This is a genomic window from Nocardia sp. NRRL WC-3656 (assembly GCF_000720265.1).
In the GTDB taxonomy this organism is placed as follows: Bacteria; Actinomycetota; Actinomycetes; order Mycobacteriales; family Mycobacteriaceae; genus Nocardia; species Nocardia nova.
In genome coordinates this window covers 173,015-224,804 of sequence record NZ_JOJF01000018.1, presented here as the reverse complement: position 1 = coordinate 224,804, position 51,790 = coordinate 173,015, and the positions used below count along the sequence as shown (strand labels likewise).

57 protein-coding genes, 1 pseudogene and 1 riboswitch (1 of these 59 only partly in view) are annotated in these 51,790 nt (G+C 67.5%); of the genes and pseudogenes, 27 read left to right on the top strand and 31 right to left on the bottom strand.

The features are described 5' to 3' along the window. The 5 genes from IG65_RS39245 to IG65_RS37920 form a co-directional block, all read right to left on the bottom strand. On the bottom strand, positions 1 to 195 hold a 195-nt coding region (locus tag IG65_RS39245), incomplete at its 3' end, for a hypothetical protein (RefSeq protein ID WP_231509370.1). Then, positions 179 to 583, bottom strand: coding sequence for a VOC family protein (locus IG65_RS0123290; protein WP_030517079.1), 405 nt, complete (start codon positions 581 to 583; stop codon positions 179 to 181). The genes IG65_RS39245 and IG65_RS0123290, both read right to left, overlap by 17 nt. A gap of 990 nt (positions 584 to 1,573) precedes the next feature. Next, entirely contained in the window at positions 1,574 to 3,187 is a 1,614-nt protein-coding gene (locus IG65_RS0123285; protein WP_051756709.1) for an adenylate/guanylate cyclase domain-containing protein, read from the bottom strand. A gap of 245 nt (positions 3,188 to 3,432) precedes the next feature. Next, positions 3,433 to 3,771: a hypothetical protein gene (locus IG65_RS0123280; RefSeq protein WP_030517077.1), complete on the bottom strand. Its 339-nt coding sequence runs from the start codon at positions 3,769 to 3,771 to the stop codon at positions 3,433 to 3,435. Positions 3,772 to 3,826: 55 nt separating this feature from the next. Next, positions 3,827 to 4,039 carry a TipAS antibiotic-recognition domain-containing protein gene (locus IG65_RS37920; RefSeq protein ID WP_156055737.1) on the bottom strand — a complete coding sequence of 71 codons (213 nt, stop codon included), beginning with the start codon at positions 4,037 to 4,039 and terminating at the stop codon, positions 3,827 to 3,829. 233 nt (positions 4,040 to 4,272) lie between these two features. On the opposite strand from IG65_RS37920, the gene IG65_RS0123275 reads away from it, so the two are divergent. Both IG65_RS0123275 and IG65_RS0123270 read left to right on the top strand, forming a co-directional pair. Beyond that, positions 4,273 to 4,689: a VOC family protein gene (locus IG65_RS0123275; RefSeq protein WP_030517076.1), complete on the top strand. Its 417-nt coding sequence runs from the start codon at positions 4,273 to 4,275 to the stop codon at positions 4,687 to 4,689. Positions 4,690 to 4,691: 2 nt separating this feature from the next. Then, the gene (locus IG65_RS0123270; RefSeq protein WP_030517075.1) at positions 4,692 to 5,282 is read left to right on the top strand and encodes a dihydrofolate reductase family protein; all 591 of its coding nucleotides are present in this window, start codon (positions 4,692 to 4,694) and stop codon (positions 5,280 to 5,282) included. 490 nt (positions 5,283 to 5,772) lie between these two features. On the opposite strand, the gene IG65_RS0123265 is transcribed toward IG65_RS0123270, so the two are convergent. Both IG65_RS0123265 and IG65_RS0123260 read right to left on the bottom strand, forming a co-directional pair. Continuing rightward, positions 5,773 to 6,858 (bottom strand): alpha/beta hydrolase, encoded by a 1,086-nt coding sequence (locus IG65_RS0123265; RefSeq protein WP_231509368.1) that lies wholly within the window; start codon positions 6,856 to 6,858, stop codon positions 5,773 to 5,775. Between the two features lie 1,116 nt (positions 6,859 to 7,974). Further along, positions 7,975 to 9,039 (bottom strand): aldo/keto reductase, encoded by a 1,065-nt coding sequence (locus IG65_RS0123260; protein WP_030517073.1) that lies wholly within the window; start codon positions 9,037 to 9,039, stop codon positions 7,975 to 7,977. Positions 9,040 to 9,155: 116 nt separating this feature from the next. Here IG65_RS0123260 and IG65_RS0123255 point away from each other — a divergent pair, with 116 nt between their 5' ends. After that, a complete protein-coding gene (locus tag IG65_RS0123255; RefSeq protein WP_030517072.1) occupies positions 9,156 to 9,989 on the top strand; it encodes a helix-turn-helix transcriptional regulator in 834 nt (277 codons plus the stop codon). Here IG65_RS0123255 and IG65_RS35025 read toward each other — a convergent pair. Further along, positions 9,895 to 10,744: pseudogene (locus tag IG65_RS35025) on the bottom strand (PucR family transcriptional regulator); the annotation flags it as partial. The gene IG65_RS0123255 and the pseudogene IG65_RS35025 overlap by 95 nt on opposite strands. A 414-nt stretch (positions 10,745 to 11,158) precedes the next feature. Between IG65_RS35025 and IG65_RS0123240 the strand changes: the two are divergent. After that, the gene (locus IG65_RS0123240; RefSeq protein ID WP_030517071.1) at positions 11,159 to 11,767 is read left to right on the top strand and encodes a hypothetical protein; all 609 of its coding nucleotides are present in this window, start codon (positions 11,159 to 11,161) and stop codon (positions 11,765 to 11,767) included. Positions 11,768 to 12,353: 586 nt separating this feature from the next. Here IG65_RS0123240 and IG65_RS0123235 read toward each other — a convergent pair. Next, entirely contained in the window at positions 12,354 to 12,926 is a 573-nt protein-coding gene (locus IG65_RS0123235) for a TetR/AcrR family transcriptional regulator (RefSeq protein WP_030517070.1), read from the bottom strand. A gap of 19 nt (positions 12,927 to 12,945) precedes the next feature. Here IG65_RS0123235 and IG65_RS37040 point away from each other — a divergent pair, with 19 nt between their 5' ends. The 3 genes from IG65_RS37040 to IG65_RS35015 all read left to right on the top strand — a co-directional run bounded on the left by IG65_RS37040 (position 12,946) and on the right by IG65_RS35015 (position 15,834). Beyond that, positions 12,946 to 13,836, top strand: coding sequence for a nitroreductase family deazaflavin-dependent oxidoreductase (locus tag IG65_RS37040; RefSeq protein WP_197039893.1), 891 nt, complete (start codon positions 12,946 to 12,948; stop codon positions 13,834 to 13,836). Positions 13,837 to 14,141: 305 nt separating this feature from the next. After that, positions 14,142 to 14,651, top strand: coding sequence for a hypothetical protein (locus IG65_RS39820; RefSeq protein ID WP_369801578.1), 510 nt, complete (start codon positions 14,142 to 14,144; stop codon positions 14,649 to 14,651). 355 nt (positions 14,652 to 15,006) lie between these two features. After that, a complete protein-coding gene (locus IG65_RS35015) occupies positions 15,007 to 15,834 on the top strand; it encodes a Gmad2 immunoglobulin-like domain-containing protein (protein ID WP_231509366.1) in 828 nt (275 codons plus the stop codon). A 245-nt stretch (positions 15,835 to 16,079) separates the two neighbouring features. Here the strand turns inward: IG65_RS35015 and IG65_RS0123200 are convergent, their stop codons facing one another. Beyond that, the gene (locus IG65_RS0123200) at positions 16,080 to 16,283 is read right to left on the bottom strand and encodes a hypothetical protein (protein WP_227462728.1); all 204 of its coding nucleotides are present in this window, start codon (positions 16,281 to 16,283) and stop codon (positions 16,080 to 16,082) included. Between the two features lie 223 nt (positions 16,284 to 16,506). On the opposite strand from IG65_RS0123200, the gene IG65_RS0123195 reads away from it, so the two are divergent. Continuing rightward, complete coding sequence (locus IG65_RS0123195) at positions 16,507 to 16,797, top strand: hypothetical protein (RefSeq protein WP_030517065.1); 291 nt, start codon at positions 16,507 to 16,509, stop codon at positions 16,795 to 16,797. Positions 16,798 to 16,882: 85 nt separating this feature from the next. Here IG65_RS0123195 and IG65_RS0123190 read toward each other — a convergent pair whose 3' ends face one another. After that, positions 16,883 to 17,239, bottom strand: a complete 357-nt coding sequence (locus tag IG65_RS0123190; protein ID WP_156055736.1) for a hypothetical protein — start codon at positions 17,237 to 17,239, stop codon at positions 16,883 to 16,885. 236 nt (positions 17,240 to 17,475) lie between these two features. Beyond that, positions 17,476 to 18,459, bottom strand: coding sequence for a nitronate monooxygenase (locus IG65_RS0123185; RefSeq protein WP_030517063.1), 984 nt, complete (start codon positions 18,457 to 18,459; stop codon positions 17,476 to 17,478). A gap of 593 nt (positions 18,460 to 19,052) precedes the next feature. Between IG65_RS0123185 and IG65_RS0123180 the strand changes: the two genes are divergently transcribed. The 4 genes from IG65_RS0123180 to IG65_RS0123165 all read left to right on the top strand — a co-directional run bounded on the left by IG65_RS0123180 (position 19,053) and on the right by IG65_RS0123165 (position 21,285). After that, on the top strand, positions 19,053 to 19,484 hold the full coding sequence (locus tag IG65_RS0123180) for a low affinity iron permease family protein (RefSeq protein WP_231509376.1): 432 nt from the start codon (positions 19,053 to 19,055) through the stop codon (positions 19,482 to 19,484). Between the two features lie 155 nt (positions 19,485 to 19,639). Continuing rightward, a complete protein-coding gene (locus IG65_RS0123175) occupies positions 19,640 to 20,140 on the top strand; it encodes a hemerythrin domain-containing protein (RefSeq protein ID WP_030517061.1) in 501 nt (166 codons plus the stop codon). 344 nt (positions 20,141 to 20,484) lie between these two features. Continuing rightward, positions 20,485 to 20,664: a hypothetical protein gene (locus IG65_RS0123170; protein WP_030517060.1), complete on the top strand. Its 180-nt coding sequence runs from the start codon at positions 20,485 to 20,487 to the stop codon at positions 20,662 to 20,664. A gap of 9 nt (positions 20,665 to 20,673) precedes the next feature. After that, the gene (locus IG65_RS0123165) at positions 20,674 to 21,285 is read left to right on the top strand and encodes a hypothetical protein (RefSeq protein ID WP_156055735.1); all 612 of its coding nucleotides are present in this window, start codon (positions 20,674 to 20,676) and stop codon (positions 21,283 to 21,285) included. Between the two features lie 35 nt (positions 21,286 to 21,320). Here the strand turns inward: IG65_RS0123165 and IG65_RS0123160 are convergent, their stop codons facing one another. The 3 genes from IG65_RS0123160 to IG65_RS0123150 all read right to left on the bottom strand — a co-directional run bounded on the left by IG65_RS0123160 (position 21,321) and on the right by IG65_RS0123150 (position 23,444). Continuing rightward, a complete protein-coding gene (locus IG65_RS0123160; protein WP_030517058.1) occupies positions 21,321 to 22,226 on the bottom strand; it encodes a phosphatidylinositol mannoside acyltransferase in 906 nt (301 codons plus the stop codon). Between the two features lie 177 nt (positions 22,227 to 22,403). Beyond that, positions 22,404 to 22,763, bottom strand: a complete 360-nt coding sequence (locus tag IG65_RS0123155) for a DUF5994 family protein (protein ID WP_231509364.1) — start codon at positions 22,761 to 22,763, stop codon at positions 22,404 to 22,406. Positions 22,764 to 22,874: 111 nt separating this feature from the next. Beyond that, complete coding sequence (locus IG65_RS0123150; RefSeq protein ID WP_156055734.1) at positions 22,875 to 23,444, bottom strand: DUF5994 family protein; 570 nt, start codon at positions 23,442 to 23,444, stop codon at positions 22,875 to 22,877. 136 nt (positions 23,445 to 23,580) lie between these two features. Between IG65_RS0123150 and IG65_RS0123145 the strand changes: the two genes are divergently transcribed. Further along, entirely contained in the window at positions 23,581 to 24,354 is a 774-nt protein-coding gene (locus tag IG65_RS0123145; protein WP_081879692.1) for a TetR/AcrR family transcriptional regulator C-terminal domain-containing protein, read from the top strand. 130 nt (positions 24,355 to 24,484) lie between these two features. On the opposite strand, the gene IG65_RS0123140 is transcribed toward IG65_RS0123145, so the two are convergent. Beyond that, positions 24,485 to 24,946 (bottom strand): MarR family winged helix-turn-helix transcriptional regulator, encoded by a 462-nt coding sequence (locus IG65_RS0123140; RefSeq protein WP_197039892.1) that lies wholly within the window; start codon positions 24,944 to 24,946, stop codon positions 24,485 to 24,487. 51 nt (positions 24,947 to 24,997) lie between these two features. On the opposite strand from IG65_RS0123140, the gene IG65_RS0123135 reads away from it, so the two are divergent. Next, positions 24,998 to 25,819, top strand: coding sequence for an SDR family oxidoreductase (locus IG65_RS0123135; RefSeq protein WP_156055733.1), 822 nt, complete (start codon positions 24,998 to 25,000; stop codon positions 25,817 to 25,819). Here the strand turns inward: IG65_RS0123135 and IG65_RS37915 are convergent. Next, positions 25,797 to 26,231, bottom strand: a complete 435-nt coding sequence (locus IG65_RS37915; RefSeq protein ID WP_156055732.1) for a hypothetical protein — start codon at positions 26,229 to 26,231, stop codon at positions 25,797 to 25,799. The two genes, IG65_RS0123135 and IG65_RS37915, sit on opposite strands and share 23 nt — an antisense overlap. A gap of 104 nt (positions 26,232 to 26,335) precedes the next feature. Then, positions 26,336 to 27,463 (bottom strand): AraC family transcriptional regulator, encoded by a 1,128-nt coding sequence (locus tag IG65_RS0123125; protein ID WP_231509362.1) that lies wholly within the window; start codon positions 27,461 to 27,463, stop codon positions 26,336 to 26,338. A gap of 58 nt (positions 27,464 to 27,521) precedes the next feature. Between IG65_RS0123125 and IG65_RS0123120 the strand changes: the two genes are divergently transcribed. The 4 genes from IG65_RS0123120 (at position 27,522) to IG65_RS0123105 (ending at position 31,489) form a co-directional block, all read left to right on the top strand. After that, complete coding sequence (locus IG65_RS0123120; protein ID WP_051756721.1) at positions 27,522 to 27,896, top strand: carboxymuconolactone decarboxylase family protein; 375 nt, start codon at positions 27,522 to 27,524, stop codon at positions 27,894 to 27,896. Positions 27,897 to 27,908: 12 nt separating this feature from the next. Continuing rightward, positions 27,909 to 28,958: a 3-keto-5-aminohexanoate cleavage protein gene (locus IG65_RS0123115; protein ID WP_030517049.1), complete on the top strand. Its 1,050-nt coding sequence runs from the start codon at positions 27,909 to 27,911 to the stop codon at positions 28,956 to 28,958. A 125-nt stretch (positions 28,959 to 29,083) separates the two neighbouring features. Next, positions 29,084 to 30,406: an MFS transporter gene (locus IG65_RS0123110; protein ID WP_051756696.1), complete on the top strand. Its 1,323-nt coding sequence runs from the start codon at positions 29,084 to 29,086 to the stop codon at positions 30,404 to 30,406. 318 nt (positions 30,407 to 30,724) lie between these two features. Further along, positions 30,725 to 31,489 carry a hypothetical protein gene (locus tag IG65_RS0123105; RefSeq protein ID WP_030517047.1) on the top strand — a complete coding sequence of 255 codons (765 nt, stop codon included), beginning with the start codon at positions 30,725 to 30,727 and terminating at the stop codon, positions 31,487 to 31,489. Between the two features lie 92 nt (positions 31,490 to 31,581). Here the strand turns inward: IG65_RS0123105 and IG65_RS0123100 are convergent, their stop codons facing one another. Beyond that, positions 31,582 to 31,875 (bottom strand): hypothetical protein, encoded by a 294-nt coding sequence (locus IG65_RS0123100; protein WP_156055731.1) that lies wholly within the window; start codon positions 31,873 to 31,875, stop codon positions 31,582 to 31,584. A 373-nt stretch (positions 31,876 to 32,248) separates the two neighbouring features. Between IG65_RS0123100 and IG65_RS0123095 the strand changes: the two genes are divergently transcribed. Together IG65_RS0123095 and IG65_RS0123090 are read left to right on the top strand one after the other, a co-directional pair. After that, on the top strand, positions 32,249 to 32,857 hold the full coding sequence (locus IG65_RS0123095; RefSeq protein WP_030517045.1) for a hypothetical protein: 609 nt from the start codon (positions 32,249 to 32,251) through the stop codon (positions 32,855 to 32,857). Between the two features lie 19 nt (positions 32,858 to 32,876). After that, positions 32,877 to 33,614: a cobalt-precorrin-6A reductase gene (locus tag IG65_RS0123090; protein ID WP_030517044.1), complete on the top strand. Its 738-nt coding sequence runs from the start codon at positions 32,877 to 32,879 to the stop codon at positions 33,612 to 33,614. A gap of 67 nt (positions 33,615 to 33,681) precedes the next feature. Here the strand turns inward: IG65_RS0123090 and IG65_RS0123085 are convergent, their stop codons facing one another. From IG65_RS0123085 to IG65_RS0123060, 6 genes are all read right to left on the bottom strand, one after another. Further along, positions 33,682 to 35,274, bottom strand: a complete 1,593-nt coding sequence (locus IG65_RS0123085) for a precorrin-2 C(20)-methyltransferase (RefSeq protein WP_051756694.1) — start codon at positions 35,272 to 35,274, stop codon at positions 33,682 to 33,684. Beyond that, positions 35,271 to 35,906: a precorrin-8X methylmutase gene (locus IG65_RS0123080; protein WP_030517042.1), complete on the bottom strand. Its 636-nt coding sequence runs from the start codon at positions 35,904 to 35,906 to the stop codon at positions 35,271 to 35,273. The genes IG65_RS0123085 and IG65_RS0123080 overlap by 4 nt, the downstream gene beginning before the upstream one ends. Before the next feature lie 91 nt (positions 35,907 to 35,997). Continuing rightward, entirely contained in the window at positions 35,998 to 36,570 is a 573-nt protein-coding gene (locus IG65_RS35010; protein ID WP_036525464.1) for a hypothetical protein, read from the bottom strand. 18 nt (positions 36,571 to 36,588) lie between these two features. Then, positions 36,589 to 37,782: a precorrin-3B synthase gene (gene cobG, locus IG65_RS0123070; RefSeq protein ID WP_030517040.1), complete on the bottom strand. Its 1,194-nt coding sequence runs from the start codon at positions 37,780 to 37,782 to the stop codon at positions 36,589 to 36,591. Positions 37,783 to 37,854: 72 nt separating this feature from the next. Further along, positions 37,855 to 38,184, bottom strand: coding sequence for a hypothetical protein (locus IG65_RS38600; protein WP_197039891.1), 330 nt, complete (start codon positions 38,182 to 38,184; stop codon positions 37,855 to 37,857). 4 nt (positions 38,185 to 38,188) lie between these two features. Further along, entirely contained in the window at positions 38,189 to 38,443 is a 255-nt protein-coding gene (locus tag IG65_RS0123060; RefSeq protein WP_146098565.1) for a hypothetical protein, read from the bottom strand. A gap of 108 nt (positions 38,444 to 38,551) precedes the next feature. Beyond that, positions 38,552 to 38,659: riboswitch (cobalamin riboswitch) on the top strand. A 28-nt stretch (positions 38,660 to 38,687) separates the two neighbouring features. On the opposite strand from IG65_RS0123060, the gene cobN reads away from it, so the two are divergent. Further along, positions 38,688 to 42,311: a cobaltochelatase subunit CobN gene (gene cobN, locus IG65_RS0123055; protein ID WP_030517037.1), complete on the top strand. Its 3,624-nt coding sequence runs from the start codon at positions 38,688 to 38,690 to the stop codon at positions 42,309 to 42,311. A 94-nt stretch (positions 42,312 to 42,405) separates the two neighbouring features. Beyond that, complete coding sequence (locus IG65_RS0123050; RefSeq protein ID WP_030517036.1) at positions 42,406 to 42,795, top strand: PPOX class F420-dependent oxidoreductase; 390 nt, start codon at positions 42,406 to 42,408, stop codon at positions 42,793 to 42,795. A gap of 30 nt (positions 42,796 to 42,825) precedes the next feature. Here the strand turns inward: IG65_RS0123050 and IG65_RS0123045 are convergent, their stop codons facing one another. Then, positions 42,826 to 43,212, bottom strand: coding sequence for a PPOX class F420-dependent oxidoreductase (locus IG65_RS0123045; protein WP_030517035.1), 387 nt, complete (start codon positions 43,210 to 43,212; stop codon positions 42,826 to 42,828). 112 nt (positions 43,213 to 43,324) lie between these two features. Further along, positions 43,325 to 44,092, bottom strand: coding sequence for a type I methionyl aminopeptidase (gene map / locus IG65_RS0123040; protein ID WP_030517034.1), 768 nt, complete (start codon positions 44,090 to 44,092; stop codon positions 43,325 to 43,327). Between the two features lie 77 nt (positions 44,093 to 44,169). On the opposite strand from map, the gene IG65_RS0123035 reads away from it, so the two are divergent. Next, positions 44,170 to 44,433, top strand: coding sequence for a helix-turn-helix domain-containing protein (locus IG65_RS0123035; RefSeq protein ID WP_030517033.1), 264 nt, complete (start codon positions 44,170 to 44,172; stop codon positions 44,431 to 44,433). A gap of 6 nt (positions 44,434 to 44,439) precedes the next feature. On the opposite strand, the gene IG65_RS0123030 is transcribed toward IG65_RS0123035, so the two are convergent. Further along, the gene (locus IG65_RS0123030; RefSeq protein WP_051756688.1) at positions 44,440 to 45,087 is read right to left on the bottom strand and encodes a TetR/AcrR family transcriptional regulator; all 648 of its coding nucleotides are present in this window, start codon (positions 45,085 to 45,087) and stop codon (positions 44,440 to 44,442) included. Between the two features lie 96 nt (positions 45,088 to 45,183). Here IG65_RS0123030 and IG65_RS0123025 point away from each other — a divergent pair, with 96 nt between their 5' ends. Continuing rightward, positions 45,184 to 45,690, top strand: a complete 507-nt coding sequence (locus IG65_RS0123025; RefSeq protein ID WP_156055730.1) for a nitroreductase/quinone reductase family protein — start codon at positions 45,184 to 45,186, stop codon at positions 45,688 to 45,690. Between the two features lie 16 nt (positions 45,691 to 45,706). Here the strand turns inward: IG65_RS0123025 and IG65_RS0123020 are convergent, their stop codons facing one another. Both IG65_RS0123020 and IG65_RS0123015 read right to left on the bottom strand, forming a co-directional pair. Next, positions 45,707 to 47,095, bottom strand: a complete 1,389-nt coding sequence (locus IG65_RS0123020) for a metallopeptidase TldD-related protein (RefSeq protein WP_030517030.1) — start codon at positions 47,093 to 47,095, stop codon at positions 45,707 to 45,709. Between the two features lie 120 nt (positions 47,096 to 47,215). Beyond that, entirely contained in the window at positions 47,216 to 48,739 is a 1,524-nt protein-coding gene (locus IG65_RS0123015) for a TldD/PmbA family protein (RefSeq protein WP_030517029.1), read from the bottom strand. Between the two features lie 206 nt (positions 48,740 to 48,945). On the opposite strand from IG65_RS0123015, the gene IG65_RS0123010 reads away from it, so the two are divergent. Next, the gene (locus tag IG65_RS0123010; RefSeq protein ID WP_081879689.1) at positions 48,946 to 49,599 is read left to right on the top strand and encodes a TetR/AcrR family transcriptional regulator; all 654 of its coding nucleotides are present in this window, start codon (positions 48,946 to 48,948) and stop codon (positions 49,597 to 49,599) included. Positions 49,600 to 49,606: 7 nt separating this feature from the next. Here the strand turns inward: IG65_RS0123010 and IG65_RS0123005 are convergent, their stop codons facing one another. Beyond that, on the bottom strand, positions 49,607 to 50,368 hold the full coding sequence (locus tag IG65_RS0123005) for a TSUP family transporter (protein WP_369801579.1): 762 nt from the start codon (positions 50,366 to 50,368) through the stop codon (positions 49,607 to 49,609). Positions 50,369 to 50,455: 87 nt separating this feature from the next. Here IG65_RS0123005 and IG65_RS0123000 point away from each other — a divergent pair, with 87 nt between their 5' ends. Beyond that, positions 50,456 to 51,676 carry a sensor histidine kinase gene (locus IG65_RS0123000; protein ID WP_030517026.1) on the top strand — a complete coding sequence of 407 codons (1,221 nt, stop codon included), beginning with the start codon at positions 50,456 to 50,458 and terminating at the stop codon, positions 51,674 to 51,676. Between the two features lie 31 nt (positions 51,677 to 51,707). Continuing rightward, positions 51,708 to 51,790: the beginning of a response regulator transcription factor gene (locus IG65_RS0122995; protein ID WP_030517025.1), read on the top strand. Its footprint extends 577 nt past the window's final position; the window shows 83 of its 660 coding nt (coding positions 1-83); it begins with the start codon at positions 51,708 to 51,710; its stop codon lies beyond the right edge, outside the window.

Below are 51,790 nucleotides of genomic sequence, written 5' to 3'. Positions count from 1 at the left end.
GCCGCAGGCCCGCCACAGCCTCGAGGCGATCGAGGACAGCGCAGTGCTGCTGACGGTCGCGAAATAGTCTGGCCGGCCGGGCCGTTCATCACGATCGGCGCCGGGCCGAGTCGGGTGCCGGCGGTCGTCACAGGCTGGTGCAGGCGCCGGGACGACGCCGAGGCCGGATTCGCTGGTCTCACCGGAACCGGTCATCGATCACCTCGCGGGGAAGCTGCTGGGGGGTCGGGTGGGTGATCAGCATGCGGATGCCGTCCGGGTCGACACCGTCGACGAAGGTGATTCCGTTGCGGGTGTGGGTGTAGGTGCTTTTGTAGTGTTCACGCAGGCGACCCTCGATCCGATGTAATTCGGCTTCGCTGTCGGCCGACCAGACGATCTGCTCGACACCGATACCACCGACCGGTAGCGCGCCGTGATGCCGGCTCAGACAGAGGTACAGCTGGAAACCGGGGGGCGTCAGGAGCAGCGCGGCGTCTGGTTCCCGCAGTGCTTGCGAGCATTCGAACACCTCGCGGTAGAAGCGTATCGAACGATCCAGGTCCGATACCCGCATGACATACGACGTCACGTTTGTGGCCATATGAACCCACCTTCACTCTTGCTGCCTCGGGTGTCCGGGACAGCGGGACCTTCTGTCGGGGCCCTGTGACCCCCGCGGGCCCGTCAGCGCCGCGGCAGCTGCGGGCCGCCACTACCGTCCAGACCGTGTCCGACCCGTCGGGCAGTGCACGAATCGGCCGATCCCGCACCATGATTCGGTGCACCGGCGCGTCCGGGCAGCCCTGCGACCGAGTTCGGCGGCGAGCGATCCCGCGGCTCCTGTGACGGATGTAGCCGTCGGTCGAGGATCGCTTCCGGTATCGGCTCGCTGGACTGTCTGGTCGTGGCCACCGTTGCCTGCCGGAACGGGTGCGACGTCGACGGGCGCTGCAGACAACGGTGAATCCCCTCTCGGTCGACATCCTCGACGGGCATGGTGGTGACGTACCCCGGCCGTCGAACGATCGCACCTGTCGGTGCATCGTTGCCGCAGCGCTGAGCGAGACGCCGAGGTGACGGGAACCGGATCCGCTTCCGACGGGGTGCGCCGAGTGATCCGGCGGGGTGCGCCACCGCACCTTAGTTTATACAAAATTTGGATGTATAAATAGAGCCAGTCTTGGGCCGGCGTTGTCGACGACCTGCTCGAGTGGTGGGGCAGGAGACCGGGACTGCTCGACTTGATGGCATCGAGCGCTGGCTGTTCGACAAGGGCGTACCCGGGAAAAGGGGTGGACGCCCGGTGAATGTGGTTGGCGCCGAGCAACACTGAAACGGGTGCGGCGGCGCGGCCGTCGTCGTCGGCTGGACTCGTTGTGGTGCCACCGCCGGCGCGGTGGTCATTTGCCCGGAGGCGCCGGTGCGGGTGGTGTGGGCATGGGTGAGAGCCAGCACCCCTGTAGCAGGACCACACCGTTGAAGAAACCTCGAACGCGGGAACGCCGCAACGGCGACCACAACAAAGCCACACGGGTCCGACGGGGCTAGCTACTCGTCGTTTATGCACGACGGTGTGCCACATGGATTTCGGTTACCTTTCAGGATTTACCGCCTGTCGGCCTGTTCCCTCAGTTGTGGGTGCCGGTGCTGGTCGCTGAATAGGGCGGGCCAGGCGGGTCGGGGTGAGCCGGCCTCTCAGGGTCACCGATTCGCCGAGTTGCCAGTGTTCGGCTTCGGTGGGGGCGGACGCGGCAACCGTCTTATCCGAGGTGAGGAGTAGGGAGTCGCGTTTTGCCAGTTCACAGAGGCGGGCGGCTTCGTTGACAGCGTCGCCGATCACCGTGAATTCGTAGCGCTGCCGAGCGCCGACATTGCCTGCGACAACACGGCCCTCGGCGATTCCGATCGCAGCGACGAAATCCGCGGCGTCGGTATCGAGCCGGGCGTGGATCGCGCGGCCGCACGCCAATGCGGCGCCCGCTGCGTCGGGAAGCGTTGCAGGCGTGCCGAATACGGCCAGCGCCGCGTCCCCTTCGAACTTGTTGAGCAAGCCGCCGTGGCGCTCCACCTCGTCCACCACCACACTGAAGAAGCGATTGAGAATCGCGACCATCTCGGGTGCGGGCAGGGACGCGGCCATGGTCGTGGATCCGACGATATCGATGAACAGTGCGGCCGCCTCGACTTCGACGCCGCCGAGCGCGGCCGTGCCTGTCAGTGCGGCGTTGGCGACCTCGCGCCCTACGTGCCTGCCGAACAGGTCCCGGATCTGCTCGCGTTCGCGCAAACCGCCGACCATGTTGTTGAAACCGCTCTGCAGTTCGCCCAGTTCGGTGCCGTCGTAGACCGCGAGTTCCAGATCGAATTCGCCCTTCTCCACCTCGCGCATCGCTCGGCGCACACCACTGATCGGGGCGACGGTCGCGGCCAGCGTCTGTGTCATCAGCAGCAAGCCGATCAGCAGGGTCGCACCGCCCAGCGAAAGCACGCACACTGCCAACCGGGCCGTGCTCACATCGTCGGTGCACAGAGCGAGCACCGCGAGCACCATCAGGCCCGCCACCGGGAGACCCGAACCGACCATCCACATCAACAACGATCGCCCGACGACGCCGATTCCGCGGCGGGAACGCGACTTCCGTGCCGAGAGCACTCGCGAGGTCACCGGTCGCAACGCGAATTCGATGATCAGATAGGTACTCGCGCACACCACAACCGCGCTGAAGGTGATCCCGAACGCGACCTTGGCGATCAGCCCGGGGTCGGCGAGTCCAGCGAGCAGTGTGAGCACAGCCACACCGCCGAACCACAGCACCGCCTGGATCCGCACCAGTCGCCGCGGCACTGCTGCGGCCGCGGCTTGTTGCCGTTCGGTGGGCACCACATCCGGGTCGAGGGCCCAGCCCAGCGCGCTCAAACCGCGCACAGTGCCCCACCAGACGCCGATCAACACGGCGACCACGGCATATACCGGGGCGGCGACGGCATCGACCAAGACGATCTTCTCAGCGAAGACGGAAGGTCCGGGGAGGACGAAACCGATCAACGTGATCGACACGAATACACCGGCCAGGTTGGCCAGTACGATCGGCACCGTCAACAGCAATTGCACGCGCAGCCGCCGAGTTCCCGCGGCTTCGTCCTCGCGTCCCAGCAGCCGCGACCCCCAAGGCGCCGCCTCGAGTGGGGTATTGCTGCGCGGCATACTCGGCCCGCCCTTTCTGGATCTACGTCGTACCGAGGGCCGGGTCGCCCGAAACACACATACTATGTCTCCGGCTCGCCTTCTCGCGCTTTGCGGAGCAGGCCAGGCCGGGTCGCAGCACGACGCATCTGCGTGGACGAGAAAAGCCTCACCATGTGGCGAATGGAGGGGCTGTCCAACCACCGATGGCGCGCTCGAAGAGTCAGTGCATCACCGATGTGGTTCGACCGCCCCGAACCGATCGTTCAAGCAGGAAGAGTGTCCCCGGGGAAGCCGTGGCACGGGTGTACCTCGTAGTGCATCATTCCGGCTTGCACGCACGGGTCCTCGGCGAGTGTCGCGGTGGCCTCTTCGGCGGGGACGGTCATGATCGCGACGCCTGCGATGGTGTCGGAGGCGACCGGGCACAGGACGGCGATCACGCCATCGGATCGCAGCGAGACCATGCGGCGCTGGTGCTCGAGTTCGATTGCGTTCGCGCCGTCCATGTTTCGGTTCGGTCCCCAGTGCAGCACGGCCAGGCTGTAGGGTTTCGCGGTCGCGGCCAGCGCTTGAATCTGTTCGTCGGTCACGGTCGTGCTCAATGCTGTCTCCTCAGGTCGGCCGTGCTTTGCCTCCGCGACGATAACCGCCTCGGGATCATCGGGCAGCGGATCGAGTGCCGCGGTGGCAGTTGGCCAGGATCGCGTCGTGGATGTACTGCGACAGTCCCGGGGCCATGTCGTCGTAGTTGAGGCCGAGCCGGCGGTTGGCGCGGTATTCCTCGGCCAGGCGTCGATGGGTGCCCGCTGGGCCGGAGCAGACCGACCTCGGCGTAGTGGACTGTGCCGCCTCACCCCACGAGCGGGTCAAGCGTAGGTGAGACCGAAGAGGCCGAGTCCTGGTTCCTGCGTAGCGGTTTCGTAGACCTCTCGCGGAACACCGTGAGCGCGCCCCAAGTGCCGGTACTGCTGGACAGGACGACACGAAGTTCGTCGGAGGCGGGGAGGTGGTCATGCCTCAACCTAGCCGGAACCCCAGAAAGGTGGGGTAGCCGTAACGATCCAGGTCGCAGCATGATCGACGCAGACAAAGGAGGTACGGGGATGAGAACGTTGCACATCGGGTTGCGGGTGACCGATCTCGGGCGGTCGCTGGCGTTCTACACGGCTATCGGATACGAGGTCGTCGGTAGTGTGCCCGAGACGCCGATCGGGCATCTGACCATGCTGAAGCTCCCTGGCGACGAGTTCGTCACCGTCGAGTTGGTGCACGACGGCGACCCGGTCGACCGGGGTACCGACGTCAGTCATGTTGTCGTGCAGGTGGAGTCGATGGCCGACACGCTCGATGTGCTGGCCGGCCACGGGATCGAGCCGGTCGCCCCGGGGCACGACGGCGATGACGGCCTGAAGACGGCGTTCATCGCCGATCCGGACGGTCGCCGGATCGAACTCGTCCAGTGGCCCGCGGGCCACGCCGACGGCATGACCGCCGCCGACTGGCCGGAGAAAGGAAATTGAGGATGAACAGGACGCCGCTGCGCCTGTACATGTCCGTGTCGGTCGACGGGTACATCACCGGGCCGGACGACCGGCCGGGCCAGGAACTCGGCCGCGACGGCGGCCGGCTGTTCGACTGGCTCGACGACCGGATGTCGGAAGGGGTCAACGGACAGGTGTACGCCGAGGCCGCCTCCACCGGCGCCGTGATATCCGGACGCCGCACGTTCGAGCTGGCCAAGCGATGGAACGGTGACCACCACGACGGCGTGCCGATCCACGTGCTCACCCACACCATCGACCCGGCCGACGTGCCACCGGGCAACGCGAAGTTCTACACCGACGTCGACGCGTGTGCCGACGAGGCCCGAGAAGCGGCGGGAGATCGAGCCGTGCTGGTCCACGGCGCGGGCGCGGCACGGGCTCTGCTGGCAGCAGGCCAGCTCGACGAACTCGAACTGCACCTCGTCCCCGTACTGCTCGGTGGAGGACGGCGCCTGTTCGAACCGACAGCACAAGGCCACATCGAACTGGAACTCATTCGCCGGCTCGAAGGCCGCGGCGCCACACATCTGCGTTACCGCGTAGTCCATCGAGAAGGGCAACAGCCATGACAGCCGCGTTGCTGACAATCGATACTCTCGACGTCAGGGCTGCGGTGGCACCTGGACCATCTATCCGGCGCACAGTTCCATTTTCCCGGTTACGGACGGGCGCTCAGCCGTTCTCCCACACGCTATCCGGCATTACCGAGCACTCTCCGGTGATCTTGCCACCTATGGTGTCAACCCCACGACCAGCGAGATCCTGCTACCTCGCAGAGCGAGGACCGTTCCTGCGTGCTCGCGGGCCGGCGGTGTGGTCGACGGCGCGGAGCGGATCCTGTTGTTGGCCTGCGGTTCCGCGAACACAGCATTACGCATCACATCCGGCGACATGAGGTCGTGGCAGCAGCGAAAGCTGGCAAAGTCCCGGCCTCTGAGCATGGGCGCCCGCGGAGAGCGGAAAATGTCCGGGCACGGTCGGCTACTCGATCCCGCACGCGGGTGGTCGGCGACCCGCATACTCTAAGAAGCTGATCCGTCGCCGCTGCGCGTGTAGCCGTCATGGTTGCCGGCCGACCGGCTCGGCGAGGCCCGCACGGAGCGCGTGGGCTGCGGCCAGCATCGCCTGCCGCGCTCGCCCGCCGATTCCAAGGAGATTGACGTATCCGTGTGGCAGATCGGAATAGCGGTCACGAGTGACCGGAACGCCTGCGGCCGTGAGCTTCTCGGCGTAGCTCTCGCCTTCGTCGCGCAGCGGGTCGAAACCCGCGGTGGCGACGTAGGCGGGCGCGACGCCGCCGACATCGCCGTACAGCGGTGACAGCCGGGGGTCCGTGGGATCGGCGCCCGCGGGCAGGTAGTTGGCGCGACTCCAAGCGATGTTGTCGTCGGAGAGGAAGAAGCCCTCGGCGAACAGGCGGCGGGAAGGGGTCTGCGCCTCGAAATCCGTTGCGGGATAGATGAGTAGCTGAAATGCGGGTGCTGGACCGCCGGTGTGGGCGGCGTGCTGGGCGACGACCGCGGCCAGATTGCCGCCCGCGCTGTCACCCCCGACCGCGATGCGCGCAGGATCGGCGCCGAGCTCGGACGCGTGGGCATGGGCGTAATCGAACGCCGTCACTGCGTCGTCGACGGCGGCGGGGAACGGATGTTCGGGCGCGAGACGGTATTCGATCGACAGGACGCGGACACTGGCGTTCTCGGCGAGAAATCGCGCCACAGGTTCGTGGCTGCGGCGCGACCCCACGCACCACCCCCCGCCGTGGTAGAAGGCCAGCAGCCCCGCGTCTTCCGGCAGGCCGGACGGAGAGTACAGAGTTGCCGGAATGTCATGGCCCGCAGCGGGAATGATGACCTCCCGGACTGCCATTCCGGCAGCCGCCGAGGCACCGCCTGCGATGATCCCGCCCGCATCGGTGTGCGTGCGGGCACGGGCGACGGGATCGCCGAATGGGTCGATACCGACTACCCGCATGAGACGGGTGACTAATTGGGCGTCGAGATCTTGTTCCTGGTGGTCGATCCTGGCGGCCGACCCCGCGATCGTGCGCCGGACCGGCCGTGGCAGAGCGAGCACCGTACGGAACGCCGCCGTCTGCAGCGGCAGCGGCAGCCGATCGAGCGGTAGTGAGCGAAACCTCGGCACCAATGCGACTATACGGTCGGTCCTGTAGGCGGCAACAGGACCTGCCGGGTTCCGGACGCCCAACTGGCGATGCCGGGTTCTCCGGCACAAGCCGCAAAACCGCACCGGCCTGGACAACGCTCTCACCGCGGTCACCGCCGCGGCCGTCACCGACCGCCGAAGCCGGCGACATCCTCACCGGCCTGTTCCTCGACCGCGCCACCGGCACCGTGGTCAGTCCGGGTCGGTCATGTCGTTAATCGCGCCCAGGGCCCGGGCAGCGCACAGCCGAGCCCGTTGCCGGCATGAGCACGGTCGACGAGCAGCCGACGAACCCGACGCCAGTCGCGTTCCCACGGAGGCTACTGACAATTTCGTGCGGCCTACCACTGACACCTTCTGCGGTTCCCCCGGTTCGAGCCACTGCCATTTCATGCGACCTCGCACCAGGCCCTCGCACCAAGCGTTCGGAGCCGGTGAATCCGCTGACAGTAACCTCTCCGATACCGACTGTAACGAGCGAGTAACGGCCAATGTCTACTCTGACGCGGAAGATATCGCCAAGGGCAAAGCGAATAGGTACATAAAATGCATCGTTCCCGCAGCGTACATCGCATGTGCTGATGACCACCGACCGAGACTGCACGAATGAGGCCGCGATTTTTGAAACCGGTCAGGATAACCGGGGTCCCAACAAAACCGATTTGTCGTAGGAAAAGATGTCTGAACCTTGGTCATTCACTTCAGAGGACATGCATCTACGTATCTGGCTGGGCGACATGGCCTTCGATTATGTTGCCTCTTCTGTGGTGGTAGCCAATCTGATCAGGGACTGGCATCGGAGGCCCTGGTACGCAATCGAACTGATCCGGATCGGCTACGACAATCCTCAACTGCCAGGGTTGCCCTGCGCTCGATTGTTCCAAGGACCATGAGAACGGGACCTGGCAGCGTATGTCACGAAAAGCGCGGTCCGACGTAGACGATCACTTCGGACAGGTCGATCGGGCCGTCGACATCGGCGACCGGAACGGTGCCGCGGTGGGCGAACCGGCTCGGGTTCCCGTTGCAGCCGGCCGTGGTGCGTCATCTTGTCCCGGGGCAGCGGTAGTGCTGCCGTTGGCGTTCGGTCGGGTGTCAGCGGCGGGTTTCGATCTTCAGGTCGCCTGCGGTGACAGTGCGGATGTGGTCACTGGCGAGCAGGTCGTGTGGGTAGCCGAGGTCGATCGCACTGACCTTGTCGAGGTGGGCCAGCTGATCGGCGGTGAAGTCGATCTCCAGAGCGCCCAGATTCCCCATCAACTGCTCGGGCGTGCGAGCGCCGATGACGGGTGCTGTCACGCCGGGGTTCTGCAGGGTCCAGGCGAGTGCTACCTGGGCGGGTGTGTGTCCCACCTCTGCGGCGAGTTCCCGCACGACGTCGGCGATGGCGAGGGTGCGTTCGGTGACCATGCCCAAGCCGGCGTTGAAGCTCTTGCGGTTGCTTTCACCGGAGTTGGTGCTCGTCGCGGTCAGGTCGGCGCGGCTGTACTTGCCGGAAAGCACGCCGCCGCCCAGCGGTGAGTACGGGGTCACCCCGAGGCCCATCGCCTGTGCCATCGGGATCAGGTCACGTTCTCCGTCCCGGTTGATGAGGCTGTATTCGATCTGTAGCGCGACCAGCGGTGACCAGCCGCGCAGGTCCGCGATCGCCTGCATGCGCGAGACCTCCCAGGCTGGGGCATTGGAGATCGCCACGTACAGGACTTTGCCGTGGCGGATAAGGTCGTCCATGCCGCGCAGGATCTCCTCGGCCGGTGTCGTGGAGTCCCATACGTGCAGGAACAGCAGATCGATGTAATCCGTGTTCAGCTGACGCAGGCTGGTCTCCACCGACGCGAACAGGCTCTTGCGGTGAGCGCCTCCGGAGTTCGGGTCACCGGGCCGGCGCTGGGTCGTGTATTTCGTTGCCAGCACCAGACTTTCGCGATTGTCGCGGGTGAATTCGCCCAGCATGCGCTCGGAGCTGCCGTTGGTGTAGGTGCCGGCGGTGTCGATGAAATTTCCGCCGCGCTCGATGTAGGTGTCGAACAGCTTGCGTGCATCCTCCTGCTCTGTGCCCCAGCCCCATTCGGTGCCGAAGGTCGCCGTGCCCAGGGCCAGCGGTGAGACCCGCAGCCCGGAGCGGCCCAGCAGCCGGTAGGTGTCGAGGGTGAGCGGCATCGTGTCCTCCTGTGCTCGTGATCGTCGTCGAGCACCAGCCTGCGACCACCGCGAGCCGAAGGTAAGGGAAGGAAGTTCCTGGGAACACCAGTCCTACCCGGGCTGTTGTACCGCCCATGCTCACCGGCACCGTGGACGTGACACAGGAGTTGGCCGCCTTCCTGCGGACCCGGCGCGAACGCCTGGATCCACGGGATTTCGACCTGCCGGCGCTTCGGCAGGCCCGACGGACGCCGGGGCTGCGCCGCGAAGAGGTGGCCGAACTGGCCGGGGTCAGCACCGACTACATCGTGCGGCTGGAACAGGCCCGCGGGCTGCGGCCCTCGGCGGAGGTGGTGGAGGCGCTGGCCCGGGCGCTGCGCCTGAGTTCCGACGAACGCGCCTACCTCTTCGGCCTGGCCCAGCAGCGCCCCCGCGCTGCCGACAAGCTCGCCACCACTGCGGCGCCATCGCTGGCCGGGCTGGTCGGTGACCTGTCGCCGCTGCCGGCCATGGTGATGAACCACCGCTACGACATCCTGTGCTGGAACAGCGAAATGGCGAGGCTGCTCCTGGATTTCGACACCCTGGCACCGTCACAGCGCAATGCGATGTGGTTGTGCCTGCTGCACCCGGAAATGCGGGAGCGCTATGCCGAGCGCGAACGCGTCGTGCGGGAGGGGATCGCTCACCTGCGCACCGCGTGGGCCGCGCATCCGGAGGATCAGGCATTGACCGACCTCATCGCCGAATGCGCCGGCAGTGACGAGGAATTCGCGAGATTGTGGGCCGAGCGGGACGTCAAGCTCAACGGCCGCGGGCGTAAGGTGATGCGGCATCCTGACGTCGGTGTGATCGCAGTGCATTTCGAAACGCTTACGCCACTTCAGAATCCGGACCATCTGTTGGTGATCTACCGCGCCGCGGACGATCGGAGCCAGTCGGCGTTGGACGAACTGTGCACACGGTGATGCCGAACTGTCCATTCGCGCACCGAGTTGAACGCCCGCTCGCCTGAGTGGAATCGAACCCCGTGAGCTGCCCGAGCCGCTTGAGCCGGTAGTCCACGGTGTTGATGCACGTTCAGTAGCCGCGCAGTGCGTTGCCGGTTCAGGTTATTCGCGATATGGACCTGCAAGGTCCCCAGCAGTTCCGGATGCTCGTCCAGAGGGTCGAGCAGCGAACCCAGATGGTCGCGGCCGGGACCGGGACGGGTGATCTGGTATTCCAGAGCCAGGTCGTCGAAGTGATACAGGCCCGGCACAGATCCCAGCCGGGAGACGACATCGAGCAATTCGTGAGTTTGATCCGCGGCCGTGGCCAGAGTGTCGGTGGAGGCGGTGACCATGGTGGCGGTGATGGGCACGCGCGCCGCCCGCGACAGATGCCCGATGAGTTCCTCTACGGCGCCCTTGGTGATGCGATCGGCGGTAATGAGCAGGGTGCCGCCGTCGACCGAAAGCAGTGACAGCACGGTGTCGTCGCAGCGGGTGGCCAGTTCTGCCTGCAGCCGCCGGAGTTTGTGGCGCGCAACAACTTTCGCGTCCAGCGTCGGGTTGGATTCGTCCAGGTGGGAAGGAATGGCGAGGGCCAATACGCGATAGCGGTCGGCGATGTCGATGCCACACTCGCGGGCCATCGTGGAGGTGGGGTGCCCGCCGAGCAGTGCCGAGGTAAGCGTGTGCACCGCGGTGTGGTGCTCCGACACGACCGCGCGCAGTCGACGAAATCCGGCGCGGCAAGGTGATCGCCGATCCGACGCTGCTGTCCTCCTGGCCTGACAACTTCGACTCTCTCGAGGCAACGCGCCGCCTCGGCCGCAAAGCCTCGACCGTCGACACACAACGGGCGACCGCTACGAACGTCTCATCAGGCGGAACACCGCAATGAGGAGACGGTCGACCGAGCCGCGCACACACTGTGCGTGCTCGAACAAACAGCTCCACCGGAATCTCGAGGACGATGCTCAGATCAGCGTGGACGCCGACGGCCGGCTGCACGTGGCCGCGCTGACCGCAGTGCCCGATCCGCCGTCGCTGGTGGATCCGCGGATCGGAGTGGAGGCGATGCTGCCGCGGGTGGATCTGCCGGAGCCGGTTCTGGAGGTGATGCGCCGCAACGCCAGAGCGTCTTCGACGGCATGCCCTCGCCGCGCAGCGACGTCGATGCCGCGAACTCGATCCAACGTCGTCTCGCGGCGCTGCTGGGCGCGCTGCAGCGACAGGATCCAGCAGAGGGGTGGGGGCAATTCCTCGGACCGGACGGGCTCCCTGTCTATGACAAGATCGTGGTCGCCGGGCACTCGCAGGGCGGCGGTGAGGCCGCCTACATCGCCAAGGTCCGCCGGGTGGCCGGCGTGGTGATGTTCTCCTCGATCGTCGATTCGTCCTTGTCGGACACACCGGCCGGTTGGATCGCCGGGGATCACCTGACCCCGCTGAACCACTATGCCGGTTTCGTTCATGTCGACGACCCCTTCTACCGGAAGATCCGGGCCGACTGGACCGCGCTCGGGCTGGACGGCCTCGGCGCCACCGACCTCAACAATGGCCTCCCGCCCTCCGGCGGCAGCCACGAACTGCTCATGACCACCCCGTCGGCGCGCGGGTTGACCGCGCACGCGTTGCCGGTCGTCGATGGAACAACACCTCTGTGCGGCAACAAAACTCCACAGCTGGGCCCGGTGTGGCGTTACCTGATGCTCACCGCTGCCGGGCTTCCCATCCCACAACTGCGGTCCACATGCTGAGCAGACCCGCCGTTCGGCGGTCTGTTGAGGGGACATCTTTGCACCGCAACCTGTTTCGATCGCTTCATCGAGGCTTGGTCGCAGGACCGGGGACGGCGAGCAGACCGCTCGCACTCAGCGACTGTTCAATGGAGGGCCGTTTCGGTCGGGCGTGGTGAGGCCCCGTAGCCAAGCCATCCGTGGGTGGGGATCAGCGGCCATGGCAACCTCCAGGCGGTCGGCAGGCATCCCGCCCAGTCCATCGGCAAGACCCGCACCACCGATCGCGCCCGCCTGTGTCGGCCGTCGCTGAGTTTGCCGATGTCGGCGTCATCGACGGTGCCGATGACGCCCTCTAGTCCACGAATTTCGACGTCGGTGACGCCGAGGTCTGGGGCGGAGGTATCGCAGCTGGCGGCGATATGGTGACGAGAGCCTGCATCGGCAATCGCACGCCGAGGGGTTCCGATCATCGAGCTGTATGAATCGTCATAGCGCAGCGATGCCTGACCGGGACCGGTTTGCCCCTCGACCGACGGTGATGACGAGATCGCGAATCAGCCCGGTAACCGAATTTGTAGGCGATTCGCCGATGCGATGTGGCTTTTCAGCGCGGCAGGAGCGTCGTGACGATGCGCCGGACCTGACCCGGCGAAAGTTCGTGGCCTGGGTGGGTGAAGAACATGTGGTGGATGGCCCCGACCAGGGTGAAGGCCAGGATGTCGGGATCGGTGTCGGCGGGCAGGCGGGCGAGGTCTCGTTCGGTGGTCAAATAGTCGGCGAACAGGCCTTCGATCGAGCGCAGGGCCGATCCCGGGTCGACGGCGGCGCTGATCTGTGCCGCGAGCGCGGGGCGGCTGGTGATCAGAACCGCGACCGGCACAGCGCCGGAGTTGAACAGGGCGACCGCGGCGTCGGTGAGATTGTCGGCGACCTCGCCGTGGCCGGCGCGGCCGGGGAGATCGGACAGTTGGTGCACGGCGCGTTGCACGCGGTCTCCCGCGTATTGGGCGAGGAATCTCTCGAACCCGTCGAAGTGGTTGTGCAGGATCCCCTTCGCGCATCCGGCCTCGTCGGTGATTGCGCGGCTGGTCAGACCCGCAGCACCCTCGCGAGCCATGATCCGGTCTGCGGCGGCGAATAGTTCCTCACGCAGATCCGGACGTGGGACACCCCGCATTTTTCCGTTCCTTCCGCCGATGACGTCACAGTGGCCGGAAGCCGCTGTGGGCATTTGCCCAGTCTATGAGCTGATCGCAGTTGTGCCCGAGCGCGGTCGCGATGCAGACCCTTGCCCTCTATGGGCGTTTGCCCATAGAGTATGGGCAAACGCCCATAGAGGATGGAACTGGCTGGCCCGTGCGGGTCCGGTCCACGTCGAAGGGACTTCGGTCATGCTTTCTCACACTCGTTCCACCTCGACCCGGCGCCGCCGGCTCCGGCCCGGAGGCGCGGCCCTCGGCGGGCTGGGTGCGGTGTTGGTAATCGCGCATCTGGCGATTGCCGTGGTGGGCACCGCCGCGTTGTGGGATTGGCTGGGTGGCCTGCTGGCCGGGCTGGTGCTGCTCGTCCTCGTGGCGGCGCATCTCATCGGCGGGGCACGCCTGGGCCACGGTGTCATCGGCCGGGTCATTGCATGGCTGCTGCGAATCGGAGTCTTATTGGGCCCGGTCATGCTGTTGACCGTGGCGGGCAGGCGAACCGGACTGCCCAGAACCAATCCGGTGGATGTATTCGAGCACGGCGACCAGCGCTGGCTGGTGGCCACTCACACCGGCGATGCTCAGTGGGTGCGCAACCTACGCGCCGCGGGTCGTGGCTCGTTGGTTGCGGGCCACCGCCGCCTGGACTTCACCGCCGTGGAACTGCCAACCGATCAGGCGGCAGCAGTTCTCAACGACGTCGTCGGCCTCCGGATCGCACGTCGGCTCGGCGGCGTGGTCCTGCGCCGGACCCTCGGCGTCGGCCGCCACGCCGGTCCGAACGATTTCGCACGCATCGCCGCCGAACACCCGGTATTCGAGCTGAATCCCGTTGTGCCGCCGAGTTTTTGCGACAGTGAAACCATCTCCGCCGAAAACGAGGGGTAGACGCCGGTTCGATCGAAGGAAAACAAGACAGAGTTTGCCGGGCCTGACCGAACTCGATCCCGACCACCTGCTCGGTCTCATCCGCCCCGGACTCCGCCGCATCCCACACCCGACCAACGATCACCGAACTCGATCCCGACCACCTGCTCGGTCTCATCCGCCCCGGACTCCGCCGCATCCCACACCCGACCAACGATCATGGCGACATCACGAATTGAAGCTCGGTAGCCCTGTTGATGCGAATCGCCAGGCAGTCCAGCGCTTGTTGGCTTGCGTCGGTGTAGCCATTCTGGGGGAGGCCCGAGGTGGCGAATTGGGCCGCGTCGCCGCCTTCGCGCGCCAGATCGGCGGGAGCGTTTGTTTTCCATGTCTTCGCCGCGCTCGCCGAGTTCATCCGCGAACTGATTGTCGATGGCACCAACGAGGGCCTGGCCGCCGCCTGGGCCCGCGGCCGACGCCTCGGGCGGCCGCCCGGCCATGAAAGCCGCACAGATCCGACAAGCCCGCGCGCTGCTCGCGCGGGCTGGAGGAGGCGGTGTCCTCGATCGCACGGCTTCTGTTGGGTGGTGAGGTTCTCGAGTTCGCAGGTCATCTCGTTTCGCGTAACGTCCAGTCAGGTCCACTCTGTTTATGCAATTCGGCGATGGTTTCTTTTGGCGCTGCTCGTATCCGTGCGATATGCGTGCAATAGCTGCGCGTTCCTGCCGTATCTCGAGTTCGGCCCTGCGCAGTGGACGCCTGCCTTCGGGATGCTCGCCGACCGCTTCGGCGTCACCTGGATCGTCGGCGTCGCCGCCGAGTACACCCAGGCCTGACCATCCGACACTGTATTTCCGGGAGGTAGCCGGATTCGCGTACCGGGGTGGGCTTGGACGGATCGTTACGTATATATGCGCATTTACTGGTTTGCGGTGTGGCGCGCGTCGCCCGATGAGGTAGCCGGGCGGTGCGAGGCGTCATGTCCGTCGCAGCGGGTCCGATATCCCGGGCCGACGACGGTCGCGGTGCCTCGTGCCCAAAGACTCACGGCGAGTGGCCCATCCGCCCTTTCCGAGGTGTGTCGGGGCGGCGCACAGTGAGGTTTGCCGCCTCGGTGTGGCCGAGGCGTGGTGAGTCCTGTCGCTACGCGGAGTCACCCGGGGGTGAATCGATCGGAGGGCGGTAAGGGCTATGGCAACGAACAGGGCGCCGCCGCAACGTTTTACAGTTGTGATGGTGGTGGCCGCGGTGGCGGTCGTGCTGGCCGCGGTGGCGATGTATTTCTCACTGACGCGTGACGGCGGGGATGACGGTGCGGCGTCGGGAAGTTCGACCGCGGCTACGCCGGTCGTGCCGGGTCTTCCTCCCGAAACCGCATCGTCCTCGCCGGAGAGCACGCCGGGTTCGCCGACGACCGGGTTCGCCTATCAGCCGCTGTGGCCGTTCGCCGGCGACGAAGATGCGGCGGCGTGGCAGCGGGCCTACCGCGAGGGCGGGCACCAGCCGTGGCGGCTCGACGCCGCCACAATCGCGGTGATGTTCACCCAGCAGTATCTCGGTTATCGGAACGTCGACAAGGCGGTGACAACCGACGTGCGGGGCGAACAGGCATGGGTGAGTGTTGGTTTCGACAATCCGGGCGGTCGTCCGGCGGTCGCGGCGGTCCTGCACCTGGCCCGCATCGGCGCGGGCGGCGACGCGCCGTGGGAGGTGGTCGGCAGTGAGGACAGCACACTCACCGTCACCGGCCCGGCGTACGGCTCGACGGTGCGGTCGCCGGTCGCCGCGAGCGGACGTATCACGGGCGTGGACGAGAGTCTGCGCGTGCAACTGCGTCGCGTCGACGCCGCGCGACCGGTGGGCGAGGTCGCCGGGATCGCCGCCGGCGGCACCGACAGCCCCTGGCAGGCGACGGTTCCGTTCACCGCGACCTGCCCTGGCACCCTGACGCTCGCGGTCTCCACCGGCGGCCACATCGCCGAAGTGGAACGCTTCGCCGTTACCGGGGTGCGGTGCTGAGCAGGCCGGAGCTCTCCCCGCGCGGACATACGCTGACCCCGCCCCTGCAACGCACGAGATACGCCACAATCCGGTCGGCGTCGCCGGGATGCCACTGCGCACGCTCGTCGGTTTCGGCGGCCGATCGCTGCCACGCTGATCATGGTCCGCGGCGCAGGGCGCTCGACGTACCGACGCAGACAGGCGAGAACCGGCTGGAACAGTGTTCGATGTCGTTGCAGGTCTGTGGGCGCAGCTCTGCTCAGTTATGTCCGCAGGTAGCTGGCTGCCAGCGACCAGAACATTGCTCGATTCAGTTGGCGGAAGTCCCACCCTTCGACCAGGGAGTGCAGGTTCGCCACCAGCGCCGGTACATCGAAATCGTCGCGATGCGCGGTCCCTGCGTGTTCCAACTGCCTGATCACGTATTCGGTCGCTGTTTTCGCTGTGGCGCTGCTGTCCATCACCATTCCGTCTCACTACCCGGGGGCCACCGTCGGCCGTGGCCCACGTATACCCGGCGGCGGAGACCGCAAACAGTCCGGTGTGGGGTACGGGCGAGCGTGCCTGGCGAAAGCTGTCACTTTCGGCATACCGTCTGGTCAGTGCCGTGTCATAGCCGCGACCGCAGGAGGAGACTGACCTGGTGGGGTGATGCATATCCGCCCTGAGGCAGAACGCAAAGAGGCAAATGTGGTCGTGATCACCGAAGAGTTTTCGGTATCCACTGCGGCGAGCCCCGATGCCGGACGTATCCCAGAGGGCACCGACCCGGCCGGTCGGGCAGATGCCGGGACCTGTTGGGGTGAGAGGCTGATCGCGGCGGTTGCCGACGACCGGGGGAAATTCAAGGGCAGCAGCGCGGATTCGGACCAGTCCCGTGCCCTGCCCGGCGGGGCGCATAACCCCGCTACGGGTCACATCATCATCGGCATGTTCGGGAACATACGGTTCCACCAGTCGCGGAACATATCCATGAGTTGATTCATCATCATTGCTGTTCATCTCCCTTCATCAGCGATGTGTTCGGCATACCCCCGTATGCACACGTTGCACGTCGTACTTGCGTTCAACGCGGCATCAGTTCGTGCTGGATGTGCCGGGGAGTTGGGCGTGGACGTGTTCGGGTTCGGTGTACTGGATGTAGGCGGGGGTCGTGGCCGGCGGTCCAGGCGTAGTAGAGGTCGACCGCGTATTCGGGTAGGACCGCGATCAACGCCGAAACAGCGATGGCCGGCCCGCCGGAGACGTCGATCTGGTGCGCGGACTCGAAGCTGACACGGTCCACGCCGAACTCGCACCAGCCGCCGGAGAGTGCTGCGTAGAGATTCACGATCCGGGCGCCTGAGACCCGGTCACGCAAAATCGGACAAACATGAAATATATTGCGCGGCAAAGCGAAACTGAGGAAGCCGAGCGCGCCCACACCGGCCCACCCGAGCCCCGTGTGTCGACTACCGCTGCCGCGTCGGCGAGTCGGCGCAGGCACAGTCGACTCGGCGGGCTCCCTAACTCACCTGGCCGCTTTGCGAACCGGCACCCAGACGGATTCCGGTTTCGCTCACTTATCGGAGGCCGGCAGGGCGCCGGGTGCGCTTTCGGCACGCGCGATATCGGGATCAGAACTCCTTTCCCAATCGCCGGCCTCCTCGCCGAACTGGTTCAAACCGCCAACTCGGCCACCGCCTGTTTCGCCGAAATCACCTCGGTGATGCGCAGCGCGGAGTCACCCGCATACAACGCTGCCTGATCCGCGCACCCTGCCGGCGCATCCTCGGTCGGCACCATGGGACTGAACAACGGCAGCCGTGGGCGTTGCAGGCGTAATATCGCGCCGTTCAGTCTCTCCGGTGTTACCCGCGCCAAAGGGCCACTCCAGGCATTGATCAGCGCAGGCACCCGCCGCGCTGCACCGTCCTGACGGCACCACCGCGAGGTCACGTTGTTCGGCACCACGCGATGGCGTGCGGGCCACCCGAGCCCGAACACCGTGGTCTCCAGAGTCGTCCGCGCTTCCAGCACCCGGCGCCGGTATTCGGGGTGAGCGCCGGACTCGTGGGTCAGCAAGAACCGAGTGCCCGCAACGACCGCTGCGGCGCCGGCGGACAACGCCGCGGCTGTGTCCACGGCGGCGGCAATCCCTCCGGCGAGCAACACCGGCTTGTCGTGGGCAATGGCAATGGCGCGCGGGAGGAATTCGAGTGCCGGAACGGTCCCCACCAGATGGCCCCCTGCCTCTCGGCCCTGGGCGATCAAAGCATCGACACCCCACCCGACGGCAGCGCGGGTTTGCTCCTCGGTGCCGACCATCGTCAGTACGAAGATCCCGGCATCGTGAAGTTCACGCACCAACGCGCGATCGCCACCGAAAGCCATCACGACCGCGTCGACTCTCGAGTCCAGACAGGCCCGGACGTGATGGCGACGCGCGAACGGCATGAGCAGATTCACCACCACAGCCCGCTCGGGAGCCTCTTCACGCACCCGGCTGATCGCGGCGCGCAGTTCGACCGGAGGCATCATGCCGATGGTCCCGAGCCCTCCAGCCGCCGCAACCGCGGCAGCGAGGCGACCGCGCGCAATTCCTCCACCCATACCGGCCTGCACGACAGGCACATCCAGGCGGAGCCGATCCAGAAGATCCACAGGCCCGACTCTATGTGCACGTGACCACCAGCGTGCGCTGCACCCGAGTCACAAAGTCCGGTCGCCCACGCTGCATCGAAACACTTTCCGACCTATATCGGTGGTCGGCGCACGGCGCGGTCGCCGGTCGCGCTCGCGCAGCGTTGTCCGTCGGGCCGGCCGGGCGAGGGCCTCGATCTCCTCCTCCTGCCGATCGCGCACCCATCAAGTGCGCGCCAGGGGTGTAGTCGGGGCAGCCAGGCAGGGACGGCGGTGCGGTAGCGCTCGTATTGCGCACCGTAGCGTGCGGTGAGGGTCGGCTGTTCGTAGGCGAGTACGAACGTGGCGGTGAGTATCCAGATGAGTGCCGCGTAGCCCAGTAGAGCGAGTTGGCCGTCTCCGTGATCGGTTGTCGGTTGCGTCGGCGTCGTGCGGGTATGCGTGCGTACAGGGCGGCCGGTGGCGGGTGCCGGCAGTCTCGCAGGTTGGGTTCTCGCCGCCGATACTGAATCCGACACTTCAGGGTGAGGACAGCGCCACCTGCCCTTCCCTCTTGTGCCGACTGCGGCATCGGCGATGGCGGGGCTCGCGGGATGAAAGGATCGACAGTGACAATCGACGACGGGCGCATTCCGAGAGTGGCGGCGCCGACAGCGAAGAGACCGTCGCAGGTCGTGGGCCGTTTGTCGGGCTTCGATCGTTTTGCCACCGTCGTGTGCGGGGTGGCTTCGCGAGCAACGTTTTTCGCCTTCTGTGTGCTGCTGGTGGTGGTGTGGGTGCCAAGTTTCGTGTGGTTGCCCAGCTTGGATTCCTGGCAGTTGGTGATCAACACCGTGACCACGATCATCACCTTCATCCTGGTTGCGCTGCTGCAGAACACGCAGGCCCGCGCGAACGCGGCGGTGCAGCACAAACTCAACGCCGTCGCCGACGCGCTGGCGGATCTGATGGGCGAACTCGGTGACGAACATCCTCGACTGTGCCGGCACCGCGCCGAACTGACCGCCGCGGTCGGCCTCGAACACCACGTCTCCGCTTCGGAATAGCGGGCACGCGGTGGCGGAATTGGGCGACGGGTTGCTTACCGATTGGCGTGGCGGTCGGCGGGTAAGGAAGAGATAGCCGACCGCTGATCGTGTGGCTGCTGGTGCCGGATCAGCGGGTTGTTCGGACAATGTCGCATCCGTATCGAGGAGGTTTGATGTCCACCGACGCCATCGTGCTGCTGCGTGAGGACCACAAACAGATCCGCAAGTTGTTCCGGGAATTCGAGAAGGCCGGGCCGCAGGCATACGCGACGAAGAGTCGTGTGGTCGACAAGATCATCGAAGCCTTGACCGTACATACCTATATCGAGAACGAGGTCATGTATCCCGAAGTCCGCGCACTCGTGCCGGACATCGAGGACGACATCCTCGAATCCTATGAGGAACACCATGTCGCCGACGTGCTGGTCATGGAGCTGGCCACGATGAAGCCCGAGGACGAACGTTTCACCGCGAAGGTCACCGTGCTGATCGAGAACGTCGAGCACCATATCGGCGAAGAAGAAGACGAATGGTTTCCCGAAGTCCGAGAACACTTGGGGCGCAAACAACTTCAGGAAATCGGCGCTCGGATGCTGCAATCGCGCGAGAAGGCGCCGACCTCTCCAACAGCACCGAAGGCACTGAAGAAGGCACTCGACGCGCTCACCGCCTGAACCGATACCTTTCGGAAACGGTCATACAGCGATCGCGACCCGGCGGCTCCCCGCGGGGGAGGAGTGTGGCGCAGCAGACTGCTCTCGATGAGAACCCATCGGCCACGTCGGCCCGCCGATAGCTGGAATAGAGCTGTCGGCGCGCCTGCACCCCACCTGCTGGTGCCGTCCTACACGCAGGTCGAGTTCGAGCATCAGCCGCGCGGCGGTGCGGTGCGCCTCTCGATGACTTTCCCGGTTCAGCTGCGGTCACCGAAAGGAGAGGACAGGCTCCATCGGACGTCCGGTACGACAGGGCTTTGTGCCCTGCCCTCGGAGCGAGTCGGCGCAATAGGTTCGTTGTTATGCGTAAGCGATTCGAGTTGGCTTTCAACGTGTCGTATCTGGCGGTTATCTGGGGACTGGTGATCGCCATGCGGCGAAATCGCAAACTCGTTCCAAGGGAACAGCGGGAGACCGCAGCCCGGTTCGAGGAGGCGTTCACTCTGCTGGCGACCGGCGACAGCGCGCATCTGGCGTTGTGAGCGGTGTCGATGGCGAGGGGTGAGGAGCGGGGGTATCTGACCTGGCGGGGACGGCGGGCGAGTCTGATCGGGCTCGGTGAGATGGCTACCTCGATCACGATCACCTTGTTCTATGTGCTGACTTTGGATGCCTGGCGGCTGCGGTTCCGGCGGTCCTGGGACGGATTGACCCGTTCGTTGCTGGGGATGTCGTTCGTGCGGTTGATCCTGCTGGCGACCCCGTTCAACAACTGGGACAAGAACGAGACTCCGGAAGGCTACGGCGTAGACCGCAATGTTCCGCTACTGGCCGTGGGAGCGAGCGAGATCTATCTCATGCGCAAGGAGGCCGCGCGTACCGGCGATCGCACCTTCCGCTTCATCTCCGACGCCATGGCGGCGTCGTTCGCCTGCTATATCCCGGTTATCCTCTGGGCTCGCCGCATGCCGCAACTGGGTCTGCTCATGATCCCCAAGACCCTCGCCTACCTGGCCATGGCCTTCCGCGTCTACCGCGATTTCTTCAGCGGCGCAGAGGAATCGGCCGAGGCGGCGCCGCAGGCGCGTCCAGGCCACGACTCGGTCGAAGGTAGCGAGTCCCCGTGCGTTCACTCAGCCGGGGTGGCGGGCGAGTCCCAGTAGCCAGTGCAAAGTCGGTGTCGATGCGATGGCGCGGATCAGCGGTGCGGACTGCTGCGCGCCTGCGCGCGGATGAGCTGATCGGCGGTCCACAGCGGTTGCAGCATGTGCCAGTCGGCGGGGTGGGCGGCGATTCCGGCGGCGAACCGGTCGGCCAGAGCCTGAGTGGTCTGCTGCGCTCCGCCGGTGGTGGCGATGGGTGCGCCGACGTGAAATCCCCAGCCGGCCGGAGTGAACCAGCAATGTACCGGTAGCAGCGGTGCGCCGGTGTCGATCGCCAGCCGGGCTGGGCCGGCGGGCATTCGCGCCGGCTCGCCGAAGAAGGTGACCGGCACTCCGGCACCGGTCAAATCGCGTTCACCGAGCAGCCCGACTGTCCGTCCCTGCCGCAGCCGCGCGGCCAGCAGGTCGAACGGTGGGGCTGTGCCACCGGTGAGCGGGACGATCTCGAAACCCAGACGTTCACGGAACCGGACGAAGCGCCGGAACAGCGATTCCGGCCGCAGTCGCTCGGCGACGACGGTGGGGGAACCTATCCGTTGCACCAGCCAGATCCCTGCCACGTCCCAGTTGCCGCTGTGCGGCAACGCCAGCACCGCGCCGTGTCCGCGGGCGAGCGCCTCGTGGATATGTTCGAGTCCGGTGGCTGCGGAGTCGACGGTTTCGGCCAGCCGCATCGGATCCATCGAGGGCAACCGGAAGGTTTCGCACCAGTAGCGTGCGTAGGAGCGCATGCTCGCGCGCACGAGGTCGTCCGGCACCTGCGAGGGGGTAGTGCCCAGCACTCTGGCCAGGTTGCGCCGTAGCTGAACCGGACCACCGTCTCTGGTCGCGCGATCGGCCGCGAGACCGAACAGGCCCAGCGCCCATTGCTGCGGCAGGGTGCGCACCAACTGCCAACCGGCCGCGTAGCCGAGATCGAGTGCGCGATCCTTCGAGGTCAACGCTGGTCCTCGGAGCTCCATCGGCGCTCCGCCTCCGCTCGTGTGGTGCGATCTCGTCGTTCTCCGGAACTGATCATCAGCAGTTCGTCCATGGTAGGTCGCCGGTGGCGGATGCGGCGTTCCTTGCGGGTCATAGCGACGTTCCTGCCAAGGAGGTGCATCAGCCGCGTCCCGGTGTCAGGGCCCGGGCGGACCGATGTGTCCTGCCACCGCGAGGCGCATGCGCTCGCGTGCGACCTCGGGTGTCGTGTCGGCCGGGATGACGAGCAGCGTCAGTGTGGTGTCGTGCGCTCCGTAGAGGCGCATCACGTCGGGAGGCTGGCCGTAACTGGCACCGTGCACGCGGATGTGGTCGTCGGTGTCGATGCGTCGCTGGGCGATGCTGGTCGCGTTCCATTCGAAGCCGACGCGCATCGTGGGACCGAGGCGTGGGGTGACCGCACTGATCAGGTCGTGTAGCTCGGACGTGAGGTTCGTGGTCCACGGCCACCAGGCGCCGTCGACGTTTCCAGGGGGGGCACTTCGCCCACGTAGCATCAAACGCGGTGTGCGCGTGGGTGTTCCGAAAGGCTGCCGCTCGTCGTGTGCGGGCGTGTCCGATTCGAAGCCGCTGATGACGGGGCGTCGTCCATGCAGGCGAGGCATGATCTACTCCTGCCGCAGGGTGACAGCGTCCACCATCGCGGAGTGGGCGGTACGCCTGTCGGTGGATGGAAGGATCACGCGTAGCACCGTGACGGCGGAATTGGAGCCGACGACGTACATCGTGTTCCGCAACTGGAACCGGTACGGCTCGAGGCTGATCGAATGTTCTGCCACTGTCACCTGCCGTGGCGGCCGGGACCAGCTGTCCGGATCGTAGACGATCCGATCGACCCGGCCCAGCCGAGTTGTCAAGGCCGCCAACAGTTCTGGAAGCTCGGTAGCGAGATCGGTAGATCTGGGCCACCACGCGCCATCGATGTAGTCCGAATGGCGGTCTTCCGGCTTCAGCCGCAGTCGCGGTGGGCGGTGGGTGGCCGCAGGTTCGTGAAGCCGGTTCGAGGGTTGAGCCGGGGCGCTCGAGGTGTGTTCGGGCAAGGGGTCGAGATAGCGGCGGATTACCTCCGGGAAGGCCTTGGTCTTGTGAGCGATTGCCATGGTGACCGGTCCTTTGCCCGTCGAGATGGAGCGTGGCGGCCGAAATAATCGGCACTCGACCTGTGCCCGATTCCGCATCGACAGCTCAGGACGCAGGGGTCGGTGCTGGAAGATGCGCGGTCCCTCCAGTAGACGCCCATGTAGAGGCAATGTCAACGCTGTAGGTCTACACTTCATCGCTACAGTACTTCCTGGCAATGAGTGAGGCTGCGCCATGGACGAATCGTCACCGGACCACCAGGGTTTCGCGGACAGTGCCGGCGCGGGTCGTGCCGCGAACGGTCGTGTGGCCGGCCAGGTCACGCGTGCCGGCGTGCTGGCGGCCGCACTGGCGATTGTCGATAACGACGGCGTCGAGGGGTTATCGATGCGCCGTTTGGCCGACGTGGTGGGCCGGGACCCGATGGTGATCTACCGGCATGTACCGAACAAGGCGGCGGTGCTCGACGGTGTCGCCGAGCTCGTCTTGGGGCAACTGAGGGTGGACAGTTCCGACCCGGATTGGGGCGGCCGATTGCGGATAGTCGCTCGCGATTTCCGCAAACTGGCGCTGTCACATCCGCGGGTGGTGCCATTGCTGGTGACGCGACCACTGGCAACGCCGCTCGGGCAGCGTTCCCAGGCGGTGTTACGGCCGCTGGAGGACTTACTGGCATTGCTCACCCGTGCCGGTTTCTCCGGTGCCGACGCGCTGCACATCTTTCGCGCTCTGTTCGGTTTCCTTTATGGCCATGTCCTCAATGAGCTGCAGGAATTGGTGGAACGTCCGGAAGAGTCCGACGAAGTATTGCGACTCGGCCTGCATCGGCTGCCGGTCACCGAGTTCCCGTTGCTGCGCCAACTCGCGCCGGTGCTGGCCGACTACGACGGTGAAGCCGAGTTGGAGCGCGGGCTCGACATCCTGCTGGCCGGGCTTACGGCCACCCTGCCGAAGCCTGGCGAGGGTGCCACTGCGCTCGATGTCACCCCCGACAGGGGAAAGACGTGACCATCGAGGTTCCGTCGTCTCCGCATCGGGATAGCCGGCGCGCGGCGGCGGATCGGGCCCTGAGTATGTACTTGCGTTCACCTTGCGGGTGCGGGCCGGGCAGGGGAGCGAGTTCGGTGATACCGCTGGGTTATGTGTCGAGAACCATCTGTAGCAACTCCCGCAGGGACCGGCGTTGTTCTGTGGTGAGCCGAGCCAGGGGTTCTGCCGCGAAAGGCATGCGGGCGCGGAGGTCGGTTGCGACGGCGAGGCCGGCAGGGGTGGCGGCGACAAGTTTGACGCGCCGGTCGCCCGGGTCGGGACGTCGTTCGACCAGGCCGCGCGACTCCAGGCGGTCGATGAGCGTGGTCACATTGGACGGCTCTGCGTGCAGGCGGTCGGCGATGCGGCGCATGGGTACCGGATCTTCCGCGGCGAGCAGGGCTTTGACCTGCAATGGGGTCAATTCGTGGACGGCGGCGGCCGTTTCCGACTCTTGGGCGTAGCGGCGGTTGATGGCTGCGAACAGTCCCACCACATCGTCGACCGCGTCCTCCGCACTGTTCGTCACAGGTTCCATGTCTCCCAAGTTGCCAGATCGGATATCAACCATATGGTTATGTAGCATAACTATTATGGTTTGTAACAAATGAAAGGTAGGTCCATGAGCGACAAGACCATCCTGATCACGGGCACGTCCTCCGGCATCGGCCTGGCCACCGCCGTCGCCGCCGCGCAGCGCGGCTGGCGTGTGGTGGCCACCATGCGTGACACCACCAAGGCCGCCTCATTGCTCGCGGCAGCCGAGCAGGCCGGGGTGTCCGTCGAGGTCCGGGCTCTGGATGTCACCGACCCGGGATCGATCGCGGCATGCCTGGCCGGACTCGACCGGCTCGACGCACTGGTCAACAACGCCGGAGCCGGACATCTCGGTACCCTCGAACAAGAGGATCTCGACGATGTGCGCGCGGTCATGGAGGTCAACTTCTTCGGCGTCGTCGCAGTCACCAAGGCGGCATTGCCGCTGCTGCGGGCGAGCCGCGGCCGGGTGGTAACCGTAACCAGTGTCGGCGGTCTCGTGGGGCAGCCGTTCAACGAGGCCTACTGCGCGGCCAAATTTGCGGTCGAGGGCTTCATGGAGTCTTTGGCGCCGGTCGCGGCCACGGTCGGCGTGGCAGTCAGTGTGGTCGAACCGGGGGCGGTGGCAAGCGAATTCGTCAGCAATGTCGGTGCCCTCGACGTGGTGGTCGAGCATGCCGGCCCCTACGCGCCCGCGCTTTCGGCGTATGTGGAACGCACCCGAGGCGCATTCGCCAACGCGCAAACTCCTCAGGGCGTGGCCGAGCGGATGGTCGAGTTGCTGGCCTGCGAGCGCCCCGCCTTCCGGCTGCTCACCTCCGACGCCGCGCGCTCCTTCGCCGCAGTGAAGCTCGCCGACCTCGACGGCGCGGCGGTGCAAACCCTCACCAGGGCATGGACCGCCTAGAACGTAGTCGCTCATGCCGCCGCGGCGAGCCGACGCAGTGAACCGCGGCGAGTCGCGTCGCCGGCCGGTCGTGGGCAGGCCGTTCGAGGTTGCCGGGTCCAGGCCGGAGGCGAGCAGGCTCGGCTCGAGCCCCGACGCCGGCGTTCCGGTGACGGCGCCGACCAGCCCGCCGACTCACTGCCGTCGACCAGAACAACGCCGCCACGGCGCCAATCCACAACACCGCACCGGTCCCTGAGGTGAGCCCGATCGCTACCGCGAGTGCGAACAGCGCCACCGCGAAGAACGAGGCGGTGATCTCGCGGTTGATCACCCGCGCCGTGGTGGTCACGCCGTCGAGGGCGGCGACCAGACCCGTTCGGTTCTCGGTGTCGTGCTCGGTTTGGTCATTCTGGCCGTCGCTGATGATCAATTGGTGATCGGTTCGGCGCGCGAGCAGGACCCCTCCAAATCCTCGGCGAACGACACGGTCAGCCTGGAGCGGGCGGAGGAGAACTCCCTCCCGACGAACTCTGGCTATCCGTGCGTCTGGCCCACTGCGCGAGTGGCGTGCGGTTTCCACTTGGTAGGAGCGCAGCCGAAATGGGCGTGGAACCATCGCGAGAAGGCGCTGAGTTCGGAGAAACCCAGATCAGCGGCGATTTCGCTCATGGCCCGATCGTGTCGTGCGACGTAGCGTTGCGCGAGGTCGGCTCGAACGTTCTCCAGGATCGATGAGAACGTCTCGCCGGTGCGGGCGAGACGCCGGTGCAGAGTGCGGCGGTCCATGCCCAGGCTGCGGGCGACCTGAGCTGCCGAGCACCGTTGTGTCGGCAGCAAGGATTCGATCGCGTGTCGCACTTGATCGGCTGTCGTGTCGCCCGGCTGGGCCAGGGATTGCAGGTATTGGCGGGTATAGGGGCGCAGGAGCGGATCGGCCAGGGGGTTGGTGGCGTCGAGGTCGCGGGCATAGAAGACGATGCCATCGAATTCGTGACCGAAATCGATTGTCTCGCCGAGCATCCGGTGATGAACGTCGACGGCGGCCGGGGCTGGATGAGCGAAGCACACCGTGACCGGTTTCCAGTCCTCAGGTAGGAGATCGCGCAGGACCCGGCAGATTGCGCCGACCACCAGTTCCACCGCCTGCCGTCCCAGCGTCGCGCCCGGTGCCGCTTTCACGCGCACGGTTGCCAGACCGTTGTTCTCGGTCAGGCGAGTATCCAAGGCTTCGTTGTGCAGGTTGCCGTGGCGCAGCAGGATTTCCAGCGCGCTGCGGGCATCGGGTTCTTCTCGCGCGACCAGCCCGATGGGACCGAGGGTCGTTATACCGCGCGCGGCGGCCAGTCTGAGGCCGAAGTCCTCGCAAGCGGTTTCTGCAGCCGATAGTTCCAGTAGGCGGTTGATGGCCTCGGCCGGCAGCCAGCCATCGGTGTCGGCGACCGCAGCGGGATCGATTCCCACCGTGCGCATGAGCGGTTGCGGGTTGAGTCCGAGCGATAACGCCAAGTCCACATATCCGTTCAATACGGCGCTACGCACCATTAGCATCTGCGGATAACTCCTGTCCCGGTTAGTCAAACAAATGACCCATAGGGTCAAGTTTTGATGTTCGTCCGACGTTATCGTGGCCTGCATCACGCCGCAAGAAGCGGCGGTACGCACCGCAGGAGTTGCTTTGACAGTCTCTTCACCGAAGGTGTCCACGCCGGTCGTCGATCACATGCGTGCCAGCGGTAGCTGGAATCCGGTATGGGATCAGTTGTACGAGTGGGACCCGGAGTGGACCGAGCAGTTCATGACGATGGGGTCCACTCCGGTCCGGCGGGGAGTGTTCTCCCCACAGTTCGTCGAACTGCTCAGCATCGCAATCGATGCCGCATGCACACACATGTACTCCCCGGGTGTGCGCCGGCACATCCGGTCCGCGCTCGAACTCGGTGTTACCCGTGAGGAGATCCTGACCGTCCTGGAGATGGTCAGTGTGCTCGGCATCCACGCCTGCAACATCGGTGCGCCGATCCTCGCCGAGGAGCTCGAAGCATTCGAGCGCCGGTCGCGAGAGCGCAGCGAAGACCCTTCCGACCGAACCAACTGAAAGGACTCGAACATGCATTACCTCGACGATTCGCTGCTGCCGGAGAACCAGGAGAAACTGGTCATCCAGGTGGCGCCCTACGGCCCGGAATTCCTGCCCGGAGATTCCGACGACCTTCCGGTGACGATGGACGAGCAGATCCAGAAGGCGGTGGACTGCTACAACGCGGGCGCACAGGTGCTGCACGTCCACGTGCGTGAGGCCGATGGGCACGGGTCCAAGCGGCTCGAGCTGTTCAACGAGATGCTGGGCCGACTGCGCGAGGCGGTGCCGGAGATGATTCTCCAGATCGGCGGGTCGATCTCGTTCGCGCCACCGGAGGGCGCCGACCAGGCGAAGTGGCTGGACTACGACACCCGCCACCTGCTGGCGGACCTGGATCCGAAGCCGGATCAGGTGACCATCGCCATCAACACCAGCCAGATGAACATCATGGAGCTGCTGACCGATGACGACGTCGCCGGCACGTCGCTGCTGAACCCGGTGTTGCAGAAGGCATATCGCGACATGGTGGTCGAGGCCGGCCCGGAGTTCTATCTCGAGCATCTGCGCCGGCTGACCGACGCGGGCATCCAGCCGCATTTCATGCTCGGCTCGGTGCATCAGCTCGAGACGGTCGAGCGGTTGATCCGCAAGGGTCTCTACACCGGCCCGCTGGTGCTGAACTACGTTGCGATCGGGGGTGGCTCGGCAGGGCTGCATCCGGCGGACCTGATCGAGTTCATCCGTCGCACCCCGGACGGCGCGGTGCTGACCATCGAAACGATCATGCGCAATGTCACCCCGATGTGCACCATCGCGATCGCGTTGGGTCAGCACGTACGGGTCGGCATCGAAGACAACCTGTGGGGCCGCAAGGGTGAACGGCGCACCTCGGTCGAACAGGTCGAGCAGATGGTGCGCATCGCCAACGAGCTTGGCCGGGATGTCGCGTCCTGCAAGGAGTCTCGCGAGATCTACAAACTGGACGAGGTCTACTCCGGCACCGACGACGCGCTGGCCAAGATCGGGTTCCCGCCCAACCGGCAGCCCGGTCAGGTCGGCTTCCTTCACCACGCCTGATCGCGCCCGGGCAGCGTGCGGTTGTACAGCGCGGTGCACCGCGCGCTGCCCCTTTTGTCCTTTCGCGGTCGACCGGTCGCATTCCGCCGCTCACCGCACAGTTCCACCAGGCTCGAGGAAGCGCCATGGACCTTCACACCACCCCTGCAAACCCTATTGGGCACGTATCGACGACGACGCCCGACCGCTCCCGCATCTTTCCGTGGGTCGTATTCGCCCTGACCTTCGGGCTGCTGCTGTCGGACTACATGTCTCGGCAGGTCCTCCCGGCGGTGTTCCCATATTTGAAAACGCAATGGGGACTGTCGGATTCGCAGTTGGGCGCGCTCACCAGCGTGGTCGCGTTGATGGTTGCGTTGGGCACGGTGCCGCTGTCGCTGCTGGCCGACCGGTGGGGACGGGTTCGGAGCTTGCTGGTCATGGCGACCTTCTGGAGCGTAGCCACCCTGCTGTGCGCCTGCGCGGGCAACTTCGGCCAGATGCTGGGCGCTCGTTTCCTGCTCGGGGTCGGTGAGGCCGCCTATGGCAGCGTCGGTGCGGCCGTGGTGGTCAGCGTTTTCGCGCCGCGGCTGCGAGCTTCGGTCAGCGGGGCATTTCTCGCCGGCGGTTCCTTCGGCTCGGTCCTCGGAATCGCACTGGGCGGGTTGGTTGCCCGTCACATCGGATGGCGCTGGACCTTCGTTGCGATGGCGATCTTCGGTCTGCTGCTGGTGGCGGCGTTCCGGCTTCTCGTGACCGAACGTAGCCTGCAACGCCACAACATTGCCGATGATGCTGTTCCGCATCAAGATCCGCTACCGGATGCGACGGTGCCGTTGTCGAGCCTGTTCTCCACCGTGTCGGTGTGGTGCGTGTATCTGGCCGGAGGCCTGCAGCTGTTCGTGTCGGCGGTGCTGATGGCGTGGTTGCCCAGCTTCTTCAACCGCTCCTACGGCATGGCTCCCGATCGCGCCGGTCTTACCGCTGCGGTGTATGCGCTATTGATCGGCGTCGGGATGATCGGCTGCGGAATGATCAGCGACCGGATCGCCCGCAGCGGGCCGGCTCGCCTCTGGAGCAGCGTGGCGGTGTACTGCACGGTGTCGCTCGTCGTGCTCACGATTGCTTTCCGGCTGCACACCGGGCCGGCGCAGCTGACCGCTCTCGGCATCGGGGCGTTGTTCTGCGCCGGATCGACCGGTGCGGTGTCTTCCCTGGTCATCGGCCTCACCCATCCCAGCTTGCGCGCGACCGCGTTCGGAACGGCCGTATTGTTCAACAACGTTTTCGGCTTGGCGGCCGGCCCGCTGGTCGTCGGTCTTCTCGCCGATCACTACGGACTTGCCGCCGCGCTGCAGCTGGTGCCACTGGCCTACCTCGGCGTTCTCGCCGCTGCGGCCATAGGCAAACGCGCCGACGCCAGTCGCCATCGGCCGACTCGGTTGCCGGCCGGATCGCCATCGGCTTGACGTACTGCACGCCCGATCCGCGGGTCACCGTTCACGAACACTGTCATTGAAGGTTTGTCATGCTCAATTCCCGCGGCGGCAGTTGCCATTTCCGAGCATCCTCGCCACCAGCAGCAACGACACGCTCGCCGCCGCGTCGCCGGCTCCGCCGAAACCTGGGGCAGCCTCCTCGTCGGGCAGACAACTTCTCCACGAACTGGCCGCCGGCGCAGGCATCCAACCGGACCCCCGCAAGACCGCCGACCCGAAGCTCCACCTCCCCAGAAGCACAGCCCCGAAGGGGCTGCGCCGATCTCACCGATGAAGTTGAGGAACACCATGAAGATGAGGAAAACCGCCGCGACCGCAATCCTCGCGGCAACGGCCATCGCTGTCACCACCGCCACCGCGAATGCCGCACCCCAACCCGGCGACCCGTCACCCGCGGCCGTGCACTACGAACTACACCGCGACGGCGGTTCCGCCGTCCTCACCACCTCCGACGGCAAAGTGAAAGTCATCGGCGACCAACTGGTCCTCACCGACCAGGAAGAGCAACCAGTCGCTGCCATTCCGCTCACCTACCAAATCGATAGCACCGCACACCCCATCGACGCGCGCATCGACGGCAGCACAGCCGTCCTGACCCCATCCAAGGACAGCTCCCGACCGGTCCAAGCTGTCGGCCGCGACCAGATCATCCCTGTCGAGAAAGCCGCGCAGATCGCCGAATCGATCAATCCCCGCGACGCGCAAGCCCTCGGCACCTTCACCCAGCGAGTCACCATCGGCGCCGGCGTGAGCGCCATCCTCGGGGCGGTACTCGGCGGCGGAATCGGCTGCCTTGTCGGCGGCGCCGCCGGCGCCGCCGTCTCCAGCCCGGTCATCTTCCTGCTGGCGCCCTTTGTCGGCGCCACCATCGCAGGCTGCGTCCTCGGCGCGGCCACTCTCGGCGCCGTCGGGTCGATGGCCGGCCTCATACTCGCGGGCGGACCCATCACCCTGTTCGCTGCCATCCAATACTTCTCCACCATCCTCACGCCCTGCCCACCCAACGTCCCCGCGTGCAAAGACCCCCTCCAGCCCGCGGCACCCGCGAAATAGGAGACCTCCCAGATTCCGCCCTGTTCTCCGTGCAAGTTGGTCGGAAGCAGGACCGGACCAACCCCCTACGCGGATGCCCGGCCCGCTCGCGATCAGCGTGGCGGCCGGGCATCCGCCCAGCCGAAGGACAGTCGTCGTTCGCTCAGCTGTGCGCCGAGCCGGACGACGAGCCGCTCCGAATGCCGCTGGCCGAACCGGATGGAAGCCGGAGGTGGTGTCCGGCGCGGGTACCCCGTTCGCGGGCACACGTCGAACAGCGCTTGCAGGGTCAACCGCCGGAAGATCAGGCCGAGGATGACGTGATGGCGATATGCCACCGACGGCGGAAGATCCGCGATATCGCAGATGCAGGAATACAACTCGGCCGGCCTAGCCGCTGTCCCCACCGCACTTACGGCAGTCCTGCCGAAACGGCGGCAAGTTGCCTCGCTTCACCACCGATCACGCCCAGCACGGTGATGCGCGAGGGCACCGAGCTGGATTGGTCGCCGGACGCAGCGCGGACAAGGCGAGGGCCGGTGCACAATTGGGCCATTCGGAAGGGTCGTCGACCGCAACGCGTCACTACATCGACAAGCGTGGGTTCGAGTAGAAGGCAATCGACAACTCCCAGTGGTTGGAGTACCTGAATCCCAAAAGTGACGGTAAAGTAACGATTCTGGCTCGATTCCCACAGTCGGCAGCCGCCTGACCTGCGGAAATGTTTCGAGTCAGCGCAATCCGATCGTTATGTCGGGTGATCGATCCGATGGGAAATAGATGAGATTCACCAATATTGTCGGCACCTCGCTGATCGCCATCGCGGCGACGAGCATCGCCTACGGTACCGCTTACGCCGAGCCTGCCGCCCCCGCGCCGGCTCCGAGCCAGGTGCAGACCCAGCAGAGCCCGGCCGTGCAAGGCACGGACCAGGGTGTCGGCTACACCACCGAACTCGCCGATATGGGCAACAAGATCGTCACCACGGTGACGGGCGGAAAGTTCGCCCTCACCTCGGACAAGTCGGCGGTCACCCTGACCAATGACAAGGGTGCCGTGGTGATGAGCTACCCGCTTTCGGCCAAGGGCCCCAACGGCACTTCCGTCGCCGCCGCCGTGAACGAGGACGGCACCAGCCTGACGCTGACCCCGCAGGGGCAGCCGATCTCGTCGGTGAAGAACATCTCCGGTCAGGACTGGTTCTTCTCCGAGTTGCAGCACGCCTCGCTGGGTGCCGCGGTGGGCGCGGTGATCGGCTTCCTGGTCGGCCTGCTGTTCATCGGCATCGGCTCGATCCCGGGTGCGGTGCTGGGTGGTGTGATCGGCCTGCTGGTCGCGGGTGGTCAGCCGCTGATCGACTCCGCCTTCGCCTACTTCAGCGGCAACTGACACCGGAAGTGCTGCGACACTGAAGGTTCTGATTCTCGGCGGCACCCGGGAAGCCCGGCAGCTGGCCGAAATCGTCTCCGGCGAGCGAGGATTCGACATCGTCTCCTCGCTCGCCGGACGTGTGCGTGAACCGGTCCTGCCCGCCGGTGCGGTGCGCATCGGCGGCTTCGGTGGCGTCGAGGGGCTGCGGAACTGGCTGGCGGACAATGCGATCGAGGCGGTCGTCGATGCCACTCATCCCTTCGCGGGCACCATCTCAGCGCATGCGGCCGACGCGGCACGAGCGGGTGGGGTGCCGATCGTGCACCTCCGCCGGCCGGGCTGGTCCGAACAACCCGGTGACCGGTGGTCGCGGGTGCCTGATCTGGCCGCCGCCGCCCGCGCCGCGGCCGACTTCGACCGCGTCTTTCTCACCATCGGCCGCCAGGGCGTGGCCGCCTTCGCCGAGCTCGATGAGCCGTGGTTTCTCATCCGCGCCATCGACCCGCCCACCGGACCCGTTCCGCCGCATCATCTTCTGCTTCTCGCCCGTGGCCCGTTCACCGTGGCCGAGGAAATCGACTTGCTGCGCGAGCACCGCATCTCCGCGATGGTGACCAAGGACAGCGGCGGCGACCTCACTGCCGCCAAGCTGACTGCCGCACGTACGTGCGGCATTCCGGTCGTAGTCGTCGACCGGCCGCCCGTGCCCGCCGGTGTCGAGTGCGCGGAATCCGTTGCGGCGGCCTGGGATTGGTTGAACGCGCTGCGAGGCTGAGGCTCGCACCGCCACGCGGTGTCCGGACCCGTTCCGCAGCAGCGAGACCGCGCCGGCCGGTGGGGCCTTACCGGTCGGCCGCGACCGTCGCCGCGTTGTCCTGCGCGGCCTGCCCGTACCGCCTCGAGGTGAATACCCGCGTTCCGTGCGGGGTCTCGACCGTGGCGGTGGTGGACGCGCCGATGATGAGCAGCGTGCGCATATCCACCTCGTCCGGATTCAGCTCGGCGAGGGTCGTCACACGCACCGATTCGGTCGGCCCGCCCACATCGCGCCCCAGAACCACCGGGGTGTCCGGGCCGCGATGCTCGAGGACGAGTTCACGCAGGGCGCCCACCTGCCATCGCCGCTGAGTGGAGGCCGGGTTGTAGATCGCGAGCGCCATATCGGCCGCGGCGACCGCCGAAATCCGTTGTGCCACGGTCTCCCACGGCTTGAGACGGTCCGAGAGCGAGATCATCGCGAAGTCGTGGCCGAGCGGCGCGCCGATGCGGGCGGCCACGGCACTCGCCGCGGTGACCCCGGGCAGCACCCGAACCGGCACATCGCGCCACTGCGGATCGGCCGATTCCTCGACCACCGCCGCGGCCATCGCGAACACCCCGGGATCGCCGGAGGACACCACCACCACCCGCGCCCCGGATTTCGCGAGATCCAATGCCATGGCGGCGCGTTCGGATTCGACCCGGTTGTCACTGAGATGGCGGCGCTGCCCGGGGCGGACCGGCACCCGATTCACGTAGGTGGTGTAGCCGACGATATCGGTCGCCGTCGCGAGGGCGCGGGTGACCTCGGGCGTGGTCCACTGCGCGGAGCCGGGGCCCAGTCCCACGACGACGACCTCGCCGACCTCGGGAACGCCCGATCCGGCCGAATCGCCGTGAGCCGCAGCGGGTTCGGTGGTGGTGAACGGTATCTCGGTGGTCGGTGCGGGCCCGGGCACCACGGTGATCGCGAAATACGGCACATCGGCGTCGGAGACATCGGCGGCGCGCAGGATCCGCTGCCGTCCGGTGCTGGCTCGTTCCACGTAGTAGGCGTCATCGAGCCGCCCGGCCTTCGACAGCGCTTGCCGCACACCGGGATAGGTGCGGCCGAGCTTCATGATCGCCGCGGCGTCGGCGTCGGCGAGGCGTTCGGCCAGCTGATCCGGCGGCATGGTCCCGGGCAGCACCGTCAGCACCTGCTCACCCTCCACCAGGGGTGTGCCGAGCGCCGCGGAGGCGGCACTGACCGAGGTGATGCCCGGGATGATCTCCGCGGGGAACCGGTCGGCCAGGCGCCGGTGCATATGCATGTACGAGCTGTAGAACAGCGGATCGCCCGCCGCCAGGAGCGCGACGGTGCGGCCCGCGGCCAGATGTCCGGCCAGCAGCTCGGCGGCACGTTCGTAGAACTCGTCGATCGCGCCCTGATAGCCGCCCGGATGGTCGGTGGTCTCGGTGGTCACCGGATAGACCAGATGTTCCTCCAGCTGCCCGGGCCGCATGTACGGCGCCGCGATCGAGCGGGAGATGCTGCGACCGTGGCGGGCGCTGTGGAAGGCGATGACGTCAGCGGATTCGATGACGCGAGCCGCCTTCACCGTCACCAGCTCCGGATCCCCGGGGCCGAGTCCCACGCCCCACAACTTTCCGGGCGCCACGTCCTGAGCACTCATTCCTGCTCGCTCGCGATCGCGTTCAGGGCGGCGGCGGTGATGGCGCTGCCGCCGCGCCGGCCGTGCACGGTGAGGTATTCGATATCGCCGTATTCGGCGAGGGCCTGTTTGGATTCGGCGGCGCCGACGAAGCCCACCGGGATGCCCAGCACCGCCGCGGGGCGGGGGGCGCCGGCGTCGAGCATGTCCAGCAGATGGAACAGCGCGGTCGGGGCATTGCCGATCGCGACCACGGCGCCGTCGAGGCGATCACGCCACAATTCCAGTGCCGCAGCCGATCTCGTATTGCCCATCTCCCGCGCCAGCTGCGGTACCCGCGGATCGGCGAGCAGGCACAGCACCTCGTTGTCGGCCGGCAGCCGTTTGCGGGTGACGCCGGAGGCGACCATGGTGGCATCGCACAGGATCGGCGCGCCGCGGCGCAGCGCGGCGCGGGCCGCCGCCACGACCTGCGGGCTGTGCGAGATGTCGGTGGTCAGATCGACCTGTCCGCACGCGTGGATCATGCGCACCACCACCTGCGCGACATCGGCCGGGAACCGCGCCAGATCGGCTTCGGCCCGGATCGTCGCGAACGAGCGCCGATAGATCTCGGCCCCGTCGGTGAGGTAGCTGGTACGCACATCGGACATGGGCATCACCCTAGCGGTGAGTTTCCGGGGCCCGAGCGGCAGCGTGGGCGAGGAGCCACCCGGCCCGCGACATCGAGTTGCCCCCGCGAAATCAGAACGGCAACCGCGCCCGCCACGGCGATTCGGCCGGGTCGTGCAGGGGATTGGCGAAGACGAGATAGCGGAACAGGGCCAGCGCCCCGGTGAGCAGCAGCACCGCGAGCGGGACCTCGGCGAGCACGGCCGTCGCGATCGACACCCGGATGTCGTCGGGACCGGCGGTGGTCGTGTCGAACCAGGCGTCGGCGAGCAGCAGCACCCCGGTGCCGGAGGCCGGCAGGATCACCAGCGCCCGCCGCCGCCAGCCGAGGTAGGCGGTGGTCGCCATCATCACCACCAGCAGGATGTCGAAGCCGATCCACACCAGCGCCCAATGATTCGCGTCGTAGTCCTGCGGCAGCGTGAACCCGAGGTAGACCAGCCACGGGATCATCGCGACCGAACCGCCGACCATCAGCGACAGGCGTAGTCCGCGGGCCACGCGTACCCGGCGCGGATGCGGCCGCACCCGGTCGGGCCGCAGCCGCGCGACCAGTTCGAGCCGCTGGGGGAGCGAGAGCTGTGCGATCTGCGCATCGGAGAGCAGGCCGGCGGTGGACGGCGACTGATCCGCGGACGAGTCCATCGATCCAGTGTGCGCGAGTCAGTCGTCCGCGCGAGGTCCGGTGATGCGATAGCCGCCGGATTCGGCGACCACCTCGGTCACCGGCCCGGCCGGACGCCCGCATTGCCGATCGCAGCCGGACCAGTGCTGCCGGCCGGCGACGACCACCTGATCGGCCGCGACGCCCGACAGGTCCGGCGCCGGGGCGCCGAGCGGGAGCACGCGGCCGGACATGACGGCGTCGGCCGCGTCGGCCCGCACGTCCGTCAGTGATTTCGCGCAACCAGGTCGCCCGGCGCACGCCGTCACCGCGAGCCACGGTGAGTTCGCGTCGAAGATCAGGCCCATCGGCGCCAGCACCCGCACCACCTGCTCGGCCGTCCACTCGTCCATATCGGCCAGGACGAGGCTGCGCCAGGGGGTGATCAGAATCGGATGTTCCACCGCCGCAACGAATTCCGCGGTCCGGGCGGGCAGGGCGCCCAGCGGCACCGCCGCCCCGAGCGCGACCCGGTCGTCGGCCTGGGTGAGCCATCCGATCGGAATATCGTGGCGGGCAACGAGATCCATCGGTTCGGCGGTCGGTTCCAGAGCCAATTCGGCCAGGATCCGGGCCGGGCCGTCGGCGACCTCGCGTAGTCGCCACTGCTCGCCGCGCAGCCGCTGGAAACCGTGGGCCGCCGCCAGCATCGTGTCCACCGCCCGGTCGGCGCCGATCCGCGCGCCCGAATCGCGCCCGGCCAGGACCAGCGCGAACTCGGCCTCGTCGGTGGCGTGCACGCCGATATCGCCGCCGAGACCACTGATGTCGCCGCGGCCGTCGTCGAGGGTGAACAGCACGCGCCCGGGCAGTGCGGCCAACTCCGGCGCCTGCCGCAGCTCCGCATCGAGTCGCGCGGCCAGCGGATGCACATCGCTCCAGCCGCCCACCCGGCCCGACAGCGGCGACACCACGATGTTGCGCACCCGCTCGTGGGTGGGCGCGGGCAGCAGCTCGGCCTGTTCGAGCCGCTCGGCCAGGGCCGCCGCATCGTGCATCTGCCGCAATTGCACATTGCCGCGGGAGGTCAGTTCGATACTGCCGTTGCCGAGCTCGTCGGCCGCCGCGGCCAGCACCCGCAGTTGATCGGGGGTGATCGCGCCGCCGGGCAGCCGGATCCGGGCCAGCGGACCGTCGGCGGCCTGATGCAGGCGCAGGACACCGGGGCAGGAGTCGGGGGCGGAGCGCGTCATGATGCCACCAGCCTACGAGCCGGGCGGACGGCGAACGCGGGCGAGGCCGGGGCGCGTCCGCGGTTCACGGTGTCAGTGACCGCGCCTCAGGTGCAGGCGGCGTCGCGGATCGTGCGCCGTACGGGACGGTTCTAGCGGGGCGGCCGGCCAGGAGGGATCGAACAGCAGGCTGGGGCCTGCGTGGTGGGCGACCCGGTCGTGATGGGCGGTCGCGCCGAACAGGCTCATCCCGCCGAGGAAGGCGGCGGCGCAGATCGCGCCGGCGACGAGAGCCCAGCCGCGATGGCCGCTCGCGGCCGCGGTGAGTCCCATCGCCAGGCTGCCGAATCCGATCAGAACGCAGAAGTAGCTGGTCCAGGCGACCATACGGTTGCGCCGCACCCAAGGCGGGGTGGCGGGCATCGGCTCACCGGTCCTTCGGGCTGCTCTCGTCCCGGGCGCGGATCACGGCCTGCCACAGCTGGTCGTCGACGTAACTGTCCGACAACAGATGTGGTGTGTCGTGGCGTTCGACGTGGTCGCGGCGGACCGTGGACTCGAAGACCAGCAGCCCGAAGATCGCGACCGCCGCACAGGCGCCGGCGGCGACGAGCAACAGCCCGCCGTGACCCCCGGCCGCAGCGGCCAAAGCCATGGCCAGCAATGCAACAGCAACCATCATGCATGTAATTCCCGACCAGGCGGCAAAGCGGTTCCGCCTGCTCCATCCCGGTGAGTTCGGCATATTCACAGCGTACGCCGCGGGATCGGATCGGGAAATACCGGTCACAGCAGTGCGATAGCATCCGGGGGCTCGCCGATACGAGGAAAGCCGGTGCAATTCCGGTGCGGTCGCGCCACTGTGACAGTCAGACCCTCCGGGCGGGCGGCCGTATCCGCTATGGGCGCGTCACCCGAGGAGAACCGTGATCCTGCTGCTGTCCACGTCCGACACCGATCTGCTGTCCGCGCGCGCGAGCGGCGCCGACTATCGGCTCGCCAACCCGGCCCGGCTGCTGGTCGAGGATCTGCCGGGACTGCTCGAGGGCGCCGATCTGGTCGTGGTGCGCATCCTGGGCGGTCGCCGCGCCTGGGAGGAAGGGCTGGACGCGGTCCGTGCCACGGGGATCCCGCTGGTGGCCCTGGGCGGCGAGATGGCGCCCGATGCCGAACTGATGGAGTGCTCGACGGTCCCGGGTGGCGTGGCCGCGGACGCGCACAACTATCTGGCCGCGGGCGGGCCCGGCAATTTGCGGCAGCTGCACAACTTCCTGTCCGACACCGTGCTGCTGACCGGTCACGGATTCGAGCCGCCGGTCCAGCTGCCCTCCTGGGGTGAGCTCGACCGCACGCCGAAGGATTTGTCCGGCAACGATTCCCGGCTCGCCGACGCGCCGACGGTGGCCGTGTTGTACTACCGCGCCCAGCACCTGGCCGGGAATACGGCCTACGTCGAGGCGCTGTGCGGCGCGCTGGAACAGGCCGGCGCCCGCCCGCTGCCGCTGTACTGCGCGTCGCTGCGCAACGCCGAACCGGATCTGCTCGACACGCTGCGCCGCGCGGACGCGCTGGTGGTGACCGTGCTGGCCGCGGGCGGCACCAAACCCGCGACCGCGGCCGCCGGCGGTGACGACGAGGCCTGGGATATCGGCGCGCTCGCCGACCTGGATGTGCCGATCCTGCAGGGTCTGTGCCTGACCAGCGGCCGGGACCAGTGGGCGGACAACGACGACGGCCTCTCGCCGCTGGATGTCGCCACCCAGGTCGCGGTGCCGGAATTCGACGGTCGGATCATCACGGTGCCGTTCTCGTTCAAGGAGTTCGACGCCGACGGCCTGTCGACCTATGTGCCCGACCCGGAGCGGGCGGCGCGGGTCGCGGGTATCGCGGTGCGCCACGCGCGACTGCGGCATCTGCCGGTGGCGCAGCGCCGGATCGCGCTGATGCTGTCGGCGTATCCGACCAAGCACGCCCGCATCGGCAATGCCGTCGGGCTGGACACCCCCGCCAGCGCGATCCGGCTGCTGACCGAGATGCGCACGGCCGGTTACGATCTCGGCACGCCGGGTGAGGTTCCGGGCCTCGAGGAGCGCGACGGCGATGCGCTCATCCACGCGTTGATCGCCGCCGGTGGTCAGGATCCGGACTGGCTGAGCGCGGAACAGTTGGAGGGCAATCCGATTCGCATCGGCGCCCGGCAGTACTCGGCCTGGTTCGCCACCCTGCCCGAGGAATTGCGCACCGCGGCCGTCGAGGCGTGGGGCCCGCCGCCGGGCGAACTGTTCGTCGACCGCTCCGCCGATCCGGACGGCGAAATCGTCATCGCCGCACTGCGTTTCGGAAATGTCGTGCTGCTGGTGCAGCCGCCGCGCGGCTTCGGCGAGAATCCGGTCGCGATCTACCACGATCCGGATCTGCCGCCCAGCCACCACTATCTGGCGGTGTACCGGTGGTTGTCCGCGGCGGCCGGCGAGGGCGGATTCGGCGCCGACGCGATGGTGCATCTGGGCAAACACGGCAATCTGGAATGGCTGCCCGGCAAGACGCTGGGGATGTCGGCGGCCTGCGGCACCGACGCCGCCCTCGGCGATCTGCCGCTGATCTATCCGTTCCTGGTCAACGATCCCGGTGAGGGCACCCAGGCCAAACGCCGCGCCCACGCCACGCTGGTCGACCACCTCATTCCCCCGATGGCCCGCGCGGAGACCTACGGCGATATCGCTCGCCTGGAACAGTTGCTCGACGAGCATGCCAACATCTCGGCGCTGGATCCGGCCAAGCTGCCCGCGATCCGCCAGCAGATCTGGACCCTGATGCGGGCCGCGAAGATGGACCACGACCTGGGGCTCGAGGAGCGACCGGACGAGGACACCTTCGACGACATGCTGCTGCACGTCGACGGCTGGCTGTGCGAGATCAAGGATGTGCAGATTCGCGACGGCCTGCACATCCTGGGCCAGGCCCCGGCCGGCGAGGGTGAACTGGATCTGGTGCTGGCCATGTTGCGCGCCCGCCAGCTGTGGGGTGGGGAAGTCGCGGTGCCGGGGCTGCGCGAGGCGCTGGGGCTCGACGAATCCGGGGAGGAATCGCGCGAGCGCGTCGATGTCGTCGAGCAGCGCGCCCGGACGCTGCTGGCCGCACTGCAGGCCGCGGAGTGGTCGCCGGCGGCGGTGGAGGAGCTGGTGGCTCGCCACGAACCCGCCGCCCCGGACACCCTCGCGGCCGTATTGCGCTTCGCCGCAACCGAAGTCGTGCCCCGGTTGCGGCAGACCGGAGTCGAGATCGAGCGGATCCTGCACGCCCTGGACGGTGGATTCATCCCGGCCGGGCCGAGCGGTTCGCCGCTGCGCGGTCTGATCAACGTGCTGCCGACCGGGCGGAACTTCTATTCCGTGGATCCGAAGGCCGTGCCGTCGCGGCTGGCCTGGGAGACCGGCCAGGCGATGGCGGATTCGCTGCTCGAGCGCTACCGCGCCGATCACGGCGACTACCCGCGCTCGGTTGGGCTCTCGGTGTGGGGCACCTCGGCCATGCGGACCGCCGGTGACGATATCGCCGAGGTGTTCGCGCTGCTGGGTGTGCGGCCGGTGTGGGACGAGGCGAGCCGCCGGGTGACCCGCCTGGAGGTTATCGACCTGGCCGAGCTGGGCCGCCCGCGCATCGACGTCACCGTGCGAATCTCCGGATTCTTCCGCGACGCGTTCCCGCACGTGCTGGCGCTGCTCGACGACGCGGTCCGGCTGGTCGCCGAGCTGGACGAACCGGCGGAATCGAATTACGTTCGCGCGCACACCGATTCGGATCTGGCCGAGCACGGTGACCGGCGCCGCGCCACCACCCGGATCTTCGGATCCAAACCCGGTACCTACGGTGCCGGTCTGCTGCAGCTGATCGACTCCAAGAGCTGGCGCACCGACGACGATCTGGCCCAGGTGTACACCACCTGGGGCGGCTACGCCTACGGCCGTGGCCTGGACGGCGCGCCGGCCGCCGACGATATGCGCGCTGCCTACCGGCGCATCGCGGTCGCGGCCAAGAACACCGACACCCGTGAGCACGACATCGCCGATTCCGACGACTACTTCCAGTACCACGGGGGCATGGTCGCCGCCGTCCGCGCGCTGACCGGCAAGAATCCCGAGGCCTACATCGGCGATTCGACGCGTCCCGACGCGGTACGCACCCGCACCCTCTCCGAGGAGACCACCCGGGTGTTCCGCTCCCGCGTGGTCAATCCGCGCTGGCTCGAGGCGATGCGCCGGCACGGCTACAAGGGTGCGTTCGAGATGGCCGCGACGGTCGACTACCTGTTCGGTTACGACGCCACCACCAATGTCGTCGCCGACTGGATGTACGAAAAGCTTTCGGAGAGCTACGTTTTCGACGATGTGAACCGCAAGTTCATGACCGAGTCGAATCCGTGGGCACTGCACGGCATCGCCGAACGCCTGCTCGAGGCGGCCGAACGCAAACTGTGGGAGGCCCCGCAGCCGGAAACGCTGGACCGGCTGCGGCAGATCTACCTCGAAACCGAGGGCGAACTCGAGTAGTGCGCCCCGGTGCGGCCGCTACGTCGGCGGGCGCACCGGATCCTGCGCCGCGCGGCGGATGTGCTGGCGGGGGTTCGGCCCCTACCGTGGGGATATGACCTGGAACGAGCTCGCACAGCAGAAGTACGTCCTGCTCACCACCTACAAGAAGGACGGCACGCCGGTCGGGGCCCCGGTCTGGGTGGCTCCCGACGGCGACCGGCTGGTGGTCTGGACCAATCCGAAGAGCTGGAAGGTGAAACGGCTGCACCGCAACGCCGCGGTGACGGTCCAGGCCTGCGACGCCCGCGGCCGCACGTCCGGATCGCCGGTGAGCGCCGGGACGGCGCGCGTCCTCGATGGCGACGGGACCGAACGGGTCCGCGATCTCATCGCCCGCAAATACGGCGTGATCGGCACCCTGCTGATCCGCGGCCACAAGTTGATCTTCGGCAAGGATCGCTCGGTCGGGCTGGCGATCACCGCCCAACCGGCGGGGGAGTGACCACCGCCGATCGAGTGAGATCTTCTCGGATCAGGCTGGGACAGCGGCGATTTCGATGCCGATCGTGCCCTTGCGGCCGCGCCGCAGCACGCTGCCGGTGACGATCAGCCAGCCCATGAGCGAATACTTGCGCTTGATCAGCTGCCGGGTCCGGTCGCTGCCCTCCTCGTCGAGCACCCGGGCGGTGCCGCGCACGATCTCCCCGTGCGGCTTACCCGACACGCTGCAGGGCTGCAGGGTGACCTCCGGATTGCGCCGCACCCGCTTGACCTTCCAGGCCGCGGTCTCGGTCCAGACGTACAACTTCGCATCGTCGAGCGCCGCCCACACCGGGGTCGCGACCGGTGTGCCGTCCTTCTTGTAGGTGGTGAGCAGAACGTAGTTCGCGGTACCGGCGGGGCCGAAAGGATTGTCCACGACTGCCGAGCCTAATCGGTCGAGCCCGGAGGCGGCGGCGGAGCGTCACCAACCTCCGTTCCCCGATCCTGCTCCGAACGACACTGCCTGATCGGCATGGCCCAGGGGTGAATCATGCCGTGTGCGTGAGGATTCGGGGGCCCGCGTCGGTGATGGCGACCGTATGTTCGGAATGTGCGGTGCGCGAGCCGTCGGCGGAACGGATCGTCCATCCGTCCGGATCGGTGATGATGCGATCGGTGGTGCGGGCGAACCAGGGCTCGATCGCGATGGTCAGGCCGGGGACGAGCCGCATGCCGCGCCCGGCGCGACCGGCGTTGGGAACGTGCGGATCCTCGTGCATGGTGCGACCGAGCCCGTGGCCGCCGAATTCGGTGTTGACGGGATAGCCGTGCCGCCGCGCGACGGCCGCGATGGCCGCGGAGATGTCGCCGAGCCGTCCTCCCGGCCGGGCGACCTCGACGGCGGCGGCCAAGGCCTCCTCGGTCGCGGCCACCAGCCGGGCGTCCTCGGGATCGGCGGTGCCGACGATGGTGCTGACCGCGGCGTCGGCGACCCAGCCGTCGACCGAGACCGCCAGATCCATGGTCAGCACATCACCGTCGCGCAGCCGGTAGTCGTAGGGCAGTCCGTGCAGGACCGCGTCGTTGACCGAGAGACAGACGGTGTTGCGGAACGGGCCGCGCCCGAACGAGGGCGCATAGTCCCAATAGCACGACACCGCCCCTCGTTCCCGGATGCGTTGCCGCACATGCTTCTCCAGATCGAGCAGATTCACCCCGACCTCGGCTTTTTCCCGCAGCTCCGCGAGCACCTCGGCGACGAAGCGTCCGGCCACGCCCATCCGCTCGATCTCGGCGGCGGTCTTCAGTTCGACCACGAAACCTCCCTGGTATCGGTATTTATATACCGACTCTAACCGTAGCGGTATTTGAATACCAGATCTATGCTGGGGGCATGGTTCGACTTCCGCTGACCCCGGCCCAGGTGGAGGCTGGTCGCCGCCTGGGCGCGCATCTGCGTGCGGTCCGGGGCGACCGGGATCCCGTGGAGATCGCCCGCGCGGCCGGCATCTCACCGGAAACGCTGCGCAAGATCGAATCCGGCCGGCTGCCCAGCCCGGCATTCGGCACCGTGGTCGGACTATCCGGGGCGCTCGGAATTCCGCTGCAGGAGTTGGCCGAGGTGTGGCAGTCCGCCCGCCTCAGCGCCTCGGCCTGACGGTAACTAGGAGTTCTCCGCGCGGAACAGGGGGAGGGTCGCGTCGGCTATCGCCTCCGGGGAGGGGAGTGCGGCCCGTGCTTCCGGAGGGCTCATCCGCGACTGGAGCGCTCGCTGGTGGGCCGCGCCCACCAGCAGTAGTGCGGCGGTGCGTGATTCGGTGACGATGTGGTGGCGGGCCGACAGGTGTCCGATCACCACGTCCAGGGCGCGATGCGGGCCCAGATCGAAGTCGCGGCTGCGTTCGGAGTAGACCGCGCGCAATTCGGCGTCGGAGTCGATCGCCGCCATGACCGGTAGCGCGGCACGGAAGAAGTCCTCCAACACGGTCACCAGGTGCACGAGATCGCTTCTCAGATCGGCAGATTCGGCCGTGTCCGCGGAATGGGACGGATCGGCGAGCATATCCTTCAGTGGCCGCAGGTGATGCTGGATCACCGCTTGGAGCAGGCCGGTGCGATCGCCGAAGTGATAGAAGATGCTCGATTCGGCGACGCCGGCGCGAGTGGCGACTTCCTTGGTGGTGAGCCGCGCGACCCCGGAACCGGTGAGGACTTCCTGTGCGGCCACGATAACGGCCTCCCGCACCCCGCTGCGCGGCCGCCCCCGCGTGCGTGCGGGCGGTTCGGTGTTCTGGGCGTGCTGGCGCGGCACCGCGTGTTCCTTCCGATCGGTCGTGCCCTTGCAGTATGCCGCAACCCGTCGTATTTTCTGAGTAGGCACTCGAAAATACTGATCGGAGCTGTCGACATGTCCACTCCCAGCACACCCCTATCAGCCGGCGCCGCGGCGGGCGAATCGGCGGGCCGGGGCCGGTTGCGTATGCAGACGGCGGTCGACGCCGGCATGCGCGCCCTGTTGCGGTCGCCGCTGCATCGCCTGCTCAGCGCGAAATTGATGATCGTCACCGTGGTCGGTCGCAAAACCGGCCGCGTTTACGCCAATCCGGTCAGCTACGCCGAATCCGACGGCGCACTGCTGGTCGGCACCGCGGCGGGCTGGCGGCGCAATCTGCGGCCGGGCGAACCGGTGCGGATCACCTGGCGCGGCCGGGAGCGGCTCGCGGACTGGGAGGTGATCTCGGGCGAAGACGAGATCGCCGAGCCCTATCGCATCATCCTCACCCAGAATCCGACGCACGGCCGCTTCGCCGGGATCAGCCTCGATGCCGACGGCAATGTCGACCGGGAACAGCTGCGCGCCGCCCTCGGCCGCGGCACGGTGGTCGTGCGGCTGCGGCCGCGATCGATGCGCTGAGCGCGGGTGACCGCGCTCAGGTGGCCTGGCTGACCGAGGACATGTGGAAGTCGGGAATCCGCATCGGCGGCATGGCCGTGCGGGTGAACCAGTCCTTCCATTCGCGCGGCAGCGTGATCTCGGTGGCGCCGACCTCGGTGGCGCGGCGCAGCAGATCCAGCGGGCTCTCGTTGAAGCGGAAGTTGTTGACCGCCGCGGTGACCGCGCCGTCCTCCACCAGGTACACCCCGTCGCGAGTCAGGCCGGTCTGCAACAGCGTGGCCGGATCGACCTCGCGGATGTACCACAGACAGGTCAGCAACAGGCCACGCTCGGTGGTGGCGATCATCTGCTCGAGAGTGGTGTCCGTCCCGCCGCTCAGCAGCAGATTCTCACCGGCCACCGTGACCGGAGCGTCGTACTGGGCGGCCACCGCGCGCGGATAGATCAGCGACTCGATCACTCCTTCGCGCAGCCAGTCCACGCGGCCGGCCGAGAGGCCGTTGTCGAAGATCGAGGAGGTCTCCGACGAGGCGGCGGTCGCGACGAACGGCCGGTACTCCAAACCCGCGGCAGTCGGATCCGAGTACAACGTCAGCGGCAGGTCGGTGAGCCGCTCGCCGATGCGGGTGCCACCGGCCCGGGCGAATGCGGTGTGCCCCTCGTGGGCGCCGCGTCCGTCCATCGACCACAGCATCGGAATCAGCAGATCGGCGACCGCCGAGGGCGGCAGCAGGGTGGGATAGCGACCGGCCGGCAGCTCGACCCGGCGGGCACACCAGTCCAGGCGCCGGCTCAGCTCGGCCAGCAGTGCGGTGACGCCGATATCGGTGAAGTCGGCGGTCGGCGCGCCCACCCAGGCGCTCGCGGGATCACCGTCCCCGCCGCGTTTGCCGTTGATCTCGATGGATCCGGTGGGCTCGGTCCACCGGCGGCGGATGCCGGTGGACGTGCCCAGCCAGGTGGTGTGCAGCTGATGGTGGGCGAAACCGTAGAGCCGGTCGGCGCCGGCGAACCCGACCGCGAGCTCACCGGCGAGTCCGGTGAATACCTCGATGCCGGTCTCGCGCACGGGACCCGCCCACTCCGAATCCGGGTGTGCGCCCGCGGTTTCCGGGTCCAGCAGCGGCATCGCGTCCGCGGCGGGTTCGGCCGTGCGAGCCGCCTCTTCGGCGCTGCGCACCACAGCCTCGATCTCGGCGGGATCCACGCTCGTGGAACCGACACTGCCCACCCGCGCCGAGCGCGGGCCCTCGCGCAGGATCGACACCACCGCCCAGGATCGTGACACCGACGACCCGTTGGTGGTCATGGAATTGCCGGCCCAGCGCAGCGAGGCCTCGGACGCGTCGGTGACGATGACGATCGTCTCGTCCGCGCGCGCGACGGCCAGCGCCCGCTCCACGACCTCCGCGCCGTGCATCATCGTCACCGACCGGCCTCCCGCGTTGTGTGCCAATTCCGAATCGTGGCCATTACCCCGCCTCCTGTGTCCGGCGGGACACCCGCACCCGGTCGGCGCGGCGAGTGGCTGCGCGAGGGTTACTCACCCCGCCTCCTGGCGGGTGTTGAGGATGTTCACCCCGCGCACCAGCACCGACGGACATCCGTGCGATACCGCCGCGACCTGGCCGGGCTGGGCCTTACCGCAGTTGAACGCCCCGCCGAGGACCCAGGTCGACGGGCCGCCGACGGCTTCCATCGCGCCCCAGAAGTCGGTGGTGGTGGCCTGGTAGGCGACGTCGCGCAGCTGTCCGGCCAACTCCCCGTTGCGAATCCGGAAGAAGCGCTGCCCGGTGAACTGGAAGTTGTAGCGCTGCATGTCGATCGACCAGGACCGGTCGCCCACGATGTAGATCCCGTCCTCGACGCGCGAGATCAGCTCGGCGGTGCTGGTATCGGACTCCGGATCGGGCTGCAGCGACACGTTGGCCATGCGCTGGATGGGCACGTGATGGGCGGAATCGGCGTAGGAGCAGCCGTTGGACCGGGGCACCCCGAGACGAGGCGCGAAGACCCGGTCGAGCTGATAGCCGACAAGGATGCCGTCGCGCACCAGATCCCAGCGCTGCCCGGCCACACCCTCGTCGTCGTAGCCGACCGTCGCGAGGCCGTACTCCTGGGTCCGGTCGCCTGTGACGTGCATGATCGGGGTGCCGTAGCGCAGCGTCCCGAGCTTGTCGGGAGTGGCGAAGGAGGTTCCGGCGTAGGCCGATTCGTAGCCGATCGCGCGATCGTATTCGGTGGCGTGGCCGATGGATTCGTGAATCGTCAGCCACAGATTGGTCGGGTCGATCACCAGGTCGGTGGGACCCGGCGTCACCGACGGCGCGGCGACCTTCTCGGCCAGCCACTGCGGCATCCGTGCCAGTTCCTCGTTCCAGTCCCAGACGCCGTCGGCGCCGGTGACGTACTCCCAGCCCCGGCCGGCCGGGGCGGCGAGGGTCCGCATGGTCTCGAAACCACCCGTCGCGGCGTCGACGGTGATCGCCTCGAGTTGCGGATGCAGTCGCACCCGCTGCTGGGTGATCGTGGAACCCGCGGTGTCGGCGTAGTAGGTCTGCTCCTTGACCTGCAGCACCGATGCCGTCACGTGATCGATGCCCGCGGCCGAGGACAGGCGCTGCGAATAGTCCTGCAGCAGCGCGACCTTCTCCGGCGTGGGCACGGTGAACGGGTCCACCTCGTAGGGCGAGACCCAGGTCGCGTCGCGATAGACCGGTTCGCCGGCGAGTTCGACCCGCTCGCGGTTGAGCGCCTGCAGCGTCGCCGCGACAGTGACCGCGCGCTGGGCCACCGCCACGGCGGTCGCGGGTGTCAGTTCGCAGTGCGAGGCGAAACCCCAGGTGCCGTCGACGATCACGCGGACCGCGAAACCCAGGTCGTCGGCATTGTCGATGGATTCGACGCGGCCGTCGCGCAACCGGATCGATTGCGTCAGCAGCCGATGCACCCGCAGATCGGCGTACTCGGCGCCGGCCGCGCGCGCCGCCGTCAACGCCGCATCGGTCAGGGCGGCCAGCGGCAGCGCACGGAACTGGTCGTCCACGGCCGCAGATGCGATGCTCACCCGGCCTACGCTAATTGCTGAACGCCGGCCGGGCCAACAGATTCGCCGACGGGTGCGGCGAAACACTCGGGGACCCAACGCGACACGCCGTGCATGTTTGCAGACGATGCAAACATGCACGAAATGCGGTGTGGCACGGACTGAAACGCGCGCGAAACGCGCAGCCTGCCGCAGGTTGCGGCGCCGATGGCGTACTGTCTGCCCGCGTGCCGCCATCCGCACTCCGTGACCGTAAGCGGGAACGCACCCGCCGCGCCCTCCTCGAGGCTGCCGCCGATCTGTTCGAATCCCGCGGCTACGAGGCGACCACCGTCGCCGATATCGCCGCGACCGCCGAGGTGGGTACGAGGACGTTCTTCAACTACTTCGAGAGCAAAGAGGAACTGCTCTTCCCCGAACCCGATGAACGCGTCACCGCGGCGGTGGCCGCGATCGCCAGCCGCCGTGCCGACGAACGACCCGTCGAGGTGCTGCTGCGCGCGCTGCGGGCCGCCGGGGACAATCCCGGTGATCACCTCGGCGACGATCTGGCGGCCCGCATCGCCGTGTTGCGCGCCCAGGTCTCGCGCACCGTTCCCGCCGTCAGCGGCCGGGCCGCGCACGCCCAGCTGGCCGCGCAGCAGGAGATCGCGCGGCGGCTGCGCGACGCCTTCCCCGACGAATTGGACGAGGTCGGCGCGGCCGCGCTGGTCGGCGCGGTCGTCGGGGCGGTGTCGGGTGCGCTGACCGTGCTGTTCTCCGGCCGCCACGCGATCGAGGACGGGGAACGGCTGCATCGCACCATCCGCGAGACCACCTCGCGGGTGCTGGCGCCCTGGCTCTCGGCCGGCCGGCATCTGACCGCGGAGGCGCGCTGCTGAGCGCCGCTCAGCCGAACTGCTGCCAGCCCAGGCGCACCACCATCACGGTCACCACGATCAGCAGCACCGCGCGCACGAACCCGGCCCCGCGCGCGATCGCCATCCGCGAACCCACCACGGACCCCGCGATATTCGCCACCGCCATGCCCAGGCCCACCGACCAGATGATGTGCCCGGTGGCGGCGAGCAGGATCAGCGCGCCGAGATTGGATCCGCAGTTGATCACCTTCGCCATGGCCGCGGCGCGCACGAACTCGGTACCGAGCAGGGTGGCGAAGGAGATGATCAGGAAGGTGCCGGTACCGGGGCCGACCAGCCCGTCGTAGCCGCCGATCAGCCCGGCCGACAGGCCCACCACCAGGATCGTGCGGCGCCGGGTCGGCGGGTGGGTCGCCATCGTCACCCCGATCGAGGGCCGCGTCGCCACCACGATCGCGACACCGATCAGCACCGTCATCACGATCGGGATGAAATAGCGCCGGTCGATCAGGGCCACCGCGGCCGAACCGGCGGCCGCCGCGCACGCCGCGATCGCCGCACCCGACAGCATGAGCGGCCATCGCATCGGCACCCGGCGCGCGAAAGTCAGCGCTGCGGCACTGGTTCCGGCGAATGCGGCGATCTTGTTCGTGCCCAGCGCGGTCTGCGGGGGCAGCGTCGGCGCCACCAGTAGCAGTGTCGGCAGAATGATCAATCCGCCACCGCCCACCACCGCGTCCACCCATCCTGCGGCCGTGGCCGCGGGCAGCAGCACCGCCCACTCGGCCATACCCACGGCGGCGACCCAATCAGAGTCGGCGACGTGCGGCAAATCGTGGCGCGCGGTGTCGAGGTGGCGGCCACCTAGGCTGAGCGGGTGCGCCGATTCAGTCTGTGGCTCCGTGGCAAACCCATGGTCGCCGATTCCATCCTCGCGGCCGCACTGGTGCTGTTGGATCTGCTCACGCTCGGCGGCAAGGATCATGCGATCGTCTATCTGATCCTCGGGCTGCTGGTTCCGGTGCCGGTGATCTGGCGGCGCAGCTATCCGCGGGCCAGTGCGGTCGCCCTGTTGGTGCTGTCGATCACGACCAGCGCGGTGAGCGTGGTCCTGCACGAGGATCTGCAGCCGCCGGCGCTGCTGGCGGTCGGCGTCGCGCTCTACACTCTCGTCGCGTACGTGGGCCGACGCGAGGGTTTGCTGTATCTGGTCGGCCTCGCCGTGGACGGGGCGTTCTCGCTGGCTGTGGTCGACCAGTCGGTGCCGATCGTCATCGGCTTCCTGATCATGTTCTACGCGCTGTGCTGGACCCTCGCGGAATTCCTCGGCGCCCGCCACGCCTACGACGCCGAAGTCGCGGCCCGGCTCGCCGTCGCCGACTACGACCGCGAACGCAGCGCCCACGACGCGGTCTCGGCCGAACGCACCCGCATCGCCCGCGAACTCCACGATGTGGTCGCCCACGCGGTCAGCGTCATCATCGTGCAGGCCGACGGGGCGAAATACGCGCTGCGCCGCGACCCCGAGGTCGCCGAACAGGCGCTGGCCACCATCGCCGGCACCGGCCGCGAGGCGCTGCGGGAACTGCGCCGCACGGTGGAACTGCTGCGCACCGAACACGCCCCGGAGCAGCTGCCGCAACACGGCACCGCCGGACTCGCGAAGGTGGTGGAGATGATGCGTAGCGCCGGGCTGGCCGTGGAACTGGAACTCACCGGAGAACTCGACGATGTCGCCCCCGAGGTGAGCCTCGGCATGCACCGCATCGTCCAGGAATCGCTGACCAACACCTTCCGCCACGCCGGCCCCGACCCGCAGGCCTGGGTACGGGTGCGGCGACGCGACGCGGACGTGCTGGTCGAGGTCCTCGACCGCGGCGACGCCGGGCCGTCCGCGAGCGGGTCCACCGTGGCCACGCAGCCTCCCGTCGTGGACGACACCGCGCTGCGCAACGGCATCGCCGGCAGCGGACTGGGACTGGTCGGGATGCGGGAGCGGATCGCGGTACTCGGCGGCACCCTCGAGGTGGGACGACGTCCCGAGGGCGGCTGGCGCGTCTGCGCCACCATTCCCCTGCAGCGTGAACTACCCGACTGACCGGGCGAGGAGTCCCGGTTAGATTGGTGCGGTGCCGATCACCGTACTCGTCGTCGACGATCAGGAACTCATGCGTGCCGGACTCAAGATGGTGCTGGGCGCGCACCCGGACGT

Bases quoted from the DNA above. Each gene is read 5' to 3' on its own strand.
- IG65_RS0123080 (WP_030517042.1), bottom strand. From the start codon at position 35,906: ATGTCCGATGTGCGTACCAGCTACCTCACCGACGGGGCCGAGATCTAT.
- IG65_RS0123005 (WP_369801579.1), bottom strand. From the start codon at position 50,368: ATGGCCGAGTGGGCGGTGCTGCTGCCCGCGGCCACGGCCGCAGGATGG.
- IG65_RS0123025 (WP_156055730.1), top strand. From the start codon at position 45,184: ATGTCCACTCCCAGCACACCCCTATCAGCCGGCGCCGCGGCGGGCGAA.
- IG65_RS0123020 (WP_030517030.1), bottom strand. From the start codon at position 47,095: ATGATGCACGGCGCGGAGGTCGTGGAGCGGGCGCTGGCCGTCGCGCGC.
- IG65_RS35015 (WP_231509366.1), top strand. From the start codon at position 15,007: ATGGCAACGAACAGGGCGCCGCCGCAACGTTTTACAGTTGTGATGGTG.
- IG65_RS0123085 (WP_051756694.1), bottom strand. From the start codon at position 35,274: ATGAGTGCTCAGGACGTGGCGCCCGGAAAGTTGTGGGGCGTGGGACTC.
- IG65_RS0123170 (WP_030517060.1), top strand. From the start codon at position 20,485: ATGCGTAAGCGATTCGAGTTGGCTTTCAACGTGTCGTATCTGGCGGTT.
- IG65_RS0123115 (WP_030517049.1), top strand. From the start codon at position 27,909: ATGCATTACCTCGACGATTCGCTGCTGCCGGAGAACCAGGAGAAACTG.
- IG65_RS0123140 (WP_197039892.1), bottom strand. From the start codon at position 24,946: ATGGTTGATATCCGATCTGGCAACTTGGGAGACATGGAACCTGTGACG.
- IG65_RS37040 (WP_197039893.1), top strand. From the start codon at position 12,946: ATGACGTCACAGTGGCCGGAAGCCGCTGTGGGCATTTGCCCAGTCTAT.
- IG65_RS0123155 (WP_231509364.1), bottom strand. From the start codon at position 22,763: ATGCTACGTGGGCGAAGTGCCCCCCCTGGAAACGTCGACGGCGCCTGG.
- IG65_RS0123290 (WP_030517079.1), bottom strand. From the start codon at position 583: ATGGCCACAAACGTGACGTCGTATGTCATGCGGGTATCGGACCTGGAT.
- IG65_RS0123240 (WP_030517071.1), top strand. From the start codon at position 11,159: ATGCCCTCGCCGCGCAGCGACGTCGATGCCGCGAACTCGATCCAACGT.
- IG65_RS0123120 (WP_051756721.1), top strand. From the start codon at position 27,522: ATGCGTGCCAGCGGTAGCTGGAATCCGGTATGGGATCAGTTGTACGAG.
- IG65_RS0123150 (WP_156055734.1), bottom strand. From the start codon at position 23,444: ATGCGGAATCGGGCACAGGTCGAGTGCCGATTATTTCGGCCGCCACGC.
- IG65_RS0123270 (WP_030517075.1), top strand. From the start codon at position 4,692: ATGAACAGGACGCCGCTGCGCCTGTACATGTCCGTGTCGGTCGACGGG.
- IG65_RS0123235 (WP_030517070.1), bottom strand. From the start codon at position 12,926: ATGCGGGGTGTCCCACGTCCGGATCTGCGTGAGGAACTATTCGCCGCC.
- IG65_RS0123035 (WP_030517033.1), top strand. From the start codon at position 44,170: ATGGTTCGACTTCCGCTGACCCCGGCCCAGGTGGAGGCTGGTCGCCGC.
- IG65_RS35010 (WP_036525464.1), bottom strand. From the start codon at position 36,570: ATGGACTCGTCCGCGGATCAGTCGCCGTCCACCGCCGGCCTGCTCTCC.
- IG65_RS0123275 (WP_030517076.1), top strand. From the start codon at position 4,273: ATGAGAACGTTGCACATCGGGTTGCGGGTGACCGATCTCGGGCGGTCG.
- IG65_RS0123050 (WP_030517036.1), top strand. From the start codon at position 42,406: ATGACCTGGAACGAGCTCGCACAGCAGAAGTACGTCCTGCTCACCACC.
- IG65_RS0123105 (WP_030517047.1), top strand. From the start codon at position 30,725: ATGAAGATGAGGAAAACCGCCGCGACCGCAATCCTCGCGGCAACGGCC.
- IG65_RS0123260 (WP_030517073.1), bottom strand. From the start codon at position 9,039: ATGCCGCTCACCCTCGACACCTACCGGCTGCTGGGCCGCTCCGGGCTG.
- IG65_RS0123060 (WP_146098565.1), bottom strand. From the start codon at position 38,443: ATGATGGTTGCTGTTGCATTGCTGGCCATGGCTTTGGCCGCTGCGGCC.
- IG65_RS38600 (WP_197039891.1), bottom strand. From the start codon at position 38,184: ATGCCCGCCACCCCGCCTTGGGTGCGGCGCAACCGTATGGTCGCCTGG.
- IG65_RS0123285 (WP_051756709.1), bottom strand. From the start codon at position 3,187: ATGCCGCGCAGCAATACCCCACTCGAGGCGGCGCCTTGGGGGTCGCGG.
- IG65_RS0123135 (WP_156055733.1), top strand. From the start codon at position 24,998: ATGAGCGACAAGACCATCCTGATCACGGGCACGTCCTCCGGCATCGGC.
- IG65_RS0123145 (WP_081879692.1), top strand. From the start codon at position 23,581: ATGGACGAATCGTCACCGGACCACCAGGGTTTCGCGGACAGTGCCGGC.
- IG65_RS0123255 (WP_030517072.1), top strand. From the start codon at position 9,156: ATGCTCACCGGCACCGTGGACGTGACACAGGAGTTGGCCGCCTTCCTG.
- IG65_RS0123110 (WP_051756696.1), top strand. From the start codon at position 29,084: ATGGACCTTCACACCACCCCTGCAAACCCTATTGGGCACGTATCGACG.
- IG65_RS0123165 (WP_156055735.1), top strand. From the start codon at position 20,674: ATGGCGAGGGGTGAGGAGCGGGGGTATCTGACCTGGCGGGGACGGCGG.
- IG65_RS0123175 (WP_030517061.1), top strand. From the start codon at position 19,640: ATGTCCACCGACGCCATCGTGCTGCTGCGTGAGGACCACAAACAGATC.
- cobG (WP_030517040.1), bottom strand. From the start codon at position 37,782: ATGACGCGCTCCGCCCCCGACTCCTGCCCCGGTGTCCTGCGCCTGCAT.
- IG65_RS0123095 (WP_030517045.1), top strand. From the start codon at position 32,249: ATGAGATTCACCAATATTGTCGGCACCTCGCTGATCGCCATCGCGGCG.
- IG65_RS0123200 (WP_227462728.1), bottom strand. From the start codon at position 16,283: ATGGTGATGGACAGCAGCGCCACAGCGAAAACAGCGACCGAATACGTG.